This window comes from Methylobacterium sp. NPDC097929, assembly GCF_049543375.1.
In the GTDB taxonomy this organism is placed as follows: Bacteria; Pseudomonadota; Alphaproteobacteria; order Rhizobiales; family Beijerinckiaceae; genus Methylobacterium.
The window spans coordinates 1-57,671 of sequence record NZ_JBMVEP010000008.1; the positions used below are offsets into that span (position 1 = coordinate 1).

Annotated in this window: 37 protein-coding genes and 1 pseudogene (1 of these 38 running past the window's edge); 26 read left to right on the top strand and 12 right to left on the bottom strand. The window is 70.7% G+C overall.

Annotated features, from left to right (window positions below; translation table 11 throughout):
- A pseudogene (locus tag ACPCJR_RS17930) lies at positions 1-94 on the top strand (DUF4198 domain-containing protein); the annotation flags it as partial.
- 110 nt (positions 95-204) lie between these two features.
- Here ACPCJR_RS17930 and ACPCJR_RS17935 read toward each other — a convergent pair.
- From ACPCJR_RS17935 to ACPCJR_RS17945, 3 genes are all read right to left on the bottom strand, one after another.
- Positions 205-1,290: an acyltransferase family protein gene (locus tag ACPCJR_RS17935; RefSeq protein ID WP_391513425.1), complete on the bottom strand. Its 1,086-nt coding sequence runs from the start codon at positions 1,288-1,290 to the stop codon at positions 205-207.
- Positions 1,291-1,430: 140 nt separating this feature from the next.
- Positions 1,431-2,159: a hypothetical protein gene (locus ACPCJR_RS17940; protein WP_391513423.1), complete on the bottom strand. Its 729-nt coding sequence runs from the start codon at positions 2,157-2,159 to the stop codon at positions 1,431-1,433.
- Between the two features lie 325 nt (positions 2,160-2,484).
- The gene (locus tag ACPCJR_RS17945) at positions 2,485-3,279 is read right to left on the bottom strand and encodes a LuxR C-terminal-related transcriptional regulator (protein WP_391513421.1); all 795 of its coding nucleotides are present in this window, start codon (positions 3,277-3,279) and stop codon (positions 2,485-2,487) included.
- Between the two features lie 942 nt (positions 3,280-4,221).
- On the opposite strand from ACPCJR_RS17945, the gene ACPCJR_RS17950 reads away from it, so the two are divergent.
- On the top strand, positions 4,222-4,449 hold the full coding sequence (locus tag ACPCJR_RS17950) for a DUF6894 family protein (RefSeq protein ID WP_391516811.1): 228 nt from the start codon (positions 4,222-4,224) through the stop codon (positions 4,447-4,449).
- A 232-nt stretch (positions 4,450-4,681) separates the two neighbouring features.
- On the opposite strand, the gene ACPCJR_RS17955 is transcribed toward ACPCJR_RS17950, so the two are convergent.
- Positions 4,682-5,731 (bottom strand): glycosyltransferase family 2 protein, encoded by a 1,050-nt coding sequence (locus tag ACPCJR_RS17955; protein WP_391513417.1) that lies wholly within the window; start codon positions 5,729-5,731, stop codon positions 4,682-4,684.
- Positions 5,728-7,089, bottom strand: a complete 1,362-nt coding sequence (locus tag ACPCJR_RS17960; protein WP_391513415.1) for an oligosaccharide flippase family protein — start codon at positions 7,087-7,089, stop codon at positions 5,728-5,730. The genes ACPCJR_RS17955 and ACPCJR_RS17960 overlap by 4 nt, the downstream gene beginning before the upstream one ends.
- Before the next feature lie 372 nt (positions 7,090-7,461).
- On the opposite strand from ACPCJR_RS17960, the gene ACPCJR_RS17965 reads away from it, so the two are divergent.
- The 4 genes from ACPCJR_RS17965 (at position 7,462) to ACPCJR_RS17980 (ending at position 14,475) form a co-directional block, all read left to right on the top strand.
- Positions 7,462-8,811: an O-antigen ligase family protein gene (locus ACPCJR_RS17965; RefSeq protein ID WP_391513414.1), complete on the top strand. Its 1,350-nt coding sequence runs from the start codon at positions 7,462-7,464 to the stop codon at positions 8,809-8,811.
- Positions 8,808-10,247, top strand: a complete 1,440-nt coding sequence (locus tag ACPCJR_RS17970) for a glycosyltransferase family 4 protein (protein WP_391513412.1) — start codon at positions 8,808-8,810, stop codon at positions 10,245-10,247. The genes ACPCJR_RS17965 and ACPCJR_RS17970 overlap by 4 nt, the downstream gene beginning before the upstream one ends.
- A 77-nt stretch (positions 10,248-10,324) precedes the next feature.
- Positions 10,325-11,596 (top strand): glycosyltransferase, encoded by a 1,272-nt coding sequence (locus tag ACPCJR_RS17975; RefSeq protein WP_391513410.1) that lies wholly within the window; start codon positions 10,325-10,327, stop codon positions 11,594-11,596.
- Positions 11,593-14,475, top strand: coding sequence for a glycoside hydrolase family 9 protein (locus ACPCJR_RS17980; RefSeq protein ID WP_391513408.1), 2,883 nt, complete (start codon positions 11,593-11,595; stop codon positions 14,473-14,475). Before ACPCJR_RS17975 ends, ACPCJR_RS17980 begins: the two co-directional genes overlap by 4 nt.
- Before the next feature lie 97 nt (positions 14,476-14,572).
- Here ACPCJR_RS17980 and ACPCJR_RS17985 read toward each other — a convergent pair whose 3' ends face one another.
- The gene (locus ACPCJR_RS17985) at positions 14,573-15,442 is read right to left on the bottom strand and encodes a LysR substrate-binding domain-containing protein (RefSeq protein WP_391513407.1); all 870 of its coding nucleotides are present in this window, start codon (positions 15,440-15,442) and stop codon (positions 14,573-14,575) included.
- Between the two features lie 119 nt (positions 15,443-15,561).
- Between ACPCJR_RS17985 and ACPCJR_RS17990 the strand changes: the two genes are divergently transcribed.
- The 3 genes from ACPCJR_RS17990 (at position 15,562) to ACPCJR_RS18000 (ending at position 17,728) form a co-directional block, all read left to right on the top strand.
- Positions 15,562-15,756, top strand: coding sequence for a hypothetical protein (locus ACPCJR_RS17990; protein ID WP_391516810.1), 195 nt, complete (start codon positions 15,562-15,564; stop codon positions 15,754-15,756).
- A 144-nt stretch (positions 15,757-15,900) separates the two neighbouring features.
- Entirely contained in the window at positions 15,901-16,608 is a 708-nt protein-coding gene (locus tag ACPCJR_RS17995; RefSeq protein WP_391513403.1) for a YoaK family protein, read from the top strand.
- Positions 16,609-17,107: 499 nt separating this feature from the next.
- On the top strand, positions 17,108-17,728 hold the full coding sequence (locus ACPCJR_RS18000) for a nucleotidyltransferase domain-containing protein (protein WP_391513401.1): 621 nt from the start codon (positions 17,108-17,110) through the stop codon (positions 17,726-17,728).
- Positions 17,729-18,148: 420 nt separating this feature from the next.
- Here ACPCJR_RS18000 and ACPCJR_RS18005 read toward each other — a convergent pair whose 3' ends face one another.
- The 3 genes from ACPCJR_RS18005 to ACPCJR_RS18015 all read right to left on the bottom strand — a co-directional run bounded on the left by ACPCJR_RS18005 (position 18,149) and on the right by ACPCJR_RS18015 (position 26,129).
- Positions 18,149-19,882, bottom strand: coding sequence for a Wzz/FepE/Etk N-terminal domain-containing protein (locus ACPCJR_RS18005; RefSeq protein ID WP_391513399.1), 1,734 nt, complete (start codon positions 19,880-19,882; stop codon positions 18,149-18,151).
- A gap of 91 nt (positions 19,883-19,973) precedes the next feature.
- Entirely contained in the window at positions 19,974-21,305 is a 1,332-nt protein-coding gene (locus ACPCJR_RS18010; RefSeq protein WP_391513397.1) for a polysaccharide biosynthesis/export family protein, read from the bottom strand.
- 189 nt (positions 21,306-21,494) lie between these two features.
- Complete coding sequence (locus tag ACPCJR_RS18015) at positions 21,495-26,129, bottom strand: MupA/Atu3671 family FMN-dependent luciferase-like monooxygenase (RefSeq protein ID WP_391513395.1); 4,635 nt, start codon at positions 26,127-26,129, stop codon at positions 21,495-21,497.
- Positions 26,130-26,446: 317 nt separating this feature from the next.
- On the opposite strand from ACPCJR_RS18015, the gene ACPCJR_RS18020 reads away from it, so the two are divergent.
- The gene (locus ACPCJR_RS18020; protein ID WP_391513394.1) at positions 26,447-32,878 is read left to right on the top strand and encodes an SDR family NAD(P)-dependent oxidoreductase; all 6,432 of its coding nucleotides are present in this window, start codon (positions 26,447-26,449) and stop codon (positions 32,876-32,878) included.
- 355 nt (positions 32,879-33,233) lie between these two features.
- Here ACPCJR_RS18020 and ACPCJR_RS18025 read toward each other — a convergent pair whose 3' ends face one another.
- Positions 33,234-34,295: a hypothetical protein gene (locus tag ACPCJR_RS18025; RefSeq protein WP_391513393.1), complete on the bottom strand. Its 1,062-nt coding sequence runs from the start codon at positions 34,293-34,295 to the stop codon at positions 33,234-33,236.
- The gene (locus tag ACPCJR_RS18030) at positions 34,282-35,484 is read right to left on the bottom strand and encodes a glycosyltransferase family 2 protein (protein WP_391513391.1); all 1,203 of its coding nucleotides are present in this window, start codon (positions 35,482-35,484) and stop codon (positions 34,282-34,284) included. Before ACPCJR_RS18030 ends, ACPCJR_RS18025 begins: the two co-directional genes overlap by 14 nt.
- 514 nt (positions 35,485-35,998) lie before the next feature.
- Here ACPCJR_RS18030 and ACPCJR_RS18035 point away from each other — a divergent pair.
- From ACPCJR_RS18035 to ACPCJR_RS18055, 5 genes are all read left to right on the top strand, one after another.
- Complete coding sequence (locus ACPCJR_RS18035) at positions 35,999-36,808, top strand: WecB/TagA/CpsF family glycosyltransferase (RefSeq protein WP_391513389.1); 810 nt, start codon at positions 35,999-36,001, stop codon at positions 36,806-36,808.
- 57 nt (positions 36,809-36,865) lie between these two features.
- Entirely contained in the window at positions 36,866-38,140 is a 1,275-nt protein-coding gene (locus ACPCJR_RS18040; protein ID WP_391513387.1) for a glycosyltransferase family 4 protein, read from the top strand.
- A 174-nt stretch (positions 38,141-38,314) separates the two neighbouring features.
- Positions 38,315-39,664 (top strand): exopolysaccharide biosynthesis polyprenyl glycosylphosphotransferase, encoded by a 1,350-nt coding sequence (locus ACPCJR_RS18045; protein ID WP_391513384.1) that lies wholly within the window; start codon positions 38,315-38,317, stop codon positions 39,662-39,664.
- Positions 39,665-40,023: 359 nt separating this feature from the next.
- Positions 40,024-41,052, top strand: a complete 1,029-nt coding sequence (locus ACPCJR_RS18050; RefSeq protein WP_391513381.1) for a sensor histidine kinase — start codon at positions 40,024-40,026, stop codon at positions 41,050-41,052.
- Positions 41,049-41,729: a response regulator transcription factor gene (locus ACPCJR_RS18055; RefSeq protein WP_331288274.1), complete on the top strand. Its 681-nt coding sequence runs from the start codon at positions 41,049-41,051 to the stop codon at positions 41,727-41,729. The genes ACPCJR_RS18050 and ACPCJR_RS18055 overlap by 4 nt, the downstream gene beginning before the upstream one ends.
- A 19-nt stretch (positions 41,730-41,748) precedes the next feature.
- Here ACPCJR_RS18055 and ACPCJR_RS18060 read toward each other — a convergent pair whose 3' ends face one another.
- Entirely contained in the window at positions 41,749-42,327 is a 579-nt protein-coding gene (locus ACPCJR_RS18060; protein ID WP_110351818.1) for a hypothetical protein, read from the bottom strand.
- A gap of 148 nt (positions 42,328-42,475) precedes the next feature.
- On the opposite strand from ACPCJR_RS18060, the gene ACPCJR_RS18065 reads away from it, so the two are divergent.
- The 11 genes from ACPCJR_RS18065 to ACPCJR_RS18115 form a co-directional block, all read left to right on the top strand.
- On the top strand, positions 42,476-42,970 hold the full coding sequence (locus tag ACPCJR_RS18065) for a hypothetical protein (RefSeq protein WP_391513379.1): 495 nt from the start codon (positions 42,476-42,478) through the stop codon (positions 42,968-42,970).
- A gap of 485 nt (positions 42,971-43,455) precedes the next feature.
- Positions 43,456-44,361, top strand: coding sequence for a hypothetical protein (locus tag ACPCJR_RS18070; protein ID WP_391513377.1), 906 nt, complete (start codon positions 43,456-43,458; stop codon positions 44,359-44,361).
- Positions 44,362-44,575: 214 nt separating this feature from the next.
- Positions 44,576-46,537 (top strand): hypothetical protein, encoded by a 1,962-nt coding sequence (locus ACPCJR_RS18075; protein WP_391513375.1) that lies wholly within the window; start codon positions 44,576-44,578, stop codon positions 46,535-46,537.
- A 27-nt stretch (positions 46,538-46,564) separates the two neighbouring features.
- Positions 46,565-48,760 carry a type I secretion system permease/ATPase gene (locus ACPCJR_RS18080; RefSeq protein ID WP_391513373.1) on the top strand — a complete coding sequence of 732 codons (2,196 nt, stop codon included), beginning with the start codon at positions 46,565-46,567 and terminating at the stop codon, positions 48,758-48,760.
- A 109-nt stretch (positions 48,761-48,869) separates the two neighbouring features.
- Complete coding sequence (locus ACPCJR_RS18085; RefSeq protein WP_391513371.1) at positions 48,870-50,255, top strand: HlyD family type I secretion periplasmic adaptor subunit; 1,386 nt, start codon at positions 48,870-48,872, stop codon at positions 50,253-50,255.
- 311 nt (positions 50,256-50,566) lie between these two features.
- Positions 50,567-51,223 (top strand): TadE/TadG family type IV pilus assembly protein, encoded by a 657-nt coding sequence (locus ACPCJR_RS18090; RefSeq protein WP_391513370.1) that lies wholly within the window; start codon positions 50,567-50,569, stop codon positions 51,221-51,223.
- 43 nt (positions 51,224-51,266) lie between these two features.
- Positions 51,267-51,848 (top strand): TadE/TadG family type IV pilus assembly protein, encoded by a 582-nt coding sequence (locus ACPCJR_RS18095; RefSeq protein ID WP_391513435.1) that lies wholly within the window; start codon positions 51,267-51,269, stop codon positions 51,846-51,848.
- A 188-nt stretch (positions 51,849-52,036) separates the two neighbouring features.
- On the top strand, positions 52,037-53,458 hold the full coding sequence (locus ACPCJR_RS18100) for a TadE/TadG family type IV pilus assembly protein (RefSeq protein WP_391513368.1): 1,422 nt from the start codon (positions 52,037-52,039) through the stop codon (positions 53,456-53,458).
- Between the two features lie 104 nt (positions 53,459-53,562).
- Complete coding sequence (locus ACPCJR_RS18105; protein ID WP_391513366.1) at positions 53,563-54,600, top strand: HD-GYP domain-containing protein; 1,038 nt, start codon at positions 53,563-53,565, stop codon at positions 54,598-54,600.
- A gap of 53 nt (positions 54,601-54,653) precedes the next feature.
- Positions 54,654-57,368, top strand: a complete 2,715-nt coding sequence (locus tag ACPCJR_RS18110; RefSeq protein WP_391513365.1) for an ATP-binding protein — start codon at positions 54,654-54,656, stop codon at positions 57,366-57,368.
- A gap of 97 nt (positions 57,369-57,465) precedes the next feature.
- Positions 57,466-57,671: the 5' end (the start) of a diguanylate cyclase domain-containing protein gene (locus ACPCJR_RS18115; protein WP_391513362.1), read on the top strand. It continues 1,246 nt past the right edge of the window; the window shows 206 of its 1,452 coding nt (coding positions 1-206); the start codon lies at positions 57,466-57,468; the stop codon falls past the right edge of the window.

The following is a 57,671-nucleotide window of genomic DNA, read 5'->3' on the forward strand; positions in this document are numbered from 1 at the left end:
CCGGGTGACGCCCTCGCAGACGCCGACGCTGGCCGATGCCGACAGCTACGGCGCCACCCTCGCCTTCACCGTCACCGATCCCAAGACCAATTGAGCAAGACCAATTGAGATCGAGCCGCACGCAAGCCGGCGGTCGGCCGGCTTGCGTGCCTCCGGCGAACGCCCATCCGGGAGCGGGCCGAGGTTCCGGCTCCGGCGGTCACCTCAGCCCGCCAGCCGGGCCGGACGGCGGAGCGCGGTGAGGCCGGCCAGCAGCGGCGCCTCGACGAAGCGGTAGGCGTACTCGGCGACGATGCAGGAGACGAGCACCGCCAAGACGGTCCAGAGGCCGCCGTAGCCGCTGCTCGCTCCCAGGGCCGCGAGGAAAAGGAAGGTGACGTCGAGCAGCAGGTTGTGGAGCAGGTAGAGGGAGTAGGAGCCGTTGCCGAGGGCCGCCAGGCGCAGCACCGCGCCCGGGACACGGCCCTGGCGCTCCTGAAGGGCCATGCCGAGGACGAGGAGGGCGCTGGGGACGCCCCACAGCAGCACCGTCGGGATCGAGGGCAGGCCGATGACGGCCGGCGCCAGGAAGGCGGCGAGGGCCGCGGCGATCGCGACGGGGGCGAGGATGCGCGGCACGGGGCCGGGGCGGGTCACGAAGACGGCGATCCACATGCCCGCCACGAATTCGAGCAGGAGCGTGCTGGTGACGACGTGCAGCGCCGCCCCCCGGTTGTCGATGAGGCACCCGGCGGCGACCGCGGCGAGCAGCAGGCCCGTCACCACCCTGAGCGAGAGCCGGCGACCGAGCGGCAGGCAGGCGCCGAAGCAGAGGTAGAAGAACACCTCGTAGGAGAGGGTCCAGCCCGGGCCGATGATCACGGCCGAGGAGCCCGGCCAGAGCAGGAGCGCGCCGAGCGCCTCCCAGGGGCCGAGGGCGTGGGGCTGCAGAAGCGCCGCGTGGGCCGCGACATAGAGGCCGCAATAGAGCCAGTAGACGGGGAAGATGCGTGCGAAGCGGCGGTAGAGGAAGCGGCCGGCAGCGGCGGCGTCCCGGCCGGAATGCCGGGTCGCATGGACCATGATGAAGCCGCTGATGACGAAGAAGATATGGACGCCGCTCGCGCCGATCACCGAGAGGCCGAGCCAGCCATCGTGCTCGGGCCCGAGGAAGCCGTGCTCCCGCGCGGCGATCCCGGCATGGTAGACGACGACCATCAGCGCGGCGGCAAAACGCAGGAATTGGAGTGTGTGCACCTCCCCGTCCAACGGGGCGCGGGTGGAGGCGGGCACGAAGGCGGCTGCGCTCACGATCCTCTCCTTTGACCCCCGCCGCCCGGACGCGGCGGCCTGGCCCCGAGCCTCATCCCGGACGGTGGCGGCCGACGGTCGGGACGATGCGAAACAAGAGACGAGAACATCGCGCCGGATACGATATCCGGCACGATGTTCTAGCCGAGCATGCCGAGCCGCAGGGCGCGCCCGGTGCGGCGCAGGCCGTTCTTCAGGCCGCGGGCCGCGGAGACCGGCGCCGCGAACGCGCTCATGCGGTCGAACCACTTGAGCGTGCCGATATCGGTGCGCGAGGCGCGCTGCTCGGCGAGCGCCGGCATCGCCGCGTAGGTCGCGAACCCGAACTGGCGCCGGGCGACGTTGAGCGCCCCGTCGATCGGCATGCGCCCGCCCTGCGGATGCCCGTTCGGGCGCGTCAGGAACGCCTCCGCCGCCGCGACGAGCCCCGGCAGCGCCCGCCCGCTCACGGCGTAGCAGTGCAGTCCGATGAATTCGACGAGGGGGTCGATCGGCACGAGACCGGTCTCGGTCCAATCGCGGCGCAGTTCGGGCAACTGCGTGTGACCGCCGTAGAACACGTCCCACGTCTCGGGCAGCTCCGCGACGAGCCCGGCGCGGGCGGCGAAATCGGGGACGAAGGCGACGTCGTCCTCAAGGACGAGGAGCGAGCGCGCCCCGAGCGCGGCCCGCCACACCGCGAGATGACTGAGATAGGCGCCGTGCTCGCCCACCGAGCCGAAGCCGCCCGCCTCCGCCGGCCGGATCGCCGGGAAGAACGCGGCCCCGCGCGGATGCCCGATGCGGGCGAGCTCGCGCTCCGTCTCCCGGCGCCGGTCCGTGCGGGACGGCAGGTTGACGACGACGACCCGTTCGAACCGCTCCAGCACCGCTGTCCTCCCGCTCGTCTTGTCCCGAAGCCCGATTCGAGGCGATCCGGGCGCGGCTCTCGCTTCGTATGGCGACGCGCCCTCGAAACACCGGAACGAGCCCGGCGGCGCGGGCGCCCCGGAGCACGATACGGGCGGGTTCGATGCGGATGATCCGTCCGGTGGGAGAGGGCCGTTTCAGGAAAAAGGCGTAGGTTCCGGTCTCTGCGCCGTCCGGTCGGGGCGGCGTTCCGGCCCGACCACGCCCCGGATGGCGTCACGGGCTTTGCGCCCGGTCGGCTCATCCCCACTCATCGCGACGGGCCCAGGGCCCGATGCGCGGAGGTCACTCGTCCTGGAAGTACTTGTTCGTCAGATACGCGACTTCGGTGCGGTTCTTCGCCTTGAGCTTCTTCATGATGTTGCGAACGTGCACCTTGACGGTGCTCTCGCACATGTTGAGTTCGTAGGCGATGATCTTGTTCGGTGTCCCCTTCCGCAAGGCTCGGGCGACGCTAATCTGACGCGGCGAGAAGACTTCGTCGTCCTTCTTGGTCCCCTGCGGCTTGGTCGAGCCGTTGGCGAGCGCGGTGAGCATGCAGGCGGCAGGCATGTAGACCCCGCCGGCACAGACGAGCCGGAAAGCCTGCACGGCGACGTCGAGCGAGCTGGTGGTCGGGATGTAGCCCTGCACGCCGAGTTGGAAGATCTTGACGATGACCTCGGCACTCTCGGTGTCCGACATCACGATCACCGACACGGCGTCGTTCCAGCCGCGCAGTTCCGCCAGATCGCGGGTGACGAAGGCGAGTTCCGCGTCCGCCGTCTGCCCGCCCGGCAGACAGAGGACGACGAGGGAAGCCGCCGCATGCAGCGCGTCGGCGCGCCAGTGCTGAAGGCTGGGGTAGAGCGCGAAGGTCGACAGCTTGTCGGTCCCGCGCAGCGACGTGAGCAGGCACTGACCGACCAGAGGACGATGATCGATCAGGACGATGGTGTGGCCGCTTGTTGCGGCCTTCACGGCTATGGCTTCCGCCGTGCTGGCGGCTTGAGAAAGAAATCCATCCTGGTCGACTTGCGACTCAAAGGCGATATGCCGACCAGCCGGAGTACCAACTCGCACGACATCGACGGTGTTCATCTTTCCCCCCTCGGAAATCTGAAATTAACCAATCATCTTTAGTTCGATCCAGTCGATACCCCCTGCTCACTTCAGCGTCTGATTGTATCGGAGCGCGGTAGCTTTGCATTGAGAAGACGTTAACGGAAAATTAGAGATTCTGTCAATTGGATTGGCTACTCCTTTTGGGTATCCGTAGCAGCGAGTTTGATTTCAGAAAAAGCATATCAAAAGTATATCTCGCAAAATCTGTAATAGAAAAATCATGATTAGGCGAATGTCTCTAGGCTTGCTTCGGCGTAGAATTGTTTTCTCCGGATACAGTATACTTTGGTGCGGCAATAGCCTGAATGTAATTCTTATGGTCAAGCTCATATTTTATATTAAATGTCTTGCGGTTTTGCGCAGTCGCTCCGGCTCTCGAAGGTTGCTGTCAAGTCAAATCTCCTCGATTTGTCTTAAGTAAGATCTGAGCCTGCTCTCGGTTTCGTGATTATCTTCATGAGATGAATAAAATCGACATTTATCAGGAAAGAAGCGGATCATCCTGCGCTTTTATCAAGTATTATTTCTCAGTATAAACTGCTTAAGCAGTACTGAAAAGTGGCTCTCGACCCTCGTTTTGCGCAGGATTGTCCGAGCGCGCACTGCGTCTTGATTCGCGTTCCTGATCGTGGGCGTCAGGTCCGATGCCGCCGTTACTTCATTGGAGTATGGTTACCCCGCGCCGGATCATGTGCCGGCCACGAAGGGGTAGAGGGTGCGCGGCGGACTGCGCATCCGGGCTGCGCCGTCTACCTCCAAAGGCCGCCGTTTTCGCCGCGATTCGCCCAGGGGCTGCCGAGGATCGACAGATGAACGTCAGGATTTTTCCGTCCCTGGAATTCATTGATCGGAGTTGGTAGCCGGATTTCTGGGTCTTCGGGTTATCTTTTCATTTAACTACCGCATGGGACGATTCGATTGGAGGCAGGATTGAACTCTCGCTTTCACTTTGACCTTGAGAACGGACGCGAGGCGATCCGTGACGAGGAGGGCGTTTGGGCGATCAATCTCGCCTCCGCGCTGGAGCAGGTGACCGCAGGCGTCGACGAGTTGCGCGCCGCAGGAGAATTCGAGGACATCGACAATGGATGGTTCCTCGTCGTGCGCGACGACGAGGGTGTTGTCAGGAAGTGTCTGCCGCTCTGAGGCGGCCACGATCCGCCCGTTCATCCGGCGTCTTCCCGCGACGACGTCGGTGCGCAGGGCTTTCCTGAACGAGACGGCGGCGACGGTCTCCCGGCCGGCATCGGCGGCCGGATCGAGGCTGGGCCAAGGCCGCCGGCAACAGGCAGCGCCGCCACCTGCGGCGCTGCCGATGAGCGCAGCGGGGCAGGTCTTTTGCCGCGGCGGAGAGCTTGCCGCGGCGTAGAGGGCTCCGTCAGCCCTTGTACTCGATGAGGCCGCTGTCGCGCCGCCGGAGGCGGTCGAGGTGGAAGCGGGCATAGCCCACCATCTGCGGCAGCTTGGCCAGCGCGCAGTGGACGCCGTAGGTCCAGGCCTCGCGCTCCACGAAGCCGCGCCGCCTCAGCCCGCGCGCGACCCGCCAGGAGAGGTGGCCGTAGAGGGGAAGTCCCAGGATCGGGAGCAGCGGCGAGATCGGTGCCAGCGCCACGAGCAAAGCCGGGACCGCGCCGCCCCAGACCAGGGTGCTCCGGACCTGGCTTCGGAAATGCGGGACCGCGGACGCCCGGTGCCGGTCATGCACCCGGGCGAAGGCGTAGCCGGAGCGCTCGGTGCGCTTCCACCACTGGCGCATCGTCGTCATGGCGGCATCGTGCAGCGTCATGTCGGCGTCGATCCGCTGGATCGTCCAGCCCTGCTGCCGCATGCGCACGCACAGATCCTCGTCCTCCCCCGCGATCAGGATCGGATCGTAGGCGCCGACGGCGTCGAGCGCGGCGACCCGCACCAGGGCATCGCCGCCGCAGGCGGCCGCCGGCCCGACCGGCGTGTTCCACTCGATGTCGCACAGGAGGTTGTAGACCGATCCGTCCGGATGCCGCTCGCGCCGCCGTCCCGCCACGGCGCCGCAACGCCGATCCGCCCCGAGCACGCGCAGGGCGGCGGGAAGCCAGCCTTCGAGCACCTCGCAATCGCCGTCGATAAATTGGATGATGGCGGTCTCGGGCTGAATCCGGCGCAGCTGCGCGATCCCCGCATTGCGTGCCCGCGCCGCGGTGAAGGGCAGCCCCGGGTCGAGCTCGACCACCTCGGCGCCGACCGAGCGGGCATGGGCGCCGCTGCCGTCGGTCGATCCCGAATCGACGTAGACGACCGGCCAGGGCGTGCCCGCGAGCGAGGCGAGGCAGCGCTTGAGCCGCTCGCCCTCGTTGCGGCCGATCACCACGAAGCCGAGGGGACCCTCCGCCGCCTCGGAGGCGGCCGGGGCGGGGGAGCGAGCGGGAGTCGTCGGGGGGATGCCGGTCACAGGTTGCCTCCGCGCAAATGCAGCAGGCCGTCGAAGGCGGTGCCGAGGGAGAACCACTCGCGCAGCAACGTGAGGAGCAGGAGCGTCGCGAGCAGGACGGCGGTGGCGAGGAGATCGTGCGAACCGAAGCCGATCCGCGCCCGCAGCTGCGCCACGAGAAGCACCGCGTAGCGGACGATGTCGGCGCTCACGAGGATCAGGAGGGCGCCGAGCATCCCGCCGGCCTGGAAGGCGAGCGGCAGGCCGACCAGCAGGTAGCCGAGCTTGACGCTGCTCGCGGCCGTGCAGGCCTGCGGACGGCCGCGGCCGATCAGGACGTACTCGTTGGTGGTGCACAGGATCGTCGCCCAGGTGCCGAGGAGCAGCAGCGGCAGCATCGCGGCGGCGAGCCCGTAGCGCGGATCGTAGATGGCGCGGATGATGAAGTCGCCGCCCGCCGCGGCCGAACCGATCCCGATCGCCGCGACGACCAGGAAGCCGAGGCGGATCGGGCCGATCTCGCGGCGCAGCCGCTCGTGGGGCATGTCGCCGGCCGCCGAGACCAGGGGAAAGACGAGGAAGTGCCCGAGCCGGACGGTGAGCTGCGCCGGCAGTTCGGCCATGGTGCGGGCGATGCCGTAGATGCCGAGCAGGCTCAAGGACGCGACGCTGCCGAGATAGAGCCGGTCGAAGTTGAGGCTGAGGAAGCCGAGCAGGGACCACAGGAAGATCCACTTGCCGAAGGAGAAAATCTCGCCGACGACGTGCCGGTTGATCGTCGGGCGGTTGCCGCCCTCCGGCAACAGGAAGCTGCCGACGACCCGCACCAGCGCGCTGATGAGGTTGCCGAGCAGGATCGACCACACGGTCGGGCTCCACAGGACGAGGAGCAGCATCGCCGCGATGCCGATCAGGTCCACGGCAAAATCGAACAGCGTGAGCACCGGCAGGCGCAGCTTCTTCTGCAGCAGCGACGGCGAGGTCGAGGTCACCCCGAGCACCGCCAGCGTGATCGCCCCGAACTGGATGGCGGATTCCGGCACCCCGTAGAGCCGCGAGAACGGGCCGGCGAAGGCGCAGCAGAGTGCGAACAGCACCAGGCCGCGCAGCACCTGCAGGGTCCAGACGGTGTTGTAGAAGGCCGGCCGGTCACCGCGCGGATTGTTCACGATGTTCTGGCCGAGGCCGATATCGGACAGGAGGTCCGCACCGGCCCGGATGGCCGCGATCACCACGACCATTCCGAAGATCTCGGGCGCGATGAGGCGCGACAGCAGGACGTTGGAGCCGAAGCGCAGGACCAGCGTCGCGACATAGGTGCCGATGGTCCAGGCACTGCCGCTGAGGATCGCGCCCCGGGAGATCGCCAGGGTGCTCATCGGCCCCGCCACTCCGACACGGCGGCGCGTCCGCGCCGGGTGTCCGGGCAACGGCGCGGCGGCGGGCCCGCAGCGTCACCGGCTCGTGCCGAAGGATCGGAAGAACGCTGCATCGCCCGGATCGCCTGCCCCTGTCACCGTCAGGTTTAGGCGCGCCCACGGCGCTCCCGAACGCCGCCCTTCGCAGGAGCGGGCAACCGTCGGGCCGCCGAAAGACGTAGCCCCTCCCACCCTGCGGACGAGACGGGCCGCCAGAAGAGCGCTGGTCCGGTCGGGCCGGCCCCGGCCTAGGCTCGGGCCGCTCTCCGACGACAGCAGCCGGAGGATGCGTTCGATCGATCCGTCGGGCCACGACAGCGAGCCAAGCAGAGCATGCTCAAAGAGCTCATCCTCCTCGCCGGCCTCGGCACCCTCGTTCCCATCGCCCTATGGGTCCGGGGCGGGGAGGTGTGCCGCAAGCGCCTGTGGATCCTGGTCGGCCTGCTGCCCTTCCTGCAACCGGGACTGCCGCAGCTCGATTTCGCTCTTCTGAGCTGGGGCGCGAACTGGCCCGGGCTCGTCAGCGGCATTGAGGTCAGCGCCTTCGACCTGCTGATCCTCGCCATCTATGCCGGGCTCGCGCGGCCGCCGCTGCGCTCGCCGTTCTCGATCGTCGTGCTGCTCTATCTGGTCGCCATCCTCATCTCGATTTCCGAGGCAGCGGAGCCGACGGCGGCGGCCTTCTACTTCTGGCAGGTCTGCCGCACGGCGCTGCTGCTGGTCGTCGTGGCGCGGGCGAGCACCGATCCGGAGGTCGTCGCCCACCTGCTGACCGGCTTGGCGCTCGGCGTCGTCGTCGAAGCCCTCGTCACGGCCTATCAGCGCTTCGGGCTCGGCGCCGTCCAATCCTCCGGGACCTTCGCCCACCAGAACACCCTCGGCCTCGTCCTGCACTTCGCGGTCTTCCCGCAGGTCGCGCTCCTTCTCGCCGGACGGCGCAACTGGGCCACGGTGGTCGTGCCGATCGCCGGGATGGCGACCGTCGTGCTCACGACCTCGCGCGCCGCCCTGCTCTACGCCGCCCTCGGCTTCGCGCTGGTCTACGCCCTGTCGAGCCTGCGCAGCTTCACCGCGCGCAAGGGCCTGATCGGCCTCGTCGGCTGCCTCGTCATCCTGAGCTTCACGCCCCTGGCGATCCGCTCGTTCGAGAAGCGTTTCGAGGCCAATCCCCTGCATGAGGAAGAGTACGACGAGCGCGCGGCCTTCGAGCGCGCGGCCACCGCGATCCTGCTCGATCACCCCCTCGGGGTCGGCGCCAATCACTACGTGCACGTCGCCAAGAACTTCGGATATTCCGAGCAGGCCGGCGTGGCCGCATCCGAAGGCAACCGGAACAACCTCGTCCACAATGCCTATCTGCTGGCCGGCTCCGAGACCGGCTGGCTCGGCCTCGTGGCTCTCGCGCTGCTGCTGACCTGCCCGCTCGTCACGGCCTTCCGCGTCGGCTGGCCGAGCCGGGCCGGACCGGAGGGCGACCTGCTCATCGGGCTCGGCGTCGGCCTGCTGATGGTCAGCCTGCACTCCACCCTCGAATACATCCTGCTGCTGCGCGACAGCCAGTACATCCTCGCGGTGACGATCGGGATGATCCTGGGCGTCGCGCGGCAGATCGTTTTGCGGACGCAGGCGGAGCGCCGTGCCGCGCCGATCCCCCTCGGGGCGACCCTGGTGCCGGCCGAATGAGCACGCCGAACGCCGCCCCGATGAGCCCGCCGGTCCGCGGGTTCGGCTTCCCCCACGACGACCGGCAGGAGAGTTCGATGCCCCGGCAGCACAGGGTCCTGGTGATCGCCGAGGCGGCCAATCCCGAATGGGTGAGCGTGCCGCTGGTCGGCTGGTCCATGGCGAACGCGCTGAGGGCGGTGGCCGAGATCCACATCGTCACACAGGTGCGCAACCGCGACGCGCTCCTCCGTGCCGGCCTCGTCGAGGGACGGGACTTCACCGCTCTCGACACCGAGGCGGTGGCGCGGCCGGCCGACCGGCTCGGCACGCTGCTGCGCGGCGGCGGCGACCGGGGCTGGACGACGCTCGCGGCCATCGCGATGCTGACCTATCCCTTCTTCGAGCGCGCGGTCTGGCGCCGGTTCGGGCCCGACATCCGGGCCGGCCGCTACGACGTGGTCCACCGCATCACGCCGCTGAGCCCGACCGCCTTCAGCTCGGTCGCGCGGCATTGCGCCCGGGCCGGGGTGCCCTTCGTCCTCGGACCGCTGAACGGCGGCCTGCCCTGGCCGAAGCAGTTCTCCGACGCGCAGCATCGCGAGAAGGAGTGGCTGTCCTCCGTGCGCGATCTCTACAAGCTGCTGCCGCAGCGGCGAGCGACCCTGGCGGCGGCGAGCGCGATCCTGACCGGCTCCCTCACCGCCGCCCGGGAGATCCCGGAGGCCTTCGATTCCAAGCTGATCTACATGCCGGAAAACGGCATCGACCCGGCCCGCTTCGCCCGCGCGGCCGCGGTGCCGGACGGCTCGGTCCTGCGGATGTGCTTCATCGGCCGGCTCGTGCCCCTGAAGGGGCTCGACATGGCGATCGCCGCGGCGTTGCCGCTCCTGCGGGCCGGGCGCGGCCACCTGGACATCGTCGGCGACGGACCGGTGCGCGGCGAACTCGAAGCGCTCGTGGCGCGCGAGGGCATCGGGGCGGCGGTCACCTTCCACGGCTGGGTCGCGCACGCGAAGGTGCAGGACATCGCCTGCCGCAGCAGCGTCTTCGTCTTCCCCAGCGTGCGCGATTTCGGCGGCGGCGCGGTTCTGGAGGCGATGGCTCTGGGCCTCGCCCCGGTGGTGGTCGATTACGGCGGCCCCGGCGAACTCGTCTCCGCCGAGCGCGGCGTCGCGGTGCCCCTCGGCTCGCGCGAGGCGGTCGTCACCCGGCTCGCCGAGGCCCTGGCGGATCTCGCGGCGCGGCCGGAGCGGACGGAGGCGCTGGGACGCGCGGCGCGCGACTTCGCGATGAGCCGCCTGACCTGGGCCGCCAAGGCCGAGGCCACCCGCGACATCTACGACTGGGTGACCGGCCGGCGGGCCGAGAAGCCCTGCCCCTGCGGCGTGTCGCTGGTGCGGCGCCCGGCCCCCGGGGCGGCGCCCGTCCCCGACCCGGAGGCGAAGGTCGCCTGAAAAAAGACGGGGCCGCCCCGACCGGCGGCACCGGAGGACACATCGCCCACGACCAAGAGATCCGGCGGGAAGGCGACATGAAGCGCGTGATGAACGTCCAGTTCTCCGGGGATTACCGGGAGGCCTACCGCCGGATGGCGGCGGGGCAGGGCGAGACCTATTTCGGCCACCGCTACATCCTGCGCGGGATGGCCGGGCTCGGCCGGGGCGTCGGCGAAGTTGCGATGTTCTGCGCCATCACCGAGGCCGCCTACGACGAGAGGCCGACGGAGGGCCTGCGCCTGATGGGCGGCGGCCTGACCTCCTTCGACACCGAGGCGGTCATCGACGCGATCGAGGCCTACGCGCCGACCCATCTCGTCCTGCACACGCCCTACGGACGGGTCGCGACCTGGGCGGTCGCCAACGGCATCCGCACGATGCTGATGCTGGCGGATTCCTTCAACGGCACCCGGATCCGGGACCGCGTCCGGTACTTCCAGCTCGCGCGCGCCCTCAACAGGCCGGGCGTCGAGTGGATCGCCAACCACGGCCTCAAATCCTGCCTGTCGCTCCAGGCGATCGGCGTCGATCCGGCCAAGATCGTGCCCTGGGACTACTTCTACCGCACGAGCCCCGAGAGCCACGCCCCGCGCGAATTGGACGGGCGTCCCGATCCGGTCGAGCTGACCTATGTCGGCTCGATTCACGAGAGCAAGGGATGCGGGGACGCCATCCGGGCCGTGAGTCGCCTGAAGGCCCGGAACCTCAAGGCGAGACTTCGCATCGCCGGGAGCGGCGATGTCGAGGAGATGCAAGGTCTTGTCGCAAGGCTCGGCCTGAATCACGAGGTGGTCTTCGTCGGGCGCATCGCCAACGAGCGGGTCGTCGAGTTCTTCCGGGAGGGCCACATCGCCCTGATCACCAGCCGGCACGCCTACCCGGAAGGCTTTCCGCTGACGATCTACGAGGCGCTGACGAGCCGGACGCCGATCGTCGCCTCGGACCATCCGATGTTCACCGGCAATCTCGTCGATCGGGAGAGCGCCCTGATCTTCGAGGCCGGCAACGACGCCTCCCTGTCCGACAGGATCGTCGAACTGATCTCCGATCCGGGCCTGTACGCGCGCCTTTCGCGCAACGCCGCGCGCACGTGGCAAGCGCTGCAACTCCGCGCGAAATGGGTCGACGTGATCGCGACCTGGGCGCGCGACGGCGACGCGGATCGGTCGTGGCTGCGCGATCACGCCATGTCCGCCCCCCTCTACCGGGAGCGGCTGGAGGCCCTGCGCGCCTCCACCGGGCGGCGCGTTCCGCCGCGTGGCGCCGCCGCCATCCGGCAGCACGCGGACGAAGAGCCGGTCCCATGACGGTGGAGAACCGCACCGTCGCGCCGGGGGCGAGCTTGCAGGGCGGGACGCCGCGCCGTCCCGCGCGCGCGCGGCGGATGCAACCGCTCCTCGCCGTCCTGATCCTCGTCGGGCTGCCCGGAGGCCAGCCGGCCGCGCCCCTGCCGGCAGCGCCGCCGCAGGCGGTGAGCGTGCACGAGATCACGGTCGCGGCCCCCGACATCCTGGCGGTGGAGCTGCGCGATCCCGCCTTCGTGACCGGCCGCATCCTCGCCCTCGACGCCCCCCGTGCCGAGGCGCCCGGCAGCTGGATCCGGCACGCGGAGGGTTGGGCGCTTGTGATCGGGCCGCGGCGCGACCACCTGCGCCTGAGCGATACGCCGCCCCAGCGCCCGCTCGACCGCGCGGCGATCGACGACCCCGCGCGCTACGGCCGGATCGGCGGACGGCAGGTGCTGGCGGTCTACCGCAAGTCGATGCCCTACGATTCGGGCATCGTCCGCGACGAGGGCGGCACGACCCGGGCCGGAGCGAGCTTCCGCCATCAAGTCTACCTCAAGCTCGACGGGCCGGTGCCGCGCGGCGCCCACGCCGTGGCGTGGCCCGGCGATGTCCTGCCGCCGACGCCCTTCAGCTACGACGACCGGTCGACGCGGGCGATCGCCCTGCGGGGCACGCAAGTCGGGCACGCGCCGGCCGACACCGCCAAGACCGCCTACCTCGCCCTGTGGCTGCCGGGCGGTCCCGACGCGGGCGCGGTCGATTTCCGGCGCTACGGCCTGAACCGCTTCGTCGTGCTGGACGGGGACGCCCGGGCGGTCTTCTCCGGCGAGATTCGCCTGCGCACCGCGCCGGAAACGCCCGAGCCCGGCAACGGTCTGGCCAAGCCGTTGCCCGACAGCCTCGACATCGGCGGCCTGCGCCGTCCGCTCGACGGCTTCCGGGCCAGGGACGGCGTGGTCTCGGCCCGCGCCCACGGTCTGCGGGCGGGCGAACGCATCGCCCTGGAGCGGCTCGGCGGCGAGCGGGTGCCCTACTTCGTCACGGTCAAGGAGCCGACCCGCGACGGCTTCACCGCCGCCCTGCCGGACCGCGCCCTGCCCGATTCCGACCGGACCGGCGGCAGCCTCGCCCCGGCCCATCCGGCGAACCGGGCCGGAACCTTCGTGTTCGAACTCGACTACTCGTCCTGGAGCCCGCGCCGGCCCGGCCCCTACCGGCTCTACGTGCCCGGGCTCGGCGTGTCCGATCCCTTTCCGGTCGCCGACACCGTGTGGCTCGACGCGGCGCGGGTCGCAGTCGGCGGCCTGTACAACCATCGCAGCGGCATCGCCCTCGACGGACGGTTCGGCTTCCGCCGCCCCGCCGCCTTCCGGCCGGGCCCCGACCTGCCGATCCGCCTGAGCCGCCTCCCGCTGGCCTGGTCCGTCGAGGGCCTGGAGGGGTTCGTCTCCATCGAAAAGGCGGTGGAGCCGGCCTGGTCCACCGGCCGCGACGCCCCGGCGGACTTCTGGGGCGGATACATGGATGCCGGCGACTGGGACCGGCGCATCCAGCACGTCGACGTGGCCAGCCTCCTCCTCGAACTGTTCGAGGGTCTGCCGCCGCATCTGCGCAATGCCGATTTCGGCCTGCCGCGATCGAGCGAACTGCTCGACGATCCGGTCTACGCCGCTGCCGACGCCCTGCCCAACCTGTTGCACGAGCCGATCTGGGTGCTCGACTTCTTCCGCCGCCTTCAGGCGCCGGACGGCGGCGTCAGCGGCGGCATCGAGAGTGCGGGGGGGCCGCTGACGGGCGAGCCGAGCTACCTCGAGCATCAGGCGGTCTTCGCCTACGCCCCCGATCCGATCGCGACCTACCGCTACGCGGGCGCCGCCGCCGGGCTCGCGCGCGTCCTGCGCGGGCTCGGCCAGGAGGCGGCCGCCGCCCTGTTCCAGGAGAGCGCGCTGCGGGCGTGGCGCTGGGCCGAGGCCGGCTCCGCGCAGCCGGACGCGGCCTATGCCGAGGCCCTGGCCGCGGGACGCGCCACCGGCCTTTTCGCGAGCGTCCCCTGGGAGACGCGGCGGGCGACGTTGCAGCGGATCACCGGCCCGTTCCGAGTCATGGCCGCCGCCGCCCTGTTCCGCGCCGGCGAGGGCCGCGCCTTCGGACAGGTCTTCGAGGAGGCCTGGAGGGGCGGCTTCGGCATCGCCGAGCGGCGGGCCGACGCGGCCTGGGACTACGCCGCGGCTGCCGGAGCCGATCCGCGCATCCGCGGGCAGATCGAGGCCGTCCTGGTCCGGGAGGCGACCGGCTTCGCGGCCGCCCAGCGCGCGCTCAGCTATCCGGGCATGAAGCATCCCTACGCGCCGGCCGGCTGGGGCCAGGGCGGCGTGCCGGACGAGGCGATGACCCGCCTGTTCATCCGCGCGCACCGGCTGAGCCGGCACCCGGAGCTGCTGCGGGTGATGGAGCAGACCGCCCAGACCCTGCTCGGCGCCAACCAGCTCGGCCTGAGCCTCACCACCGGCCTCGGCATCCGCCAGATCCGCCACCCCCTGCACGAGGACCACCGCGCCATGGGCGTGCCGGTGCCCCCCGGCATCACGATCTACGGCTTCGGCCCGCAGGCGACCTTCTCCCCCGACTGGCTGTTCGGCCCGCCCTGGTCGATCTTCCCCGAGGACGAGCCCGGCATCCCGGCCGAGCGGCGCATCGAGCCGGCCCGCTTCGCCATGCCCTACTTCGAATACCTGATCGAGCATCCGCTGATGGTGATGCAGCAGGAATACACCGTGCAGCAGACCATCGGCACCACCGCTGCCCTTTGGCTCCACCTCGCGGCGCAAGCCGGGCGCCCGACCCCGCCCCGCGATCCCGGCCCGATGCCGGCGGCGCTCTCCTCCGGGCGGCGATGAGGCCGCCTCAACGCGACCGTGGTCCGATGTGAATCCCGGATGGCGATCCCTTGCCGGTCCCTCCACAGGCGCCGTGCGGTGCTCGACGGCGAGGGGCTCAACCCTCACGGACGGCTTGAAGCTCCGCCGTGCTTGCGAGGATCGTCTCCTGCAGCGCTGTCGCGACGGCATGCTGGCGGCCTGAGCCGAGCACCACGAATTCGACCTCTCCGATCGGGGGCAACCCGGCCGTCTCCGGGATCGGGGCCAGTCCCGGCGGCATCGCCCTGGCCGAGTGCGGCGTGATGCCCAGACCCGCTTCGACGGCAGCGCGCAGCCCCATCAGGCTGCCGCTGGTGCAGGCGATCCGCCAGGAGCGGCCCGCGGCTTCGAGAGCATCGAGTGCCAGGGTGCGCGTCATCGAAGGCGGCGGATAGAGGACCAGCGGCAAGGCCAGCGCCGGATCGGGAACCAAGCCCGGTCGGCCTGCCCAGATCAGCTCCTCCGCCCAGGCCAACGCGCCGCGCGGATCGCCGCGTCGGCGCTTGCAGAAAATCACATCCAGTTCGCCCGCGTCGTAGCCCTGGTAGAGGGCCCGGCTGAGCCCGACCGTGAGCTGCAGATCCACCGAAGGGTGGCACTCGGCGAACCGCGCCAGAACCTGTGCCAGGGCCGACACGGTGTAGTCTTCGGAGACGCCGAGGCGGATGCGGCCGCGCAGGCCGCCCGGCGAGAAGAAGGCGCGAAGCCGGTCGTGCGCCTCCAAGACGTCGCGCGCGAAGCCGATCATGGCTTGGCCATCCGGCGTCGGCGCGACCCGATGGGTGTCCCGCATGAGGAGGGAACGGTCCAGCGCCTGTTCCAGCCGAGCGATATGCCCGCTGACCGTGGATTGCCGCACCCCGAGCGTCTGCGCGGCAGCCGTGAAGCTCCCGCTCTCGACCACGGCCAGGAAGGAGCGGATCTGGTCGACGTTCAGGTTGCTCATCATGGTTCGTGATAACCGATATCCTTAACGCTCCGGAGCCCGGCAGGCTTAGGGTCCAGACCGAACCGGTATCCCCATCAGCGCCACTTCTTCCGATGACCGCACCCGTTGCCATAGCCATGATCTTCATCAGCGGCTTCGTCGCGATCCCGGCCTTCGGCAGATGGGCGCATCAGGTCACGGAAGCGCTCGCCTTCCTTCTGGCGACGATCGCGCTGGTGTTTGCGATCATGTTCCTTTGCGATCGATGGCCGGATTACTTTGCCAACCCCCGGGCGCCGATCGCGGTGAGCGTCGATTCGCTCGGTGATTAGATCATCCTCCCGAAAGGTGGCCGCCGGCTTTCGGAAAAAGACGATGCGAAACAAGAGGCGCGAATATCGTGCCGGAGACGATATCCGGCACGATGTTCTCGTGCGTCGAAACGCATTCAACGCCAATCAATTCAGGAAGCTCTCGTGAAGCCGCAGATCACAGGGGGCGGCACGTCCGCCGGAGCCGCCCTCGCTTTCGTGGCCGGCTTCGTCGATGCCGCGGCCTTCATCGCGCTGACAGGCCTGTTCACGGCCCATGTCACCGGAAACTTCGTCCTGATCGGCGCCGAATTGGTCGCGAGTTCGACCGGCGTGCTGGCGAAGGTCTTGGCTCTGCCCGTTTTCATGGGGGCGGTGGCTTGGGCCCGCATCCTCGCGCTGCTCCTGGAGCGACAGGGGGCCGATCCGCTGCCCTGGCTGCTCGCCCTCGAAGCGGCCCTGCTGGCGGGCTTCGGCTTGTGCGGGACCCTGTGGTCGCCGCTCGATGCGCCGGACGGGGCCCCGGCTCTGGTCGTCGGCATGCTCGCCGTCGCGGCCATGGGCGTGCAGAACGCGATCGGTCGTCTCTCGCTCGGCCATCTGGCTCCCACCACGGTGATGACCGTGAGCGTGAGTCAGGCCGTCATCGACGCGATGGATCTCGTTCTGAAAACGTCCGGGAACGCCGCGCCGACGCGCGCGCGGCTGCTGCGGGTGCTGCCGGCCATCGCGACCTTCGCCGCGGGCGCCCTGTGCGGAGCCTTCGGGGTCGCCCATCTGGCCTTCGGCTGCATCGTGCTGCCGATCATGGTTCTGATCGGCTTGATCGCCTTCGTTGCGATGGCGCCTGCCGAGGCGAATGCCGCGACGTGAGGTGCGTCGGCACGATGTTCGAGCCTCTTGTTTCGCATCGTCTTTTTCCGAAAGCCGGCGGCCACCTTTCGGGACGATGCTCTATCGCGACGCCGCAGACCTGCCAGGAAGATCGCATCGCCGAACGCCCGCTCCTGGGCAGATGAGACAAAGGCTGCTTCCGACTCTTTGCCGACCCTCGGAAAGCCCGCGTCGTGGCGGCTTCGTGGATGCCGACCTACGACCGAAGCGAGTTGATTTCTGCCCTTAGGCGTGGCTCCCAGAGCGACGGCCATCCGACCCAGTGCGGACATTGCGCAACGGATTTCCGCGCAGGCTCAACCACTGTTGGCGCAGCATTTCTTATATCATGCATGTTTCTTGGATTTTTCCACAAAGCGACCTCTGCTTCCAGCGGCCGGCAAAAATTGCTACTTGTCGAACGGCTGTCTAGCCACGAGCGGTAAGTCCGCCGCAAAACCGTCACAGACAAAACATCGGGTCCAAAGCAGGTGCTTAGGTGGAGCCAATTCCAGAAAACGATTGGCACGCATGGTCGCCGTCCGAATTGTTTGCGCGAATTGAGAAATTCAATCGCGGTTGGTATGTGGTTGGCGGTTGGGCATTGGATATCTGGCGCGGACATCAGACGCGCCCTCATGAAGATTTGGAATTTTGTGTTATTCCGGATCATATCGAGCATTGTCGGGAAAGATTGTCAGACCTTGAGTTTTTTTCTGTTGCCGATGAAAAGCTGGTTCACCTTCCGTCAAGTGAACCCGCACCCGTCGATCTCTGGCAATTTTGGGGGGCCGATATGGCCGCGGGTTGCTGGCGGGTTGATATGATGGTGGAGCGAGGAAGTCGAGAAATCTGGTCTTACAAGCGTCAGCCTTCGATTCGATTGCCTAGAACGGCGGCAATTCGGATGAATGCCGATGGAATTTCCTATCTAGCTCCTGCGCTGGTCTTGCTTTTCAAGGCAAAGTACATGCGGCAGAAGGATATAGTCGATTTTTCGTGTCATGCTCCAAACCTTAAAGTTCAAGAGATAGTCGATTTGATGCGCTGGCTTGATGAAACGCACCCGGGCCATGGCTGGATCGCATCTCTCGGGGAAATATTGAGGAACAAAAAGTAATTTGATATCATCGGATAAAGACATTTATAAATCTAATCGTACGATACATTAAATATATATAGCCATTTTCAACGATGGTTTAGACAAGTAACCGGTCCAACCGGATCGCCGATCTTGCTAGACCTTCCTCTCGTCAGATTTTGAGACAGAGCGGTCAGCCCGGGAGGCGCTCAAGACTAGCTGCAAAGGATTTGGAGGCGAAACGACTGCTTCAGAGTAGAGGTCCAAAGCCCGCGCCCACCCTCTCCATACCCTCATCGAGCCAGACTGGCGCGATCTTGCCCCAGGCTGGGCGCCGCGCGCTTCGCCATAAGCGGCGCGATTGAGGGCCGTCGGGAACAGAGCGTTGATCCGCTCATGTGGGAGCCGCAAGCGCTGCTGCTCGCGACGACGGCGGGGACGGGGCGACCGAATCCGCGATCAGGCCTGCCCCCGGCCGCTCGCGCGCCAGAGGAAGGCGGCGGCCGGGGAGCCGGTGCGGCGAAGCGCGGCGACGTCGACCCGGTTGAGCACGACGCCTAGCAGCTTCTCCCGGATCAAACCCGCCTGGGCGAGGCCGATGCGCAGATGCTCGGCCTCGACCTGCCGCCAGCCGGCGACGAGGATCACGCCGCTCATGTACTGCGCCGCCGCCCGCGCCTCGGCGACGCAGGCGAGGGGGGGCAGGTCGCAGACGATCGTCTCGTAGTCCCGGCCCGCCGCGGCGAGGAAGCCGCGCATCGCCTCGGTCCAGATCGGCGCCGCCCGCGGTGCGTCGGCGTGGCCGAGCGGCAGGAAATGCATCCCGTCGGCCGGATCGACCTGAACCGCCTCGGCGCTCACGCTGCCGGCCGCGAGGCACTCGATCAGCCCGTCCTGGGGGCGGCGCAGCAGCCGCCGCGTCAGGCCGGGATCGGCGCCGTTGCCGTCGATCAGCAGTACGCGCTCGCCCCGGGACGCGAGGAGATGGGCGAGGTTGGCGGCCATCGTCGAGGCCCCCTCGCCGGCAAAGGCGGCGGTGACGCCGATGCAGCGGGGCGCGCGGGGGGGAAGGCCGAGGTCGATCGCGACCTTGGCGTGGCTCAGGGTCTGGGCGAAGGTCGAGGCGGGATGAGTCGCGGCATAATCCGCGATCGAGAGCCGCCGCAGGGGCGTTCCCCGGCGGAAGCGGTCACGCCAGCGCGCCAGCAGCCCGGCCCCCCGCAGCCGCGGGACGATGCCGAGGCACTGGGCGCCCGTCGCCCGCACCACCTGCTCCGGGCTCTGCACCGTGCGGTCGAACATCTGCCGCAGCAGCGCGTAGGTGACGCCGAGGGTACCCCCCGCCAGCGCCGCGAGCGCGACGATGAAGATGCCGCGCGGGTTGCTCTTCTCCGTGGGGGGCGCCGCCTGCGCGATGACGCGCGTCTTCGGCCCGACGTCGCGCAGGCGCTCGCGCAGCCAGATGCTGGCCGACTGGGCCGCTTCGATCCGCGCCGCGACCTGATCGTCGGTGTAGGCGCGGGCAACCTCGTTGGCGATCCGGGCCGCCCGCTCGGGCTCGACGGCGGTGGCGCGGATCATCACGATGTTGCTCATGCCGATCCGATCGACGCTGTAGCCGGCCTGAACCGCCTTCATCGCCTTGCGGCGGGCCTCGTCCGGGTCGCCCGGATCCTGGCTCGCGGCCGGCCGGATCGCGTCGGCCGCGTCGCGCAGGATCGCGTCGAGGGGCGTCTCGGTCTCCCCCTCGGGAACCGGCGAAGCGAGCGCGCCGATCCGGGCGGCGGCCTCCGCGCGCAGCCGCTGCAGCAGGCCCGGCACCTGGGGTTCGTCGCCCTCGGTCGCGCGGAGGCGGTCGGCCACGGCGAGCGCGATCTTCTCCGAGCGCATGATCTGCATCTGCGTTTCGAGGAAGGAGGGGTCGGGCAGGGATTCGGCGAAGAGCGCGTCGTCGCGGCTGAAGGTCAGCTTCAGGTTCGTGAGCAGGAGATGGGTGTGGGCGGTGTAGATCACCGGCCGCATGACCACGTAGAGCGCCGCGAGCGAGGCCGCGAGCAGCATCAGCTTGACGATGAGGCCGAGGCGGCGGCGGATCGCCGACAGCATCCAGCGCCAATCGATGATCTCGTCCTCGCCGCCCAGAAGGAGCGTGTTGCCGACGAGGTTGGCCGGGTTACCCTTGACGTGCAGCATTGGCGTCGACTCTCAGTACGGTCTCGCCCGTCCGGGGCGGTTCGGCGGGCGACTTCGCGGGCGACTTGCGCCGAGCCGGCCGAGGGCCCGGTCAGGGGACCGCCTCGGTGGCGAGGTTCACCTTCACCCGCGCCTGCTCGGCGAGGCGCGCGGCGGAGCCGCTGGTCTGGGCCAGGCCCTGCGCCGCCTCGCGGCGCACGAGCTGCACCTTGAGGATGTCGCCGGGCAGCACGAGCGTGGTTTCCTGCGCCTCGAACTCACGGGCCTCGCCGCCCTCCACCCGGACGATGGCGAAGGCCAGATGCGTGGGCGCGTCGCGCTCGTTGACGGCGGCCTCGCCGGCCTGGATCGCGCTCTCGCGCATCAGCCGCTCGGCGCCGGCGATCCGGCCGTCGGTATCGGTGAGCTGCGCCTGGGCCTCCAGGAGGTCGCGCAGGGCGGCCACGGCGCGTTCGTCGCGCACGGTGGAGGCGGTCCGCTCGGCGGTGTTGATGCTCTGGCGCGCCCGCAGGGCCTGGGCGTCGAGCTCCTTCTGCTCGCGCTCGATCTGCGCCAGCGTGCGCTCCAGCGGCAGGATGCGCGAGGTCGGCGTCAGGCCCCGTCCCATCAGTTCGCGCACCTCGGCGAGTTCGCGCAGGACCGACTGGCGCAGCTTCTCGGCGGCCTCGCGCTGGCCCTTGAGGTTGACGATCTCCTCCTGATGCAGGGTGACCGACTGCTGCAGGGCCCGCAGCTCGTTGATCTGGTGCGAGCGCTGGGCGCCGTACATCCGCTGCTCGCCGGCCGTCAGGCCCGGCACGCCCTCGGGCGCCGCAGGGTTCGCGGCGGGGGAGGGGGTCTGCTTCTCCAGGCTGGCGATCTCGGCTTTCAGCCGGGCCTCCCGGGCGAGAAGCTCCCGCTTCTTCTGCCGCAGGATCGGCAACTCGGCATCCGCCCGCAGGCGCTCGACATGGATGGGCCAGCTGCTCGCCGATTCCGGCCGGCGATAGGCGCCGCCGGCGATGCTGACGGCGTTGAGCACAAGCATGCCCGGCCGGTAGGTGTACTCGCCCGAGCGCTCGACCCCGCCGATCACGTAGAAGGGCCGGTACTGGGCGATGCCGACGGCGGTGTCCGGCGGTTCCGTCAGGCCGGCGCGGGCCTTGAGGCGGGTCGAGATCTCCTGGGAGAGATCCGCGGTCTGGAGGCCGGTGACCGACACCTGCCCGATCAGCGGCAGCGATAGCATCCCGTCGGCGCCGACCGTGAACTCGCCGGTCAGGGCCGGCCATTCGTAGACGTGGATGCGCAGCCTGTCCTGCGCGCCGAGCCGGTACTGCACCGTCTCGGCGGCGGCCCGCGGGCTCGCCCCGAGCAGGCACAGGCCGAGAAATACGGCCGCGCTCAGGCGTTTCGTGGGGGAGGGAGCAAGAAGAGCAGTCATGGCCATCCCGTCGATGCCGGCCGCCGAAACGATCGCGCCGCAACATTGCGCCGAAAGATCCTAGGTGCGCCCGCGCCCGCACTGCGACTTGACCATTCGTGGGCGGCGGTGCGCGGGGCGGATGCGTCCGGCTGAGGTCCTCGGCCGAATGCGCCGGGCGCTACGCCTTTCGGCGAAGCGCCCGCAGCCTCAGCCCGCGTCGCGGGTCTCGCGCAGGGCGACGCCCCGGCCGCGCAGGGCGTTGCGGCGCTGGGCGGCGCGGGAGGAGACGCTGGCCAGAGCCGCGTCGGCGGCGCCCGCATCGGCGAGGTGGCGCGCCAGCGCCCGCGCCGAGGGGAAGCGGAACAGGTCGGTGATGCCGAGCCGGGGCGCGACGCTCGCCTTGAGGTCGCGATGCGCCTGCATCGCCAGCAGCGAATGGCCGCCGAGCGCGAAGAAGCTGGCGTCACCCGCCACCCGCTCCAGCCCCAGCACCCGGCCGAACACGCCCGCGATCGCCGCCTCCAGCCCGTCGGCTGGCTCGGCCGCCTCGGCCTCCACCTCCGCTGCGGCCGGGGCCGCTTCCAGCATGGGGGCCGGCAGCGCCTTGCGGTCGATCTTGGCGTTGGGCGTGAGCGGCAGGCGCTCCAGCGTCACGACATGGGCCGGGACCATGATCTCCGGCAGGGTCCGCGCCAGCGCCGCACGCAGCGTCTCGGCGGAGGGGCAGAGGCCGTCGGGCACGATGTAGGCGATAAGGCGCTGATCGCCCGGCCGGTCCTCCCGCACGATCGCCACGGCCTCCCCGACACCGGTTTGCCCGCGCAGGGCGGTCTCGATCTCACCGAGTTCGATCCGGTGGCCGCGCAGCTTCACCTGACCGTCGATGCGCCCGAGGAAGCGCAGCGTCCCGTCCGGCTCGAACTGCACGAGGTCGCCGGTGCGATAGAGGCGCCCGCCCCCCGCGAAGGGATCGTCGAGGAAGCGCTCGGCGGTGAGGTCGGGACGGTTGAGGTAGCCCCGGGCCACGCCGTCGCCGCCGATATAGAGTTCACCGGGCAGAAGCGGCGGCAGGGGCCGCATCCGCGCGTCGAGCACGTAGAGCTGCGTGTTGGCGATGGGGCGGCCGAGCGGCACCGTGCCGGTGCCCGGCAGGGCCTCGTGCGTCGAGGACCAGATCGTCGTCTCGGTCGGTCCGTACATGCTGGTGATCGTGGCGACACCCGCCGCCCGAAGCTCCGCGACGAGATCGCCGGACACGGCCTCGCCGCCGACATGGAGGTGACGCAGCGCGCCGAGCCCGGCGCGATCCTCGGGCGAACCCAGCAGCATGCGGGCCATGGAGGGCGTGCATTGCAGGTGACTGACCCGGTGACGGCGGATCAGCGCGCCGAGCCCATCAGGCTCTTCCAATGCCTCGGCCTCCCCGCGGTTGCAGGCCGCCACCACGGCGGCGAGCGGGTGCAGGCGCTCCAGCACCGTGGCGGTGGGCAGGCCGAAATCGATCAGGCAGGCGATCTCGTCGACGCCGACCGCCTTCACCTGCGCGGCGCGGGCGAGGGCGTCGTCCCGCGTACCGAACAGGCCGCTATCCTCGAAGTAGCGCTCGAAGGCGAAGTCGAGGATCGCGTCCATCTCCTCGGGTTCGAGGGTGCGCAGGTCGAGCGCCATGGGCTGGGTCACGCCGGCCGGGCGCTTGAAGGCCGGGAAGGCCCAGGCGTACTGCTTCACCAGGGCGGCGGCGCTGCGCAGGTATTCCCGCATCGGCTCCCGCGCCAGGGCGCGCACGGCCTCCCGGTCCTCGCCGAGCAGCGTGTGGAGCATCAGCGTCACGGTGTGGGCCGCCGGGTCGTGCCCGGCCTCGGCGAGCGCCGCGCGGTAGATCGCGATCTTCTCGCCCAGTTCCTCGACCGACTGCCCGAGCAGGTGGGTCAGCAGGTTGGCGCCCAGGCGCCCGGCCTCGCGGAAGCTGTCGGGATTGCCGGCGGTGGTGATCCAGACCGGGAGTTCCCGGGAGACGGGCCGGGGCTGTGTGACCACGTCGGTCGTGCCGCCGGGCCCATCGAAGGCGACCGCCTCGCCGCGCCACAGGCGCCGCACGGTGTCGAGGTCGCGCACCAGCGCGTCCTTGTTGCGCGGCGGGGCGTTCTCGGGGCGCAGCAGGAAGTCTTCCGGCATCCAGCCGGAGGCGAAGGCGATGCCGGCCCGTCCCCCGCTGAGATTGTCCACCACCGCCCATTCCTCGGCGACGCGGGCCGGGTGGTGCAGCGGCAGGACGCAGCTTCCGGCCCGGATCGCGACCCGCGAGGTCACGGCCGCGACCGCGGCCCCGGTCACCGCCGGGTTGGGGTAGGGCGCGCCGAAATCGTGGAAGTGGCGCTCGGGTGTCCAGACCGCGGTGAAGCCGTGGGCGTCGGCGAAGCGGGCGCTCTCCAAGAGCAGGCGGTACATCTCGCCGCCGCGCTCGGCCTGCCCCCAGTGGAACAGGCTGAATTCCATCGGTACGGCGGCCGGCGCGGCCGCCGTACCCGTCGGGGGAGCGGCCACCACAACCTTGAAGCCGCGCGCGAGCGTCCAGAATAGCTCCAGCACCGAGATGTCGAAGGACAGGCTCGTGACTGCGAGCCAAGTGGGTTGCTGCTCGGGCTGCGGCTCCGGCCCGTCGCGGGCGATCCGCTCGTCCATGCCGGCGAAGAAGTTCGCGACGTTGCGGTGCTCGACCACGACGCCCTTCGGCCGCCCGGTCGAGCCCGAGGTGTAGATGACGTAGGCGGCGTGCGCCGGGCCGACGCCGGATTCCGGCCGGGTCGCCGAGCCTGTGCCCGCCTCCTCGATGTAGAGGATGGTCTCGGGCGCGCCCGGCACCGAGCCGGCCAGCGCGCGCTGCGTCAGGACGACGGAGAGGCCGCTATCCTCGATCATCAGGGCCAGCCGCTCGCGCGGATAGGCTGGATCGAGCGGCACGTAGGCGCCGCCGGCCTTCTGGATCGCCAGCGCCCCGACCACGAGGTCGAGCCCGCGGGCGGCGTAGAGCCCGACCGGCTGGTCCGGCCCGACGCCGCGGGCCCGCAGGGCGTGGGCGACCCGGTTGGCCCGCTCGTCCAGCGCGCGGTAGCTCAGGCTCTCGGCGCCCGCGACGAGGGCGGTGGCCTCGGGAGTGCGATCGACCTGCCGCTCGATCAGAGCGTGGATGCAGGCCGCCTCGTAGGGCGTCTCCGTGCGGTTCCAGGCGACCAGCATCCGCTCGCGCCACGCCTCCGAGAGCAGCGGCAGATCGTCGATCGTCCGGTCGGTCGCGGCGGCGAAGGCGGCGGCGAAGGTCGCGATGCGCTCCGCCAGCGCCTCCGCGTCGTCCCTGGGGAGGCGGGCGACGTCGTAGACGATCAGCGCCTCGCTTCCTCCGGCCACCAGTGTGAGGGGGCAGTCGGGAACGGCGTGCTCCGGGCCGGGCATTTCGGCCTCGACCAGACCGACGCCGTAGCGCGGCACGGTGAGGCCGGGCCGGCGCAGCGGCAGGTCGGCGGGCAGTGTCGCCCGCGCCCGCAAGGCCGCGATCTCGGCCGCAAGCGCTCGCTCCAGGGCGGCGCCCGTCATCCCCTCCGCCGCGATGCGCAGCGGCAGAACGGGGCTGAACAGCCCCGGATGGTCACGCCCGGCCGCGCCCACATGGGCACCCGCGTAGGCGACGTCGAAGCGGCCCTCGCCGGAGACGCGGGCAAGGTAGGCGGCGAGCATCGCCAGGGCGCGCTCTCCGGAGAGCGCGGGGGGCAGGGCAACGCGCAACGTGTGGAGGTGCATCGCGCCCACGCCCTCGGGGCGGATCTCCGGGAGTGCCAGGGGCGCGAGGGCGGCGAGGCGCGCCTCGCCCCAGGCCTCGTTGCGGACTGCAATTTCGGCGGCGTGGGCGATGGGGGCGAGCGCGTCGGCCTCGAAGAGCGGCAGGGCGTCGCCCGCGGTCGCGAGGGTGTCCGCGGCCAGAGCCGTGCCGTCCTCATGCCGCAGGCCTTCGACCCGCACCACCCCGTCGAGCGCCGCGACGGTGAGGCCGTCCGCGTCGGCGGCCAGCACCGTGCCGGGGGGCGACACGGTCAAAGCGCCGGTCGCCGTCACGGAGGCGACCGGGTAGGCGCGCCCGTTCATGCCGATCTTGGGCGTCAGCAGCGGGTTGGCGTAGCCCGGCCCGAAATCCAGCGCGCGGGCGAGCCGGGCCAGTTCCTCGGCCGGTCGGTCGAAGCGTAGAAGCCCGGCGGCCTCGGGGCGCGCCGTGCGGCGGTAGAGCGTCAGCGGTCCCGGCTCCTGCGGCCGGGGCGCGAGGGTGCCCGCCTCGATCCCGTCGAGCAATTCGCCGAAGCTCTCGATGCCGGCCTCGAAGCAGCGGCCGTTGAGGCTGAAACTCGTCTCGTCCGGGGCGATCTCGAAGCGCCGGGCGACGTAGACGCCGCCGGCATCGACCGCCTCGGTCATGGCGTGCCAGGTGATGCCGTGGCTCGCCTCGCCGTTCAGGATCGCCCAGGCGGGGGTGTTGAGGCCGGCATAGAGCGGCAGCGGCCCGTCATGGAAGTTCGCCGCGCCCTCCAGGGCCCGGCCCCAGACGCTGCGGGGCACGATGCGCAGGTTGGCGATCGAGAGGAACCAGTCGAAGGCGTCCTCCGCCAGCGCCGCGGCGATGTCGGTCCCGGCCTCGATCACGGGCAGCCCCGCCGCGTCGGCCCAGCGCGCGACCGCATCGCTCGCCGTCACCACCGCCACGATCCGGTGCCCGCGCCGCAGGGCGGTCTCGCCGCACTGCGCCAGCAGCGACTGGTCGCCCATCAGGACGAGCCGACGTTCGGTGGAAGCCCTCATCGCCGTTTGCCTTCGGTGTTCGGATGCGCCGAGCCGACCCGTCGCGGACCCTTGTTGGGACTTCTTGCGAGCAGATCCGCCGCGGCGGCGGAGGAAGTGACGCCTCCTGCTCTTAAGTCCCGCCGGGCGTGCGGCTCCACGCCGCCAATCGAGCGACCGCTACGCCTTCCGGGGGAGAGGGGGCGCCGCCCGACGGACGGGCGGCCCCTCGTTTTGGCCGGATGGCGGCTCGACCCCGCCTCTCGCTAGCCTGAGCGATGCGCGCACCCTCCACCGAGGGGCGCTCAAGCCGCGCCGCAAGAGGGCTCGACCGTTCCATGTCCGTCTCCCCGCCACCCTCCGCCTTTGCCGCCACCGAAGCCGAGGTTTCGGAGACCGACATCGCCGTGATCGGCATGGCCCTGCGGGTTCCGGGCGCCCGCAACACTCGCGAGTTCTGGGAGAACCTGCGCGGCGGCGTCAGCTCGATCCGCCCGCTGACGCTGGAGGAGCTGGACGCGGCGGGCGAATCGCCCGCCCGCTCCCGGCTGCCGAACTACGTCGCGGTCTGCGCCGACCTGCCCGACATGGAAGGGTTCGATGCCGGCTTCTTCGGGATGAGCCCGAAGGAGGCCGCGGTGATGGACCCGCAGCACCGCCACTTCCTCGAATGCGCTTGGGAGGCGATGGAGAGCGCCGCCCGCCCGCCGGAGCGCGAGGCCGGCCCCGTGGGCGTCTTCGCCGGCTGCGGCATGGGCAGCTACTTCTACGACAACGTGCTGAGCCACCGGGAGCTGGTCGAGGAAACGGGCCTGTTCCTGCTGCGCCATACCGGCAACGACAAGGACTTCCTCACGACTCGCGCCTCGTTCCTGTTCGATCTGAAGGGACCGAGCGTGAACGTGCAGACCGCCTGCTCGACCTCCCTGGTGGCGGTCCACTCGGCCTGCCAGAGCCTGCTCGCCCGCGAATGCGACATGGCTCTGGCCGGCGGCGTCACCATCGAGCTGCCGCACCGGCGCGGCTACCTCGCTCAGGAGGGCGAGATCCTGGCGCCCGACGGCGTCTGCCGCGCCTTCGACCACCGCGCCGCCGGCACGGTGTTCGGCTCCGGCGTCGGCGTCGTCGTCCTGCGCCGCCTCGGCGACGCCCTGCGCGACGGCGACCCCATCCAGGGGGTCATCAAGGCGACCGCGATCAACAACGACGGCGCGGGCAAGGCCGGCTACCTCGCCCCCAGCATCGACGGGCAGGCCCGCGCGATCGTGGAGGCGCAGGGCCTTGCCGGAATCGACGCCGACTCGATCCAGTACGTCGAGTGCCACGGCACCGGCACCTATCTCGGCGACCCGATCGAGATCGCCGCCCTGACCCAGGCCTTCCGCCAGAGCACGGGGCGCACCGGCTTCTGCCGGGTCGGCTCGGTCAAGACCAATATCGGCCATCTCGACACCGCCGCGGGCATCGTCGGCCTCATCAAGGCGCTGCTCGCCCTGCGGCACGGGGAGATCCCGGCAAGCCTCGGCTTCGAGCGGCCGAACCCGGCGATCGACTTCGCCGGCAGCCCCTTCACCGTCGCCGACCGGCTCACCCCCTGGCCGCGCGGCGGCGGCCCGCGCCGGGCCGCGGTCAACGCGCTCGGCGTCGGCGGCACCAACGCCCACGCCATCCTGGAGGCGGCCCCCGCCGCCCGCGCCCGCCCCGCCGCCGGAGCGGAAGGGCCTGAACTCATCGTGCTCTCGGCCCGCAGCCGCGCGGCGCTCGACGAGGCGGGCCGTGCGCTCGCGGCCGAGCTGGAGCGCCGGCCCGACCTGCCGCTGGCGGATGCCGCCTACACCCTGTGGAGCGGCCGGCGCCATTTCGAGCACCGCCGGGTGCTGGCGGCGGGGAGCCGGGCCGAGGCGGTCGCCCTGCTCACCGGCGGCGACGGGCGGCGCCTCCACACCCATACGCTCGTGCCCGATGCCTCGGGCGCCGCGTTCTTGTTCCCGGGCGGGGGCGCGCAGCATCCCGGCATGGCGCGCGGTCTCTACGAGGGCGAGCCGGTCTTCCGCGCCGCTCTGGACGAAGGTTTGGGCTACCTCTCCCCGGAGGCCGCCGCCGAGATCCGCGCCCATTGGCTCGGAGCCGAGTCCCGCGGGTCGGACGCCGCGCAGTGGCTCTTGCGCCCCTCGCGCCAGCTGCCGGCGATCCTGATCTGCGAGGTCGCGCTCGCCCGGCTCTGGCAGGCCCGCGGCCTGAAGCCCGCGGCGCTGATCGGCCATTCCATGGGCGAGAACGCCGCCGCCTGCGTCGCCGGAATCATGACCTTCCGCGAGGCGGTCGGCCTCGTGCGCCTGCGCGGCGAATTGTTCGACACGGTGTCCGCCGGCGGCATGCTCAGCGTCGCGCTCGATGCCGCGGCGCTGCGGGCCCGGCTTCCCGACACCCTCGACCTCGCCTCGGTGAACGGGCCGGCGCTCTGCGTCGTCTCGGGCCCCGCCGACGCGCTCGCCGCCTTCGGCGAGGCCTTGACGGCGCAGGGCGTCGAGACCGCCCCGGTGGCGATCAGCATCGCCGCCCATTCGCGGATGCTCGATCCGATCCTGCCGCGCTTCGAGGCCTATCTGCGCACGCTAAAGCTGCGCCCGCCGACGATTCCCGTCGTCTCGAACCTCACCGGTACCTGGCTCACCGAGGCGCAGGCCTGCGATCCGCTCTACTGGGTCTCGCACCTGCGCTCGACCGTGCGCTTCGCCGACGGCCTCGCCCTGCTCGCCGCCGACCGGGGCCGCATCTACGTCGAGGTCGGTCCGGGCCGCACCCTGGCCTCGCTCGCCAAGGCGCAGGGGACGATTCCCGCCAACGCCATCCTCAACAGCCTGCCCCACGCCGACGAGGCGACGGATGCCCGCCTCGCCTTCCTCGCCGCTTTCGGCCGGGCCTGGGCGACCGGTCTCGCCCTCGATCCGGGGATGCTCTGGCAGGGTCGCGACTGCCGCCGTGTGGCGCTGCCGACCTATCCGTTCCAGCACCAGCGCTACTTCCTCGACGCCGTGGAGCGGGTCGCTCCCGGCGCGGCCGAGGCGGTGCCTGAGAAGCGGGCCGACATCGCGGCCTGGGGCTACCGTCCGGTCTGGCGGCAATCGGCGGCGGCGCTGGAGGTCGAGGCCGATGCCACCTCCCGCACCTGGCTCGTCTTCCGTGACGAGGAGCCGGTCGGGCAAGCCCTCGTCGCGCGGCTGCGCGCGGCCGGGCACCGGGTGACCGAGGTGGTGCCGGGCGACCTGTTCGGCCGGCGCGGGCCCGAACTCTACGCACTCTGCCCCGAGGACGGCCGGCCCGGCTACGAGGCGCTGGTCCAGGCGCTCGACGCCGACGGACGCCGCCCCGACCGTCTCCTCCACCTCTGGCTGATGACGCGGGAGGAGCAGGTCCGGCCGGGCTCCAGCCCGTTCCACCACGTCCTGGAGCGCGGCTTCTCCTGCATCGTCGGCCTGATGCAGGCGATGGGCGAGGCGACCCTCCACGCCACGGTCGTGACGCGCGGGATGCAGGCGGTCGCAGACCGCGTGCCCGCCCAGCCGGACAAGGCGACGGTGCTCGGGCCCGCCCTCGTCATCCCGAAGGAGATGCCGGGCGTCACGATCCGCACCATCGATCTCGACCGGCTCGACCTGGCTGCCCGGTCCGGCCGCGGGCGCGCGGCCCGGACCGAGGCACCCGGCGGCGATTTCGAGCGGCTGTGGGACGACCTGATGGCCGAACCGGCCACCGAAACCGTGGCCTACCACCGCGATCGGCGCTGGAGCCTGGACTTCGCGCCCCTCGCCCTGGCGGAAGCCGGCGAAGCGGCCTTCCGCGAGGGCGGTGTCTACCTCGTCACCGGCGGTCTCGGCGACATCGCGGGAACCGTCTGCGAGGCCCTGGCCCGCCGCTACCGCGCCCGGCTCGTGCTCGTGGGCCGCACGATCCTGCCCGAGCGCGCCCTGTGGGACGATCTCCTGCGCGTGCATGGCGGGCAGGGCCGGACGGGGCGGGCGATCGCGCGCATCCGCGGGCTCGAAGCGCTCGGCGCGCAGGTGCTCTACGGCTGCGCCGACATCAGCAACCCGGAGGAGCTGGGCGCGGTGGTCGCCGAGGCGCGCGCCGCCTTCGGGCCGATCAACGGCGTGATCCACGCCGCCGGCCTCGTGCGCGACGGGCTCGTCGCCCTCAAGAGCGAGGCCGAGATCGAGGCGGTGCTCGCCCCGAAGATCCACGGCACGCGCAACCTCCACGCCCTGACCCTGGACGATCCCCTCGATCTCTTCGTCCTGTTCTCCTCCACCAGCGCCGACACGGCCCCGGCGGGCCAGGTCGATTACGTGGCGGCCAACGCCTACCTGAACGCCTTCGCGGAAGCGCAGGCGCATCGCGCCGGCTGCCGCACGGTGGCGATCCACTGGGGCATCTGGAACGAGATCGGGCTCGCCGCCCGCGCCGTCGCACCGGCGCGCGCCCTGCCGTCGCGGCCGGCCCCGCGCGGCCCGCTCTTCACCGCCTGGGCCGAGGACGGCGCCGGCGGCCACTGCCTCGAAGGAAGCTGGAGCGCCGCGGAAGGGAGCGCCGCCTGGGTTCTCGACGAGCACCGGATGGCCTCGGGCGAGGCGATCTGGCCCGGCACCGGCTATCTCGAGATCGCGGCCCAGGCCCTGCGCGAGCACGGGCTGGAGGGCGGCTTCATGCTGGAGGATCTCGTCTTCCTGCGCCCGCTCCACGTCCCCGACGGGCAGAGCGCCCGGGTGCAGGTGCGCCTGGAGCCGCAGGGCGACGGATTCCGTCTCGACGTGCGCAGCCTCGCGAGCGCGGGGGGGCGGTCCGGTTTCCGCCGCCACGCGCAGGGACGCATCCGCCTGATCCCCGGCGCCGCGCCGGGCGCGGCCATTCCCGCGCCGGTCGAGGCGCTGCCTCCGGCCATTCCCTCGGTGCAGGAGGCGCACCTGCGCTTCGGCCCGCGCTGGCGGGTGCTGCGCAGCCTCGCCATTGCCGACGACACGGCGGTCGCCCGGCTCGCCCTCGATCCCCGCCACCGCGCCGACCTCGAAGCGGGCTTCCTGCTGCACCCGGCGCTGCTCGACATCGCCACCGGGTGCGCCATGGCGCTCGTGCCGGGCTACGACGCGACCGCCGCGCTCTGGGTGCCGGTCACCTATCGCCGCCTGCGGGTGCACGGCCCGCTGCCCGCCGAGGTGACGAGCCGCATCCGGCTCGGTGCCAGCGAGGGCGAGGGCTTCGCGAGCTTCGACATCAGCATCACCGATGCCGGCGGTGCTCCGGTGCTGGAGGTCGAGGGCTTCACGGTGAGGCGCCTGCCCGGCGGCGTCACGCTGGAGGCGTCCGAGGCGGGCATCGAGGTCGCGGCGCCGCGGGTCGAGGCGCCCCAGGCGTCGGCCTCCGCGGCGCGGGCGCTCGCCGCCCTCGTCCGCCAGGGCATCCGCCCGGAGGAGGGCGTCGAGGCCCTGTTCCGGGCGCTCGGGGCCCGGCGGCCGCAGGTCGTCGTCAGCTCGATGGATCTCGGCGCGCTGCGCGCCCGCGCCGCCGCGCCGCCCTCCGAGGCCGCCCCGCGCCCCTCGCTGTTCGAGCGGCCCGAGAGCGAGGCGGCCTATCTCGCGCCGCGCACCGAGACCGAGCGGGCGCTGGTCGGATTCTGGACCGAACTTCTCGGCATCGCCCGGGTCGGGGTCGAGGACAACTTCTTCGAGGTCGGCGGCCACTCGCTCATCGCCGTGCGGCTGCTGCGCAAGGTGCGTGAGCGCTTCGGGGCCGATCTGCCGATCTCGGTGCTGTTCGAGGCGCCCACCATCGCCGCTCTCGCGGCTCTGCTCGGCGACCGGCCGGATGCGGCGGCTCCCGCCGGCGAGGGCGGCTCGAAGCCGGCGCCGGCCGGGATGGCAGGGGCAGCCGCCCCGAAATGGCTGCACGTGGTGCCGATGCAGGTGCGGGCGGACGCGGCGCGCACGCCGTTCTTCCTCTGCGCCGGCATGTTCGGCAACGTGCTCAACCTGCGCCACCTCGCCCTGCAGATCGGCGCGGAGCGGCCGGTCTACGGCCTGCAGGCGCGGGGCCTCTACGGCGAGCACGCGCCGCACGAGACCTTCGAGGAGATGGCGCGCGACTACTGCGCCGAGATCCGCGCGGTGCAGCCGCACGGGCCCTACCTGCTCGGGGGCTTCTCCGGCGGCGGGCTCGCCGCCATGGCGATGGCCCGGCGCCTGCGCGAGGAGGGCGAGGCGGTCGCGGCCGTGCTGCTCCTCGACACGCCGGTGCCCCAGCGCGTGACGCTCTCGGTCACCGACCGGCTGACCATGAAGGCGCAGGAGTTCCGGGCCAAGGGCGGCGGCTTCCTCACCGAATGGCTCCGGCGCCGCGCCCGCTGGGAGGCGATGCGCCTGCGCGAGCGCATGGCCGCGCCCCGGGAGATGGGGGCCGAGCAGTTCCACAACGACGCCATCGAGGCTGCCTTCCGCCGCGCCCTCGACCGACTGGTGCTGCATCCCTATGCCGGACGGGTGGTCCTCTACCGGCCTCAGGTGCAGGTCCTGCACCGCCTCTCCGGCGGGCGCCGGCTCGACGTCAACCGCTCGCTGATCCGCGAGGACAACGGCTGGTCGCCCTACCTGCCGGACCTCTCCATCGTGCAGGTCTCAGGGGACCACGACGGCATGGTGCTGGAACCCAACGTCCGGGTGCTCGCCGCCCGGATGCGCCGCCATCTCGCCGACGCCGAAGCCGCCGCCGTGCCCGCCTGAGTGTCTCTCACGCAGCTCCCGCAGCGCCGGCTGCGGGAGCGCGGTCCGTGGCCGGGCGCAACTCGAGCCTTTGTTGTGCCGCGCTTTCTTTCGACGAACCGGTGTCCACTTCGTCGGAAAGCGCTCCAAGACCGTTTCCGGCTGGTCGCTTCGGGATACGCCGGACTCCGTCATCGCGAGGCGGAGCCGAAGCGATCCAGAGCGCGACCTGTCCGGACGATGCGGAGCGCTGGATTGCTTTCGCTGAGCCTCGCAAGGACGGCGAAGTCACCGAAATCATCACGCTTCGTCGATGGTCTCACGACCGCGCCCCGTCCCCCGATCACAGGATCACGGGACGGGTCGCGCCCGTCCGTCAGCCGCGCGCCTCTGGGTGCGGGGCGAACGGTGTCCATTCCGGCTCGCGCCACATCTTCCAGCGCCAGCGCAGCGCCTTGGTCCAGAGCGTCCGGCGCGCCTCGACGAAGCCGGCCTGCGGGCGCCACATCGTCCGCTCCATGTAGGGCCAGAACAGTTCGGTCGCCTGGACGCGCAGCCGCTTCGCGCAGTCCGCCGGATCGGGGTCCGGCTCTCGCGCCGCACGGGCCGCCACGTCTCCGGCGAAGACCTGAAGGGCGTCCGCCGTGTCCGGCGCGACGCCGTCCGGCGCCCAGGCCCCGCGCGGCGCGCGCCCGGTCGTGGCTGCCTCGACGAGGAGCGCGAGCGCGTAGGCGCCCAGCCGCGTGGGATGGACCTCGTCCGCGATCAGGCGCGCGGCCGCCTCCCCCGGCGGCGCCGTCCGCCATCCGGGCGGCGTCTGTCCCGCCTCCGGCTCGATCAGCGCGGCCAGCGCCGAGGCGGCCGGGATCACCCGGATGCGGTTGCCCGCCCGCGCGGCGGCCGAGCGCCGGTTCGCCGCCGCGACGATGCAGCGCCAGAGCGGCGCCGCCGCCCGCTCGTAGGCGAGCCAGCTTGCCGGATCGCGCTTGTCCTCGAGGGAGATCCACGGGACGTAGAACCACGTCGCGATGCCCGGATTCCGGACGGCGAAGCAATCGTGCAGCCGGGCGAGTTCGCCGATCGTGTCGTTCCACAGGACCGCGCCCATCAGGTCGTGCTGCTCGGTCACGACCAGGGTGTCGTAGGGGCCGGCCCCCGCGCCGGAGGTCTCGTCGATCGCGGGCGCTCCCTCCCGGCAGGCGCGCTGGGCGATGGTCGAGCCGCTCGCGTGGCGACGGCTCCAACTCAGGCTCGGCCCGAGGCTCGCGGAGATGCGCGCGAGGTCGTCGGGCAGCGGCCGGTCGACGAGGCTGTGGCCCGAGACGAAGACGCGGCGCGCCGCCGCCTCCTCCGCGACGGCCGGAGCGGCGCTCACGGCGACGAGGCCGATGGCGGCGAGACGGCGCAGGCGCGCGCCGGGGCGCTCACGACAGGCCACCGCGGTCGGTCCTGACCCAGCCGAGCGGCCTGCGCGCGAGGACGCGCCGGTAGAGGGTCACGTTGCCGAGGAAGTAGGCGACCAGTTCCGCGGGCCCGCAGGTGAAGCCGTCCTCGGCGCGCGCGAGCCGCCATCCGGCGACGAGGGCCAGCCCCAGAACCGCGACGTTCGTGAGGACCATCGCCAGAGGCACGGCCGAGGCGCCGGCCAGAGCCGCGATCGCGGCCAGTGCGGTCAGGGCGAGGTTGGCCGCCAGCAGGAGCGTCAGCGGCGGCACCATCACGTCGAGCACCTGGGCCAGCAGGGCGGCGTCGCGGCGGCGCAGGCCGGCCAGCAGGGAGGGGATCGCGGCAGCGATCTGGTTCAGGTGGCCCCGCTGCCACCGCTCGCGCTGGTCCACCACCGCCCGTGCCGTCTGCGGGAACGCACTCGTCACCCGCGCGCCCTCGCACAGGACCGGCGGGTGTCCCGCCCGCGCGCAGTCGAGGCCGAGCTTGAGATCCTCGACGATCTCGCTGCTGGCGATTCGGGCTCCGGCGATGACCGACCAGGGAAAGGCCATGCCGCTTCCGGTGAGCTGGCAGGGCAGGCCCAGGGCCGCCAAACCCCGGGGCCGCACCACGTTCTTCAGGATGTAGGCGAAGCGGGCGACGCCGAGCGCCGCGCCCGTGCCGGGGAAGGGCACGCTGACGAAGACCGCCTGGGCCGGACGCCGCCGTTCCAGCACGGTGCGGGCGAGGGCGTCGAACGCGCCATCGGCGACGAGGCAGTCGGCATCGACGAACACCACCAGCGGCGGCGGGGCGGCCTGGAGGTGGCGGATGCCGGCATCCATGGCGTAGCCCTTGCCGCGGGCGAAGGGATTGCGGCGCTCCACCACCTCGGCGCCCGCTCGTTCGGCGATCTCCGCCGTGCGGTCGGTGCAGTTGTCCGCCACCACGACGAGGCGGTCGCCCGGACGCAGCTGCGCCCGGATGCTGTCGAGCGCCGCGCCGAGATCGCGCTCCTCGTCATGGGCCGGCACGACGACCGCGAGGGGCGGCCGGTCGAACGGGAGCGCGTGCGGGCTCGGGCGGGCCCGTCGGCGGTGGGCGGCGGCGACCTCCGCGGCGAGCACGGCCACGGGGATCGCCAGGAGGACGCCGGCGAGCCCGACGAGGCCCGAAAGAAGGACAAGGGCCAGGGTCATCGGCGGCCTCGCATCGTCTCGTGGGACATTCGCTCGATCCTTCGGGAGGGCGCGGGGGACGCTCCCCGCGCGCGGCACGCGTCCCGAGTCCGGGCGGCACCCGCGCCTCGACACTCCGACGGTCCGTGTCGGGGGCCAATGCTCCTTCCGGAACGCCGAAAGGCGCAGGCTCTACCGCCTTGGCCTGAGGTTGTGGCGGTACGGGATGGCCAAGAATATCCCTAAGATAATGATCCTGTCCGAAAGACGGATACGAACCTTTCTCCAACCTGACCGTGCATCGCGTTCCGCCTGGCGTGATCAGGAAAGATGAGTAGCCGCGACAGGCGCATCCGATTGCCGGCAGAGGTGCCGATTAATTCTCAGTTAATGGAAGTATGCGGGGCCGGATTGGCGATCGATTTGCTTACTTCTGGCCCGCTGCATCCCGTGCACTTGCTCCAGACTGAGCCTTGAACGCCGAAAGGATCGACAGATCGGACGGCCAGCGCTCGGATCCACTGGAGCCGAAACCATGCCTGTCGGTCTCGTCAGCCCGCTCAGTCTTCGCGAACGCTTCCTGAAGGCGCCGTTCGACAGCCTCGGCCGTGCCGAGGTTCTGGCTCTGCTGTCCCGGGCACCGAAGGACGCCGAGCCGAGCCCGTTCCGCTACGTCGTCACGCCCAACGTCGACCACGTGGTGCGCCTGGGCGCCGACCCTTCGCTGGCCCCGCTCTACGAGGGCGCATGGCTCTCGCTGTGCGACAGCAAGCCGATCGCGGCCCTGTCGCGGCTGCTGATCCCCGGCGGGCTCCCGCATCTGCCCGGCTCGACGCTGACCGAGATCCTGTTCCGATCGGTGATCGGCCCCGGCGACCGGATCGCCCTGGTGGTGGCGCATCCCTCCCTGGCCGCGGAGATGCGCGCGGCTTTTCCCGAGGTCGCGTTCGAGATCCTGTCCGCCCCGCCGGACATCGACCGGGACCCGGCCGCGCTCGCGGCCTGCGCCGCCTTCGTCGCGGGCAGCACCGCGCGCTTCACCTTCATCGCCGTCGGCGCCCCGCGCTCCGAGCGCATCGCCTTCCAGGCCTCCCTCGATCCGGCGGCGCGGGGGATCGCCCTGTGCGTGGGTGCGTCCCTCGAATTCCTCGTCGGCCGCAAGCGCCGGGCGCCGCTCTGGATGCAGCGGGCGGGCCTCGAATGGCTCCACCGCCTCGCCGGCGAGCCGCACAGGCTCTGGCGCCGCTACCTGTTCGGGGTCGCACCGCTCGTCCGCCTCGCCCTCGCGGAGGCCGCCATCCGCGTCGCGGCGCGGCGGGCCCTGCCTCGACCGACGGAGCCCTGAGCCATGCCGGTCCCGCCCGTCGCCCCGCCCGGATCACCGATCGAAGGACACCCGGCCATGAAGGTCGCGTATCTGATGAACACCTATCCGCTGCCGAGCACGACCTTCATCCGGCGCGAGATCGAGGCGCTCGAAAACCTCGGATGCCGGATTCGGCGCTACGCAATCCGGGCGTGGCCGCAGGCGCTGGTCGATCCCCGCGACCGGGCGGAGCAGGCCGCGACGCATTACCTGCTGACCCGCAATCTCGCCGGGCTGCTCGCCGCAGCCCTGCTCGAAGCGCTGCTCAACCCGCTCGGCCTCGGCCGCAGCTTCGGCCCGTGGCTGCGGCTCGCCCGGGCCGCCCGCAACGGATGGGTGCGCCCGGTCGCCTACCTGCTCCAGGCGGCCTGCCTGCGCCGGCGCGCGGCGGCCGAGGGCATCGACCACATCCACGTCCACTTCGCCACCAACGCCGCCACCGTGGCGATGCTGGCCCGGCTGATGGGTGGCCCGAGCTACAGCTTCACCGCCCACGGGCCGGACGAGTTCGAGGCGCCGGAGCGCTTCGGCTTTGCCGAGAAGATCGCCCACGCGCAGTTCGTCGTCGCGATCTCCGATTACTGCCGCGACCGCCTCACGGACCTGGCCCGGCCGGAGGATGCGGCCAAGATCCGCGTCGCGCGCTGCGGGATCGCGCTGGAGGAGTTCGCGGCGGTTGAGCCCCAGCGGGCCGACAACCGCACCTTCGTCTGCGTCGGACGCCTCTGCCCCGCCAAGGCGCAGGCGGCGATCCCGGCGGCGGTGGCGGCCCTGCGCTGGCGCTATCCCGACCTCAAGGTGATCCTGATCGGCGACGGCGAGAGCCGGGAAGAGGTCGAGGCCGCCTGCCGGCGCCACGACGTGGCGGACCGGGTGATCCTCCACGGCTGGGCGAGCAATGCCGAGGTGCGCGAGCACATCGCCGCCAGCCGCGCCCTGCTCCTGCCGAGCCTCGCCGAGGGGCTGCCCGTGGTCATCATGGAGGCCTTCGCCCTCGGCCGGCCCGTCGTCTCGACCCGTGTCGCCGGCATCCCCGAACTCCTCGACGATGCCTGCGGCTGGCTGATCCCGCCCGGCGACGTGCGGGCGCTGATGCGGGCGATGGAGGCGGCGCTCGCCGCGACGCCGGAAGACCTCGCCGCCCGGGGGGCGGTCGGACGCGAGCGCGTCGAGCGCCTGCACGACCGCCGCCTCCTGGCCGGCATCCTGGTCGGACTGTTCCGGGAGGCCGACGCGAGGAACCGGGCCGCGCGGGAAGGGAGGCGCGCCGCCGGCCGCCTGCCGAGCGCCGAGCTTCTCGATACGCCCTGAGGTTTATCAGTAAAGAGTGATTCTTTCTGTCGAATCGTGAGTAAAAGCCGAGAAAGTCAACAGATCAATCGATCGCCTGAGTATAGGCCAAGGTCTCATTGTCGTTCCGTCGCGTATCAACCCATCCGATCAACACGAGCCCCGTCGGCGTCCCGAGGACGGTTGAGGCAGGTCATGAGCGAGCAGGTCATCGGAAACTCGACGGGTTTCTCGCCGCGGATCCAACTTCGCTCGAATTCGTTCGGGCAACTCGGTCCTGTCCTTGTCACGCTCGACGCCTTCGCGCTGGTCGGCGCGGCGCTGCTCGCCCAGGCGGGCGCGGCGCATCTCGCCGAGCAGACGGCCGATCCGCTTCGTCTCGCGGCGATCGCGGCCTTCCCGACGGCCTTCACCCTGCCGCTGATGGCCCTGTGCGGCGCCTACGACGCGGACGCCGCGTCGCGGCCGCTCCAGGCGGTCAAGGCGCTGCTCCTGATCTGGCCCGGCCTGCTGCCGCTGGCCTGGCTCCTGACCGTGGGGCTGCAGATCCGTCTCGACATCGCCCATGACGGGATCACCGCGTTCGCCGTGATGGGCCCGGCCGTCCTGCTGGTTCAGCGCTACACCCTCGCGGCGCTGCTGCGCCGGAGCGCCGAGGCGCGCGGAATCCCGCTCTTCCCGGTTCCATCACCGGAGGCTGACCCGAGCGGGGTCGCGGCCTTCGTCCCCGACCGGCCTCCTGCCGCGACGGCCGATCCGGCCGCCGCATCGCCGCGTCCCGGCGCGCCGGCGCGCTACGTCTCGTCCCGGCGGGCGCCGGCCGGGCGCAAGCGGGTGCTGCCGAGCACCCTGTCCGAGCCGCGCCCGAGCGCTCAAGGGGGGCGGCGCCGCGCGCTGCCGCGGCTCTCGCCGACGGAGCGGGCCGGTCTCGAGGCGCCCGCGGCGCGGCCCGGCGACGGGGAAGCGATCAAGCGCGCCTTCGATGTCGTCGGCGCCGGGATGCTGTGCCTGCTGCTCGCCCCGCTGCTGGTCATCCTCGCCGTCCTGATCCGCATGACCTCGGAGGGGCCGGTCCTGTTCCGCCAGATGCGCGGCGGCCTGCACGGGCGGCCCTTCGAGATCTACAAGTTCCGGACGATGACGGATCAGCCCCGCGACGCCGCCCTGGTGCAGGCCTATCGGCACGATCCACGGGTGACGCCGCTCGGCCGCATCCTGCGGCGCACCAGCCTCGACGAGCTGCCGCAGCTCTTCAACGTGCTGAAGGGCGACATGTCGCTCGTCGGCCCCCGGCCGCACGCCCTCGGGCACGACCACGAGTTCGCGCTCCGCATCGCCGATTATCACCGCCGTCACCAAGTGAAGCCCGGCATCACCGGCTGGGCGCAGGTCTGCGGCTGCCGGGGCGAGACGCGCACGGACGAGGCACTGCGCCGCCGAATCGAGCTGGACCTGACCTATATCGAGCGCCGCAGCCTCTGGTTCGATCTGCGGATCATCCTCCAGACCTGCCGGGAAGTGGTCTCCTCCGAGACCGCCTATTGAGGACGGGCCGACGCGGCCCAGCCGCGCGGGCAGCCGATCGCCCGTGCGCCGTCCACCGATAGGGTAGCGGCTTACGCCCTTTGTCGATCTGCGAGCCCACGGATGCCGGTTCTAGCTTCGCGCTCGACCGGCAGGGGATCGACGGGGCACTCGATGTTTCCCAGCAAATGCCATGCCAGTCTTTCGATCCATTGATGGCTCGAGACGTGATGCGTGATTTCCAGGCCTCGTTGCTCAGCGCGTTTCGTTCCGGCGAGGAAACAAGGCGGATTCCGTGCGAGACCGGACGGCACGACACCAGCGACCTCTTTCGCGATCGACGCGCCCCGCGCCACGCTCTCCATCCGGTCGCGCGGCCGATGCCCGTCCTTGACGCCATCGCGGATCCGGTCCTGCTCCTGCGCACCGATGGAACGCTCGTCCAGCGCAACCGCGCGGCCCGGGCGCAACTGCCCGCAATCCTGCCGGGGCGGACGCTGGTTCCCCCCGGTTCGCAGGAGGCGCGGCGCCTCGCCTCCTACCTCTCCCTCTGCGCGCGGTCGGCGCAGCCGCTGTCGGGCGTGCTCGACCTTCACGACGGATCGCGGCGGCGCCGCTTCCGCTGCCGGGCGGCCTGGGTGGAGGACGTGGAGGGCGGCTGCGTCCTCGTGCATCTCCTCGGGACGGACTCCCTTCCGGAGGGGGGGGCCGATGCGGCGCGCGGGGAGCGGGCCGAGCCCGAGCGGGACCAGATCCTGACCCGCCTCTACCGCATCGGCCACGAGGAGCGCCTGCGGCTCGCTCGCGACCTTCACGACCAGAGCGGACAATCCATCGCAGCGCTGGCCATGGGGATCGGGGCGCTGGAGAAGCATGTCACCTCGGCCGCCGGGCGCGAGCAGATCCAGCGCCTGCGGGCGCAGTTGGACGAGGTGTCGAAGGAGCTTCACCGCATCGCGGTCGAGCTGCGCCCCACCGTGCTCGACGATTTCGGGCTCGGCGTCGCGCTGCGCCGCCTCGTCACGGATTGGGGCGCGAGCCGCGGCGTGGCGACCGATTTCGGTCTCACGGGCCGGGAGCCCGATCTGGCCTCGGACGTGGAGATCACCCTGTACCGGCTGTGTCAGGAAGCGCTCACCAACATCGCCAAGCACGCCGCGGGCGTGACCACGGTGAGCGTGGCGCTCCTGTACGAGGGGGAGGCCGTCTCGCTCATCGTCGAGGATGACGGCATCGGTTGCCGGGAGGGCGGTCTCTCGACCTCCCGGCTCGTCGCGGACGGAAAGTTCGGCATCGTCGGAATGCGGGAGCGGGTCGGGCTGGTCGGGGGAAGCTTCGAGATCGAATCCTCCCCCGAATCCGGCACCACCCTCGTCGCCCGCATCGGCACTCCGGAGAGGCGCACATGACGGATTTCGAGCCCAGCAGAATTCGAGTCGTCCTCGCCGACGATCATCCGATGTTCCTGTCGGGGGTGGCCAACCTCATCGGCGAGACCGAGGACATCGAGGTGGTCGCCACCGCGACCAGCGGCGCCCGCGCCCTGCAGGTCGTCGCCGAGGCCAAGCCGGACATCGCCGTCCTCGACATCGCGATGCCGGATCTGAACGGGATCACCCTGGCCTCCAAGCTGAACGCCGAGCGCAGCCCCGTGCCGACGATCATGCTCAGCGTCCACGAGGACCGCCTCTACGTGCAGCAGGCCCTGGCGGCGGGCGCGCGCGGCTACGTGCTCAAGCGCGCCACGAGCGACAACCTCCTCCTCGCGATCCGCTCGGTCCATGCCGGCGGCATCTATCTCGATCCGATGGTCGCGAGCCAGCATCTGGCGTCCGAGCGCATCGCGCCGACCGCGCGCGACAACCTGCGGCGCATCCTGATGGCCTCGCTCTCGGTGCGCGAGGAGGAGATCATCCGCTTCATCGCCCTCGGCTACACGAACAAGGAGATCGCGGCCAAGCTCGCGATCACCTCGAAGTCGATCGAGACCTACAAGGCCCGGGCGGCGGAGAAGCTCGACCTGCGCAGCCGGGCCAAGATCGTGCAGTACGCGGTGCTGCGGGGCTGGCTCCACAGCGTCGCCTGAGGGGCGCTTCGTCCCGCTTCTATGCCGGCGCGGCGGGCGGTTCGGCCCGCGTGCCGAGCGCGGCGCGCAGCTGGGGCAGGAAGTCCCACAGGTCGCGATTGAGCCGCTTGAGCTGGCGGTTGGCCTCGACGATCTCCTGGACGCGGTCCTCGTCCATCTCGCGCAATTCGCCGAGCGTCAGCCGCCCGCCCGCCTCGTGCGGACGCATCAGGTGCGTATGCGTGATCTCGCCCTGCGCGTTGAGCTTGTACATGCAGTGATTGAACTCGTTGCGCAGCCGGGTCGCGCTCTCGAACCGGCGCAGCAGCCGCTTGAGCGTGAGCGCCGCCGTCTCGTCGCGGAGCTTCACCGTCGCCAGCCGGCGCACGAGGTCGAGCCGGGCGCGGGTCGTGTTCAGGGTGGAGAAGATGATCGCGGCATCGACCTCCTCGATGTCGAGGAGTAGCATCAATACGTAGATGAACATGCTCTCGTTGTTCGACCAGTTCAGGCCGAGATTGCCGATCTGCATCAGGATGTGATGCTGGCGCTCGGCAAACCCCGGCGCGGCCTTCTCGACGGCGCGGAAGTTCGGGGGAGGGGGAAGCCGTGAGGGCATGGCGCAGGCTCGGCCCGGGTCCGGATGAGGTCCGGGGAGAGAGAGAATCGCCCCCCGCCGGATCACCTCTGCGGCCGGCGGGCGCATCATAGCAGAACATCGCGGAGGGGAAGGCGGCATTGAGGCCGCCCGTCAGGATTCCGGCACCATGATCAGCCACATTGCCGCCCTCTGCGATCTCTGGCGCAGCCGCCGTGCCCGCTCCGCCGTGCTGGCCTCCCTGCGGCCCTTCAACGACTCGCTGCGGCAGGTCGGCGAGACGAACCCGCAGAGCCTCAACGACCCCTACCTCATCGGATTCCTGATCGCCTCGGTCTCGGGATTGGCGCGGGACGCCTGTCCGAACATCGGGTCCGAGGGCATCGGCGCGGTGCAGCTCGACATCTGCGGCGGTCTGACGGGCCTGCCGCGCTCGGTTCTGGCCGAGCGCATCGTCTGCCTGAGCCTAGGCGAGGACGGTGCCTTCCTCCTCGGCTGCGCCGACGCGGCGGCCTTTCACGCGACCCTGAGCGCGGTGCAGGGCGAAGCCTACGATGCCGAGGAGCCGGGGCCGGCCGCGGTGGAGGCGCAAGCGCTCTGGGAGCGCTTCGTGGAGCGCTGGACCTCCGGCGAGGCCGTGCGGGACGGAGTGCTGCGTTCCTGATCCCTCGATGATCGTGATTCGGCGTCGATGCCTCGAGCGCGCGCGGTGGCGGGCGTCCGCCGGTCACACGGAACAGGACCATCGGCCAGGGTGGGTGCGGCTTGGCCTGAGACCGCGTCCGGAAGGACGAGCCCGGCCCGGCCGAATAGGCCCCGGCGCGGAGCGGCACGGTCCCCGGCGGCCTCGAACACCCTCTTTCGGACGATAGCGCCGCGCCGGACACGCCTTGCGGGGCTGTGGCCGGCCCGCACCAGGGCCCACCTTTCGGAGCGGCGGTTCGGTTTTTCCTGACAGGCGTTTACCGTTTTTTAACCCTGACAGCCCCGCCGCCAGGTGCGACCGTCACCTCACCCCGACGCACCCGCCCCGAACGAGAGCGGACCCGGGGATCTCAGACGGCCAAGGTTCCGAGGATTTCGCGTCGACGTAGATGATCGACGTTCCGTCCTGCTGCCTGCCGTCATCCAAAGCAGGGAGACGTCATCATGAGCGACAACAGCCGCTTCATCACGCCCGCCGCCATCGCCCAGTTCGAGGCGCAGGGTCAGCTTCAGGGCCAGGCCGAGCTGCAGGGTCAGCTCCAGGGCCAGGGCGAGCTGCAGGGTCAGCTTCAGGGCCAGGGCCAGGATCAAGGCCAGGGCCAGGATCAGGACCAGGGTCAGGAGCAGTCGCAGTCCTCGTCGAACGAGGCGACCAACTCCGCCAGCAACGAGGTCGAGAGCTACAGCGGCAACCTCAGTGCCAACGGTAACCTGAACGGCAATGCCAACGGCAACCTGAACGGCAATGCCAACCTGAACTACAGCGAGAACGGCGTCGACAACGACGTCAACAACACCGTCGACAACGCGGTCACCAACGACGTCACCACGACCGTGAGCACGACCGTGGACGTCAGCGTTTCCGGCGACTTCGGCCCGCCCACCGAGACCTCCGTCCTGCACATGGACGACCTCGGCTTCGGCACCCTCGACGGCAACTTCATCAACCTGCCCGATCTGTCGATCCAGACGCTGACCGGCGACGGCAACATCTTCAACCTCGATCAGGTCAACAGCCTCGTCGACACCGACGTGCTGAACGGTGCCAGCGTCGGCCTCGATGTCAGCGCCGGCGGCGGTGGCGGTCTCCTCGACTTCCTCTCCTCCGATCCGGGCGGTCCGAGCTTCTCGTTCTCGCAGAACGCGACCGCCAACGGCGGCAACGCCACCAACACGACCGACATCGGCGATCACGGCACGGCCAACGGCACCGCCAACGGCTCGGGCACGCTGACCCAGGAGGCCTTCACGCAGCACATCGTGATGGGCGCCAACATCCAGTACAACACGATGCCGATCAGCGTCGTGGGCGGCGACTCCATGTCGGACACCACCCCCGGCGACGCCTGATAACAGTATCGATACGACAGGTCGGCCCGCGTCGTGAGGCGCGGGCCGACCCATCTGAAAGACGTCTCAAGAAAAACATCAAGAAAATCGACGTCCAGACTTCAAGAAAAGCAACTTCGAAGCAGAAGTTCAGCATACCCTCTCGAGAATACGGCGAGCGCATCGTCACGGGAGTGGATCGCGCCATGACGCGGCCGGGTCGGGGAACGCTGCCATGCTTGCAGGCGGAACGACGGATGTCTCGGACATCATCGCCCACTTCATCGGCCATCTTCGCCTGAACGAGGGAGTGCCGCGGGTCCGCGACGGCTACGAGGATCCGGCGCATCCCGCCAAGCTCCAGCCCTGGCTTCCCCGGCCCCCCGCCGAACCCGATCCGGACCGGCCGCTCGACGAGCTTCCGAGCCGCCCGTTCCGGGCCGATCTCTCCCCCGGCACGGAGGCCTTTCCCCGGCTGCCCGGCCTTCCCGGCCATCGCCCGCCTCTGGCGACGCCGGACGATCCGGTCTCCCCCGGGCCCCTCCCGGCCGGACGCCTGCTGCCGCCCGGCAGCGGCGGGGGCGGTGGTGGCCGGGGCCACGGTGAGGCGGCGCTCGACGTCGATCCCGACCAGCAGCTCCTGCAGGTCCGCCAGGTCAACCGCATGGTGGACGACGATGTCCTGCTGATGCGCACGGATGTCGATCTCGCTGGCTTCCACGATGTCGACATCGACGGCACGATCGCCGCGCTCAGCCAGATGGCCCAATCGCGGCTGCCCGCGGACCTGACGCTTCACAACCCGACGACGGCCGAGGCCGTCGAACTCGTCCTGCACCGCGACGCGGCGCAGACCCTCGAATCCGCAGACGAGGCCGGCCGGGAGGCCGCGCAAGCCCATCCGATGGGCACCTATGTCGACGGCGTGCTGCAATCGCCGGATGCCTCGCTGCGCTTCGAACTGCCGAAGGCGCCGTCGGTCGCTCGGGACGCCCGCGACGGCCTGACTGATCCCGGGCTCGATGCGCAGACCGGCGGCAACGTGAGCGTCAACACGGCCACGATCCTGGACGATCACGGCCATGCCACCGCGCTGGCGGTGAAGGGAAACGCCTACACCACCGACGCCATCCTGCAGGTCAACGTCCTGATGAGCCGTGCGGAGATCTCGGTCGCCGGTGACACGCTCTCTCGCAGCATCGTCACCGACGGCAACGAGGCGCACAACACCGCGCGCATGGCCGACCACGACACCTCCGGCCTCGTGAAGCACCTCACGTTCGGCACCTTCGCCCAGGTCGACCGGATCGACGGCGACTTCTACGGCGTCAACGTCCTGCGCCAGGTCAACGTCCTGAGCGACAACGACGTCACCGTGCAGGGCAATTTCGGCGCCTACTACGCCGTCCATGCCGGCGAGAACCTGGAGAACAACAGCTTCCGCCTCAGCGAGATCGGCGCCCGCTACGACCTCATCGTCGTCGACGGCAACTACCACAGCACCAACCTGATCCATCAGACCAACGTGCTGCTCAACGACGACGCCATCCGGGCCTACACGGCGCGCCAGGACAACGTCTCGCAATCGATCAGCACGGGCGACAACACCCTCGAGAACAAGGCCGCGATCGACCGCTACGGCAGCGACGGGTTCCGTCCGCTCAGCGCGACGCTCGGCAACGCCCTCGAGGGGCTCCATGACGGCGTCCTCCCGCCGGAGCTGGCGGCGACCTTCCCGTCCCACGGCGCCACCTTGAACATCCTCTACGTCACCGGCGACTTCTACGACATCAACGTCATCCAGCAGACGAACGTCGTCTCCGATGTCGACGGCATCGTCCAGCACGCCGCGTCCGCCGGACCCGGCGTCACGCCGTCCGGCGAGCCGACCGCCTCGACTCAGAACGCGGAATCGGGCGGCAACCACCTCGTCAACCTCGCCGGCATCGCCAATGTAGGGACGACCTCCGACCTCCAGTTCGTCGGGGGTCATCATTACGATACCGCCATCCTCCTTCAGGCGAACTTCGTCACGCAATCGACGCAGATTACGGTCGGCGACACGCACAATCTCGTGCCGGAGATCGTGGCGTTCACGGGGCTGACCGAGAGCGTTCCGATCGAACTGCCCGGCCCGAGCACGGTCACGGCCGACAGCCACATGCAGCAGGATCTCTTCCACGGGATGCTGTCGTAGGCGGCCATCAGCATCGGAGCAGCCGAGATGACGAGTGCCCTCCTGAACGAGCGGCCGGGCCGGACGAAGGGGATCGAGCCGTCCGGCCCGCCGCGGTCGGGGGGAGAACGGCGCCTCAGCTCCGGCCTCAGGGGCCTCGACGCCCTCTACAAGGTTCTGGCCGGGCGCAACTATATCGGCCCCGCGGCCGACCGCGCACCCGAGCGTGCGCCCGCTTCCGTGCCGAACCGCCCACAGCCGAGCCGCCCCCAGGAGGCACCATCGGTCGAGGCGGCGGGGGCTCCGGCCTCCCCCCCGGCGCCCCTCCCCACGCCCGCTGCGGCGGCCCAACCCGAGTCCCTGCGGGTCGCCGATGCGAGCGCCGCGCAGCCCGCCGCGCGCGCCGAACCGGTCCCGGCCGAGCCGCCTCCGCCCTCGCGGAGCCGCCCCGTCATCGCTCCCGGGAAAGGCACGACGCCGCCCTCCGGCGGCGATGACGGCGGGGGAGGGGGCGGAGGCGGCGGGTCACCGCTCCAGCGCCGCTTCGGCGACCGCGGCTTTCGCGAGACGCTGACCAAGGGGCTGGCCGCCTGCCGGCGCAAGCTCATCGTGATCGCCGTGTTCTCCTTCTGGGTGAACACGCTCGTGCTCGGCGTGCCGATCTACCTGTTCAACATCTCCGACCGGGTGCTGACCAGCCGCAGCTTCGACACCCTGGTCATGCTGACGGTGGTCATCGTCGGCGCGATCTTCGGCCATGTCGTGCTCGACATGGTGCGCCGCTTCATGCTGATGCGCGTCGCCGTCGAGGTCGAGAGCCGGCTCGGGCCCCCGGTGCTCGCCGCCGCGGCCAAGGCCTCGCAGGCGGGATCGAACCGCGACTTCCAGACGGTCGCCGACCTGCAGCAATTGCGCAACTTCATCACCGGGCCGGTGCTGCTCGTCATGTTCGACGCACCCGTGGCGCCGGTCTATGTGCTCGCGATCTTCCTGATCCACCCCGATCTCGGCTGGATCGTATGCGCGACCGGCGTGGTGCTGCTCGCCCTCGCCTTCGTCAACCAGCGCATCACCGCGGTGCCCTTCGCCCAGGCCAGCGCCTACTCCACCCGGGCGAACATCCAGTCCGACGCCATGGCCCGCAACAGCCAGGTCATCAACGCCATGGGCATGATCCCCGAGAGCGTGATGATCTGGGGCCGCGACACGAGCGAATCGCTGAAGGCCCAGGTCACGGGCCAGGACCGCAACATCGTCATCGCCGGGATCTCGAAGTTCGTCCGCCTCTCCACCCAGATCCTGATGCTGGGCTGGGGCGCCTCGCTCGCCCTCGACGGCAAGCTGACCGGCGGCATGATGATCGCCGCCTCGATCATCAGCGGCCGCGCGCTCGCACCGATCGAGGGCGTGATCGACGGCTGGCGCAGCTACGTCCAGGCCCGCATGGCCTATGTCCGCGTCAAGGCGCTGCTCCAGAGTTCTCCGCTGAACCTGGAGCGGCTGCGCCTGCCGCGCCCGACCGGCAGGCTCAGCGTGGAGCGGGTGCTCTACGTGCCCCCGCCGAACAAGAAGGTCATCCTGAACGGCGTCAGCTTCACGCTCGATCCGGGCGAGTCGCTGGCCATCGTCGGCTCGTCGGGCACCGGCAAGTCGACGCTGGGGCGGATGCTGGTGGGCTCGATCATGCCGACGGCGGGCGCCGTGCGCCTCGACATGATGGACCTGCGCAACTGGGATCCGCGCCAGTTCGGCCAGAGCGTCGGCTACCTGCCGCAGGACGTGCAGCTCTTCCCGGCCTCGATTAAGGCCAACATCGCCCGGATGCAGGAGGATGCCTCCGACGCCGATGTCTACGATGCGGCCGAACTCGCCGACGTGCACGAACTCGTCTCGGGCTTCACCGCCGGCTACGAGACCGTGGTCGGCATGGACGGCAGCCCGCTCTCGGGCGGCCAGCGCCAGCGCATCGGTCTGGCCCGCGCCTTCTTCGGCGATCCGCGCCTCGTCGTCCTGGACGAGCCGAACTCCAACCTCGACACGCTGGGCGAGATCGCCCTCGGGCGCGCGCTCGCCCGGGCCAAGCAGCGCGGGACGACGGTGGTCGCGATCACGCAGCGGCCCGCGCTCCTGCGCAGCGTCGACAAGATCATGATCCTCAAGGACGGCGCCATCCAGGCGATCGGCCCGCGCGACGAGATGATCCCACTGATCGTCGGCAAGGGCGCGGCCCCGGCCACGGTCTGATCCGCCGACCGTCGAGAGGGCGGCCCCTCGACGGGCCGCCGGGAACCGAGAACAGGGCGCAGCGCCGGGCGAGGCCCCGGACGACCGCCTCGAATGCCGGGAGAGTGCCATGGGTAGCGCGGTGACGCGTCAGGGCGACGGGCCGAAGACGCCGGTGCTGCCGGGGGGGCGGGCCGCTCCCGACTGGTCGATCGGTGCGCCGCACGACACGCGCTTCCTCACGGTCTTCGGCTTCGCCTTCCTCGCCCTCCTGATCGGCGGCTTCGGCGTCTGGGCGGGCTCGGCCCCGATCGCTGGCGCCATCGTGGCGTCGGGCAGCTTCGTGACGACCGGGCAGAACAAGATCCTCCAGCATCTGGAGGGCGGGGTGATCCGCGAGATCCGGATCCGCGAGGGCGATCAGGTGGAGCCGGGCCAGATCCTGCTGCGCCTCGACGAGACCGCGCCGAAGGCCGAGCTTCGCCGCCTCCTCGTCCGTCAGGACCGGATCACCGCGGTGGAGGCGCGGCTGCGCGCCGAGATCGCGCAGGATTCGAGCATGACGGTCCCGCCCTCGCTGCTGGAGCGCGCCGGCGACCCGGACGTGGCCAGCACCCTGGCGCAGCAGACGCTCACCTTCCAGGCACGGCGCAAGAACGTGGAGAGCGACCTCGCCGTCCTGCGCGAGGGCATCTCCGCGCTCGAACAGAAGATCAAGGGCACGCAGGTCCAGCGCGAAGCCGTCGTGCGCCAGATCAGGTTCTTCGAGCAGGAGCTGGAGGGCAAGAACTACCTCCTCACCAGCGGCCTCGTGCGGCGCACGGAGGTGCTGGCGGTCCAGCGGGCGCATGCCAACGCGCAGGGCGAGATCGGCCGGCTCGACGGCGACATCGGCGACGCCCGCGAGCGCATCTCGCGCATCCGCGAGCAGATCCAGGGGGCGATCAACGCGACCATCAAGACGGCCGTCGAGCAGCTGCACGAGACGCTGGGCGAGAAGGCCGACCTGCGCGAGCGCATCGCCGCCGCCCAAGGGGTCCTCGACCGCGTCGCCGTCACCGCCCCCGTCCGCGGCGTCGTGGTGAAGCTGCGCTACCACACGCCCGGCGGCGTGGTGGAATCGGGCAAGAGCATTCTTGAGATCGTGCCCTCGCAGGGCGACCTCGTGATCGAGGCGCGCATCCGCCCGCAGGACATCGACCACGTCAAGCGCGGCCAGAGCGCGGGCGTGCGGCTCACGGCCCTGTCCCAGCGGCTCACGCCCATGGTGGCCGGCGAGGTGATCTACGTCTCGGCCGACTCGCTCCCCGAGGACCGCAGGGGCCAAGTGGCCGGCGGCGACTTCTACGTCGCCCGCATCCGCCTCGACGCCAACGAGGCCGCCGCCCTGAGAACCTTCTCGCCGACGCCCGGCATGCCGGCCGAAGTGTACATCAAGACGACCGAGCGGACCTTCTTCGAATACATCGTCAAGCCGATCCGCGACAGCATGACGAGATCGTTCCGCGAGCTGTGAACGCCCGCCGATGATCGTGAACGCGCGATCGGCTCATCACGAGAAGGGGCGGCGATCCGAAAGAGCCGCTGCCTCTCCCAATGAAGGCCGTCCTCCGACGGCAGCGTCGGTTGCCGGAAGGCGGCCATGACGGCCCGCGGTGCCGGTGGCGTTTCACGTCGGGCGGGATGCGTCCGACGTCCCGGGCCCCGGCGATGACGATCAGCGCCCGGCCGAGCGGGTGGGTATGCCAAGCCGGCCTTCGCAATCCTCCCGGACGGATTCACCGAGAATAAAGGCGCCTCGATCTACCGTCGCCGGGCGACCGTGTCATGTCCTCGCAAGACGACCAGCGGTTTCAGACTTCGGTCGTGGTACCAACGAAGACGACGTTTTTGAAACGCTTCAGGCTCAACCGGCACAACCGCCGCCTTGCGGCACCGACGACATTGGGCTTGCGCTTCATCCGCGATTGCGGCGGCGTCGCCGCCATCGAGATTTCGTTGCTCGCGGTGCCCCTGTTCGCGCTCATCGCCGTGGTGATCGAGGCCGCGCTCCTCGTCCTCGCGCAGCATCAGCTCGACGTGTCGGTGCAGCGGGCGGCGCGTCTGCTGCGCACGGGGGCCTTCCAGGATCAGATGACCAGCATCGATCCGGCGCAGCACCTGCGCACGCTTCTGTGCGGTACCGGGTTGAGCCTCTACCGATGCGACGCGATGCGGTTCGACCTCGTGCGCACCGCCACCTTCGCCATCAAGCAGACGGCCTCGCCCTACGATGCCGATCGGGGCGATTGGGCGGCCGGCTTCGGCACGCAGTTCACCTGTCCTTCGGGCGGCGGCATCCATCTGTTGCGCGCGGCCGTGCCGATGTTGCGACCGTTCGGTTTCCTCGACTTCACCGGGCAGCGCATGCCCGGCGGCAGACAGCTCCTCACATCGACCGCCGTGTTCCGCACCGAAGATTACGCGGAAAAATCCTGTGCCTGAGCCGACGGAGCCTCTCGGCGCAGCCCCCCATGTCGCGGCCGGCATGCATCGGTTCGGGGGCGCATTCGGACGCATCTGGCAGGCGCAAGGGGGCGCGAGCGCCGTCGAATTCGCCTTTCTCGCGCCGCTGCTTCTGCTGCTGTTCGCGGCGGCGATCGAGATTCCGCGGGCCTTTGCCACCAACACCCGTCTGGCCCAGGCCACCCTTGCCATGGCCGACCTGATTTCCAAGAACGACTACAGCGACATCAACGATGTCTTCGCTGCCGCCGACGTCGTGGCGGCGCCCTATACCCTGTCCGGCGCCGGCATCGTGCTCACGGCCGGCGGTGTCTATCAGGTCGGCAACACCTTCGTCGCGCGGACCTGCTCGAGCGTCCAGCAGCGGGACAAGGCCCGGATCGTCGGCGCGGATATCGGTCCGCCCCCGGCCGGGACCGCCTCGAAAGGAGACCGCTTCGTCATGGCCGAGACGCGGCTGGCCTACCAGCCGCTCTTCGCCTTCTTCCCGCTCATCAAGGACATGACCTTCACGGGCAAGGCCGTCTGGCCCGTGCGCGAAGGCGTCGCCCGGAACGGGCAGGCGGAGGTGGTGCTGCCCGGCGGCAAGCCTTGCCCCCTGTGATCGTGCTCTCGAACTTGTGACGCAATTTTCAGTCGAGTGCGGCCACTCCATGCGGGAAACATAGTTTATCGGCGTCAACCGCACGTAAACCAGATCGAGGCGATCGGGGTCTCACACGGCAAGTCCTATTAACTCGGAGGCGTTACTTCCGCGGAGGGGAAGCGGCCAGCAGTGAGGCAATCGGCGCGATGACGGCGCGTGACGCGAACGGATCTCCGGGACGCAGCATTCGATGGAAGCGGGCCGTCGCGAGCCTGCGCCGAGAGACCGGCGGCGGCGTCGCGGTCGTCTTCGCGCTCTCGGTCTCGACGCTCATCGGCCTCGTCGGCGGGGCGATCGACTACGCCTCGGCCGTCTCGGCCCGCACGAACCTGCAGAGCGCCGTGGATGCCGGGGTCATGGCCGGAGGAAACGCCCTGAAGCTCGTCGTCTCGAGCACCGATTCCATCGTCGGCCTGACGACGCAGACGATCCAGACGGAGGCGAAGGCGGGGGCCGACGCCCCGGTCTCGATCGCGGTCACGGTCGCCTCCGACAAGACCAGCGTCGAGGCCAATGCCGAGCAGACCATCAAGCTCACGTTCGGGCCGTTCGTCGGCATGCGAACGATCCAGATCTCGGCCCGGGCGAAGGCCAGCGTGGTGGGCCGGATGCGCCTGTGCATGCTGGCCCTCGACCCCGCCGCGGCCGGTGCCTTCAACCTGGAAAAGAACGCCCAGGTCACCGCCTACGATTGCGCCCTATACTCCAACTCGGCCAGCAGCACCGGCATGGTCGGCCGGGACGGCGCGCTCGCCCGGGCGCAGACGATCTGCTCGGCCGGCGGCTTCCGGGACGATCGGGCGAATTTCACGCCCAACCCGCAGACGGGCTGCCCGGTGATCCAGGATCCGTTGCGCGACCGGCCGGCCCCACCGATCGGCACCTGTACACTGTTGTCCGAAGTCCTCGTTCTTGCAGACAAGCTCACCGGCAAGAGCAAGGGGTCGAACGTCGTCTCGAGCAACGCCACACTCGAACCCGGTACCTATTGCGGCGGCCTGCACATCACCAAGGACGCCGTCGTCACCCTGCGGCCGGGCATCTACGTCATGAAGAACGGTCCGCTCGTCGTCGATAAGAAAGCCACGCTGAACGGCACCGACGTCGCCTTCTACTTCACCGGCAACTACGGCGGACTTCTCTTCGACAAGAAGACCACCGTGAACCTGTCGGCGCCGACCACCGGCGTCATGGCGGGACTCCTGATCTCGGAGGAGCCCAGCGTCGCCCTGCCGATCGATCCGGCGCTCTCCGTCGACACGCTGCTGGGCGACCTGATCACGCTGACGCCCCCGCCGCTCGCCGCCAGCAAGCCGATGCGGACCTATCGCATCATCAGCGACAACGCCCGGACCATGCTGGGCACGATCTACCTCCCGGCCGGCCGGCTCGTGATCGACTCGCACCGGCCGGTGGCGGATCTCTCGGCCTACACCGTCGTCGTGGCCCAGCAGATCAACCTCTACGAAGGCCCGAACCTCTATCTCAACGCGGACTACAACCGCTCCAGCGTGCCGGTCCCGAAGGGGGTCGGTCCGGTCTCGGGGCGGCTCGTCATCAGCCAGTGACACGAAGCGGTTCTTCGCCGGAGGTGCGTGTGCAGAGCGGTTTGGCAGTCTCGGGGTCCGAACCCGCCCTGTCGGAGGGGAGTGCGCGACCGGACACCGAGCCGATGCTCGCGCTGATCCTCGACGATTCGGAGATGAACAACCTCCTGCTCGCGCGGGCGCTCGCCCCCGTGCAGGGATGCCGCCCGGTCGAGTTCACGGAGCCGGAGGCCGCGCTCGCCTTCCTGCGCGCCAACGTCGCCCGGATCGGCATCGCCATCACCGACTACGACATGCCGGGCATGACGGGGTTGGAATTCATCGCCGCCGCGCGTGCCGTCGAGGGCTTCCTGCACGTGCCGATCGTCATGGTGACGAGCCTCGACCAGCAGAGCCTGCGCCGCGAGGCTCTGGGAATCGGCGCCACCGACTTTCTCGGCAAGCCCTGCGACCCGGTCGAGATCCGGGCGCGGGTCACGAACCTGCTGGCGCTCTCGCGGGCCTACCGGCAGGAGCAGGAGCGGACCGAAGTGCTGGCGCGGGAGGTGGCCGCCGCCATCGCCGCCTGCGAGGCGCGGGAGCGCGAGATCATCGCCCTCTTGATGCGGGCAGCCGAGCACCGCGACACCGACACGGGCGACCACATCGCCCGCGTGGCCGCCTATGTCGAGATCGTTGCCCGCAACCTCGGCATGGAGCGGGAGGCCTGCGCCCGCCTCAGCCTCGCCTCGACCATGCACGATGTCGGCAAGATCGGCGTCTCGGACACCATCCTGCTCAAGCGCGGCCCGCTCTCCGAGGAGGAGCGGCGGGAGATGGAGAAACATGCCGAGCGTGGGCGGCGCATCCTCCAGGGCAGCGGCTCGGAAGTGGTGCAGCTCGCCGCCGAGATCGCCGCGAGTCATCACGAGCGCTGGGACGGAACGGGCTATCCCGCCGGTCTGACGGGGGAGGCCATCCCGCTCTCCGGCCGCATCGTCGCCGTGGCCGACGTCTTCGACGCCCTCGTCTCCGAGCGGCCCTACAAGCGGGCATGGCCGCTCGACGAGGCCGGCGCGTTCCTGCGCGAACAGGCAGGCCGCCACTTCGATCCCGCCTGCGTCGCCGCCTTCCTGGCAGGCTGGGACGACGTGACCCGCCATGCCAGGGGCTTTGCCGCCTGATCCGCCGTTCCCGAGTCCTTCGGCCCGATCCGCCCGCCTCCGAGGAGCCTTCCGTGCGTGCCCCGTCCTCCAGCCCGCTGCGCTCGCTCTCCGCGCGGCTGGCGCTGGCCGTCACCGGCGCGGTCGCCGTCGCCCTGCTGCTTCTGACCGGCCTGTCGGCCTGGCGCGAGGTCGAGCGCTACGCCGCGGCCAAGCGTGAGATGCTGCGCATGACCGCGCAGATCCTCGCCGCGAGCGCGGCGCAGGCCACGGGCCAGGGCGACGAGGCCGCCGCGCAGAGCACCCTGCGGGCCATCGCCCACGGCCGGGCGCTGGTCTACGCCGCGGTCGAGCGGGGCGAGGGCGACATCCTCGCCGAGCAGGGAATCGGTCTGCGGCTGGCCAACGACATCGACCTCGACCAGGGCTCGGTGTCGCCGCTCGACCTGATGACGACGCGAACCCTGCGCGTGACGGTTCCGATCCAGGAGAACGCCCGCACCATCGGCCGGGTCGTGCTGGTCTCGGACAACCGTGATCTCGCCGGGCGCATCGCCGAGGTCGGCCTGACGGCCCTGCTCGCCGGCCTGCTCGCCCTCGCCCTCGGGCTCGCCGTCTCGATGGGCCTGCAGCGCAGCGTCACCCGGCCGCTCGCCGCGCTCGCCCGGACGATGGACCACGTGCGCCAGGGCCACGACTACACGCGGCGCGCCGCCGCCGGCAGCGGCGAGGTCGGCGCGCTGGCGGCGAGCTTCAACGGCCTGCTTCAGGCGATCAACGAGCGCGACCGGGCGATCGCCCGCTACGGCGCGGGCCTGGAGGAGGAGGTCCGGCTGCGGACCCACGACCTGATCGAGGCCAAGCAGGCCGCCGACCACGCCAACGCCGCCAAGTCGACCTTTCTCGCGACGATGAGCCACGAGATCCGCACGCCGATGAACGGCATGCTGGTGATGGCCGAACTCCTGGCCTCGGCCGACCTGCCGCCGCGCCAGCAGCGCTACGCCAAGGTCATCGCGCGCTCCGGCCAATCGCTGCTCGCCATCATCAACGACATCCTCGATTTCGCGAAGGTGGAGGCCGGCCGCCTGGAGGTGGAGCGGATTCCGCTGAGCCCCCACGAGGTCGCCGACACCGTCGTGACCCTGTTCGCCGAGCGCGCCCGCACGGCGGGGCTCGACCTCGCGGCTCTGGTCGATGCCCGCGTGCCGCGCGCCATCCTCGGCGATCCCGTCCGGCTCGGTCAGGTGCTCGGCAACTTTGTCTCGAACGCGCTCAAGTTCACGGCCGCCGGCCACGTCCTGGTGCGGATGGAAATGGAGCAGGGGCTCTCCGGGTCCGTCCTGCGCATCGCCGTGACCGATACCGGGATCGGCATCCCGGAGGACCGGATCTCCGGGATCTTCACGGCCTTCACCCAGGCCGACCAGTCGATCGCCCGCCGCTTCGGCGGCACCGGGCTCGGCCTCTCGATCGCCGAGCGCCTGATCGCGGCGATGGGCGGGCGGGTCGGCGTGGAGAGCCGTGTCGGCGAGGGCTCGACCTTCTGGGCGCGCATCCCCGTGGAGGTGGAAGAGGCGGCCGAGCCGGGGCCCAGCCGCGCGCCCTCGGTCTCCGAGCGCATTCGCTTGCGTGGGATCGGCAGCGCGACCGCGACGGTCCTCGCCTCCGACCTGCGGGCGGCGGGCTTCAGCCTCGCGGAGGCCGGCGAGGCCCACTGGTTTCTCGATGCCGCCGCGCTTCTGGCCGAGGGACGCCGTCCGGCGGGTGCCCGCCGCGTCATCGCCCTGGTGCCGATCGGCGACACGTCGGGCCCCGGGCTTCTCCGGGCCGGCCTCGCCGATGCCCTGTTGCGCTGGCCGCTCGTCCGGGCCGAGTGGCGCCCGCTCCTGGCCGCGCTCGCCGAGGATGCGCCCTTCGCCCTCGACCCTGCGGCGGCGGAGGAGGGGCCGGCCGCGGCGCTGCCGTCCTTCGCCGGAGCGCGGGTGCTCCTGGCCGACGACAGTGCGGTCAACTGCGAGGTCGCCTCCGAGGCGCTGGCCCGCTTCGGCATCCGCGACATCGTCTGCGTCGAGGACGGGCAGGCCGCCGTCGAGGCCGCCGCCGCGCAGCGCTTCGACCTCGTTCTGATGGATGGCAGCATGCCGGTGCTGGACGGATTCAGCGCGGCCCTCGCCATCCGCGCCCGCGAGCAGCGGGAGGGAGCGGGGCGCGTGCCGATCGTCGCGCTCACCGCCCACGTCGTCGGAGACGGCGCCGAGACCTGGCAGGCGGCCGACATGGACGGCATGCTCGCCAAGCCTTTCACCCTGATGCAGCTCGGCGCCCTGCTGGCCCGCCAACTCGGAGCGACGAATGCGGCGGCCGAGGACGGCGCGCCGGTCGAACCGCCGGCCTCGGGCGAGGCGGGCGAATCCCTGCTCGATGAGCAGACGCTTCTGAACCTGGAGGAACTCGGCGACCGCGACTTCATCGAACGCGTTCTGCGCCTCTACGTCGCCCAGGCACCGAAGGCGCTCGCCGATCTCGCGGCCGCCCTCGCTGAGGAGGACGCCTCCGCCGCGTCCCGCGCTGCCCACAGCCTGAAGTCGATGAGCGCCAATATCGGGGCCGCCCGGATGATGGGGCAGGCGGGCCTGATCGAGGGCATCGCGCGCGAGGGAGGCCGGGCCGGCCTCGCCAGGGAGGCCTCCGACCTGCACACCCTGCTCGCCCGCACCCTCGCGGCCCTCCACACGCGCCTCGGCGTCTCGGCCGGGGAGGGACAGGACGCGCGCCGCAGCGCCTGAGAGAGGGGCGGGCTGCCCGATCCGGCGCGCTTCGGCAGCCGAAACGACCCGTTCATCACCTTTGCGTTAGCAGCACCGGAGAAAGGGGGGAGGCGGCATGTCGGATAGCCAGAGGGAAGCTTTGCGCCAGAAGGCCTTGGCCGAAATCGCGCTGCTCGACACGCCCCCGCAGCAGGAATTCGACGCCCTGGCGAAACTCGCCCAGCGCATACTCGGCACGCGCATGTCGTCGATCACGCTGGTCGATGCCGAGCGGCAGTGGTTCAAGGCGCGCTGCGGGCCGCTGGCGCCCGAAACCCCGCG

What these genes read in the sequence shown, in the direction of transcription:
- ACPCJR_RS18050 (WP_391513381.1), top strand. Translation starts at nt 40,024, where the DNA reads ATGCCCGTCCTTGACGCCATCGCGGATCCGGTCCTGCTCCTGCGCACC.
- ACPCJR_RS18005 (WP_391513399.1), bottom strand. Translation starts at nt 19,882, where the DNA reads ATGCTGCACGTCAAGGGTAACCCGGCCAACCTCGTCGGCAACACGCTC.
- ACPCJR_RS18070 (WP_391513377.1), top strand. Translation starts at nt 43,456, where the DNA reads ATGAGCGACAACAGCCGCTTCATCACGCCCGCCGCCATCGCCCAGTTC.
- ACPCJR_RS18035 (WP_391513389.1), top strand. Translation starts at nt 35,999, where the DNA reads ATGCCTGTCGGTCTCGTCAGCCCGCTCAGTCTTCGCGAACGCTTCCTG.
- ACPCJR_RS17980 (WP_391513408.1), top strand. Translation starts at nt 11,593, where the DNA reads ATGACGGTGGAGAACCGCACCGTCGCGCCGGGGGCGAGCTTGCAGGGC.
- ACPCJR_RS17990 (WP_391516810.1), top strand. Translation starts at nt 15,562, where the DNA reads ATGATCTTCATCAGCGGCTTCGTCGCGATCCCGGCCTTCGGCAGATGG.
- ACPCJR_RS18080 (WP_391513373.1), top strand. Translation starts at nt 46,565, where the DNA reads ATGACGAGTGCCCTCCTGAACGAGCGGCCGGGCCGGACGAAGGGGATC.
- ACPCJR_RS18060 (WP_110351818.1), bottom strand. Translation starts at nt 42,327, where the DNA reads ATGCCCTCACGGCTTCCCCCTCCCCCGAACTTCCGCGCCGTCGAGAAG.
- ACPCJR_RS18075 (WP_391513375.1), top strand. Translation starts at nt 44,576, where the DNA reads ATGCTTGCAGGCGGAACGACGGATGTCTCGGACATCATCGCCCACTTC.
- ACPCJR_RS18095 (WP_391513435.1), top strand. Translation starts at nt 51,267, where the DNA reads ATGCATCGGTTCGGGGGCGCATTCGGACGCATCTGGCAGGCGCAAGGG.
- ACPCJR_RS18045 (WP_391513384.1), top strand. Translation starts at nt 38,315, where the DNA reads ATGAGCGAGCAGGTCATCGGAAACTCGACGGGTTTCTCGCCGCGGATC.
- ACPCJR_RS18015 (WP_391513395.1), bottom strand. Translation starts at nt 26,129, where the DNA reads ATGAGGGCTTCCACCGAACGTCGGCTCGTCCTGATGGGCGACCAGTCG.
- ACPCJR_RS18090 (WP_391513370.1), top strand. Translation starts at nt 50,567, where the DNA reads ATGTCCTCGCAAGACGACCAGCGGTTTCAGACTTCGGTCGTGGTACCA.
- ACPCJR_RS17970 (WP_391513412.1), top strand. Translation starts at nt 8,808, where the DNA reads ATGAGCACGCCGAACGCCGCCCCGATGAGCCCGCCGGTCCGCGGGTTC.
- ACPCJR_RS17965 (WP_391513414.1), top strand. Translation starts at nt 7,462, where the DNA reads ATGCTCAAAGAGCTCATCCTCCTCGCCGGCCTCGGCACCCTCGTTCCC.
- ACPCJR_RS17960 (WP_391513415.1), bottom strand. Translation starts at nt 7,089, where the DNA reads ATGAGCACCCTGGCGATCTCCCGGGGCGCGATCCTCAGCGGCAGTGCC.
- ACPCJR_RS18105 (WP_391513366.1), top strand. Translation starts at nt 53,563, where the DNA reads ATGCTCGCGCTGATCCTCGACGATTCGGAGATGAACAACCTCCTGCTC.
- ACPCJR_RS17945 (WP_391513421.1), bottom strand. Translation starts at nt 3,279, where the DNA reads ATGAACACCGTCGATGTCGTGCGAGTTGGTACTCCGGCTGGTCGGCAT.
- ACPCJR_RS18065 (WP_391513379.1), top strand. Translation starts at nt 42,476, where the DNA reads ATGATCAGCCACATTGCCGCCCTCTGCGATCTCTGGCGCAGCCGCCGT.
- ACPCJR_RS18010 (WP_391513397.1), bottom strand. Translation starts at nt 21,305, where the DNA reads ATGACTGCTCTTCTTGCTCCCTCCCCCACGAAACGCCTGAGCGCGGCC.
- ACPCJR_RS17985 (WP_391513407.1), bottom strand. Translation starts at nt 15,442, where the DNA reads ATGAGCAACCTGAACGTCGACCAGATCCGCTCCTTCCTGGCCGTGGTC.
- ACPCJR_RS18040 (WP_391513387.1), top strand. Translation starts at nt 36,866, where the DNA reads ATGAAGGTCGCGTATCTGATGAACACCTATCCGCTGCCGAGCACGACC.
- ACPCJR_RS18020 (WP_391513394.1), top strand. Translation starts at nt 26,447, where the DNA reads ATGTCCGTCTCCCCGCCACCCTCCGCCTTTGCCGCCACCGAAGCCGAG.
- ACPCJR_RS18100 (WP_391513368.1), top strand. Translation starts at nt 52,037, where the DNA reads ATGACGGCGCGTGACGCGAACGGATCTCCGGGACGCAGCATTCGATGG.
- ACPCJR_RS18055 (WP_331288274.1), top strand. Translation starts at nt 41,049, where the DNA reads ATGACGGATTTCGAGCCCAGCAGAATTCGAGTCGTCCTCGCCGACGAT.
- ACPCJR_RS18085 (WP_391513371.1), top strand. Translation starts at nt 48,870, where the DNA reads ATGGGTAGCGCGGTGACGCGTCAGGGCGACGGGCCGAAGACGCCGGTG.
- ACPCJR_RS17975 (WP_391513410.1), top strand. Translation starts at nt 10,325, where the DNA reads ATGAAGCGCGTGATGAACGTCCAGTTCTCCGGGGATTACCGGGAGGCC.
- ACPCJR_RS18030 (WP_391513391.1), bottom strand. Translation starts at nt 35,484, where the DNA reads ATGACCCTGGCCCTTGTCCTTCTTTCGGGCCTCGTCGGGCTCGCCGGC.